53 protein-coding genes and 1 tRNA gene (2 of these 54 cut by a window edge) are annotated in these 57,671 nt (G+C 53.5%); 33 read left to right on the forward strand and 21 right to left on the reverse strand.

Annotated elements, in window-relative coordinates:
• The 4 genes from QBD29_RS04180 to QBD29_RS04195 all read left to right on the forward strand — a co-directional run.
• Positions 1-859, forward strand: partial view of an ABC transporter substrate-binding protein gene (locus QBD29_RS04180; RefSeq protein ID WP_280100061.1) — the 3' portion only. 440 nt of this gene lie to the left of the window's left edge; only the last 859 of its 1,299 coding nucleotides appear in the window; the start codon falls outside the window, past its left edge; the stop codon is at positions 857-859.
• 60 nt (positions 860-919) lie between these two features.
• Positions 920-1,744, forward strand: a complete 825-nt coding sequence (locus QBD29_RS04185; RefSeq protein WP_280100062.1) for an ABC transporter ATP-binding protein — start codon at positions 920-922, stop codon at positions 1,742-1,744.
• An 87-nt stretch (positions 1,745-1,831) separates the two neighbouring features.
• Positions 1,832-3,073, forward strand: coding sequence for an AMP-binding protein (locus QBD29_RS04190; RefSeq protein ID WP_280100063.1), 1,242 nt, complete (start codon positions 1,832-1,834; stop codon positions 3,071-3,073).
• A 53-nt stretch (positions 3,074-3,126) separates the two neighbouring features.
• The gene (locus QBD29_RS04195; protein ID WP_280100064.1) at positions 3,127-4,791 is read left to right on the forward strand and encodes a peptidoglycan-binding domain-containing protein; all 1,665 of its coding nucleotides are present in this window, start codon (positions 3,127-3,129) and stop codon (positions 4,789-4,791) included.
• A gap of 71 nt (positions 4,792-4,862) precedes the next feature.
• Here the strand turns inward: QBD29_RS04195 and QBD29_RS04200 are convergent, their stop codons facing one another.
• A complete protein-coding gene (locus tag QBD29_RS04200; RefSeq protein ID WP_280100065.1) occupies positions 4,863-5,999 on the reverse strand; it encodes a Hint domain-containing protein in 1,137 nt (378 codons plus the stop codon).
• Between the two features lie 254 nt (positions 6,000-6,253).
• Between QBD29_RS04200 and QBD29_RS04205 the strand changes: the two genes are divergently transcribed.
• Complete coding sequence (locus QBD29_RS04205) at positions 6,254-6,568, forward strand: hypothetical protein (RefSeq protein ID WP_280100066.1); 315 nt, start codon at positions 6,254-6,256, stop codon at positions 6,566-6,568.
• A 75-nt stretch (positions 6,569-6,643) separates the two neighbouring features.
• Here the strand turns inward: QBD29_RS04205 and ykgO are convergent, their stop codons facing one another.
• Entirely contained in the window at positions 6,644-6,769 is a 126-nt protein-coding gene (gene ykgO, locus QBD29_RS04210; RefSeq protein ID WP_072746485.1) for a type B 50S ribosomal protein L36, read from the reverse strand.
• Between the two features lie 69 nt (positions 6,770-6,838).
• Positions 6,839-6,913 (reverse strand) — tRNA-Val (locus tag QBD29_RS04215).
• Between the two features lie 128 nt (positions 6,914-7,041).
• Between QBD29_RS04215 and QBD29_RS04220 the strand changes: the two genes are divergently transcribed.
• On the forward strand, positions 7,042-7,902 hold the full coding sequence (locus tag QBD29_RS04220; protein ID WP_280100067.1) for an N-formylglutamate amidohydrolase: 861 nt from the start codon (positions 7,042-7,044) through the stop codon (positions 7,900-7,902).
• Between the two features lie 7 nt (positions 7,903-7,909).
• Here the strand turns inward: QBD29_RS04220 and QBD29_RS04225 are convergent, their stop codons facing one another.
• Together QBD29_RS04225 and clpA are read right to left on the reverse strand one after the other, a co-directional pair.
• On the reverse strand, positions 7,910-9,151 hold the full coding sequence (locus QBD29_RS04225; RefSeq protein ID WP_347936260.1) for an adenylate/guanylate cyclase domain-containing protein: 1,242 nt from the start codon (positions 9,149-9,151) through the stop codon (positions 7,910-7,912).
• 131 nt (positions 9,152-9,282) lie between these two features.
• Positions 9,283-11,604: an ATP-dependent Clp protease ATP-binding subunit ClpA gene (clpA, locus tag QBD29_RS04230; RefSeq protein WP_280100069.1), complete on the reverse strand. Its 2,322-nt coding sequence runs from the start codon at positions 11,602-11,604 to the stop codon at positions 9,283-9,285.
• Between the two features lie 237 nt (positions 11,605-11,841).
• Between clpA and QBD29_RS04235 the strand changes: the two genes are divergently transcribed.
• The 3 genes from QBD29_RS04235 to QBD29_RS04245 are packed head-to-tail and all read left to right on the forward strand — an operon-like array spanning position 11,842 to position 13,138.
• Positions 11,842-12,375: a DUF2975 domain-containing protein gene (locus QBD29_RS04235; RefSeq protein ID WP_280100070.1), complete on the forward strand. Its 534-nt coding sequence runs from the start codon at positions 11,842-11,844 to the stop codon at positions 12,373-12,375.
• A complete protein-coding gene (locus QBD29_RS04240; RefSeq protein ID WP_280100071.1) occupies positions 12,375-12,920 on the forward strand; it encodes a DUF2975 domain-containing protein in 546 nt (181 codons plus the stop codon). The genes QBD29_RS04235 and QBD29_RS04240 overlap by 1 nt, the downstream gene beginning before the upstream one ends.
• A complete protein-coding gene (locus tag QBD29_RS04245; RefSeq protein ID WP_347936263.1) occupies positions 12,920-13,138 on the forward strand; it encodes a helix-turn-helix transcriptional regulator in 219 nt (72 codons plus the stop codon). Before QBD29_RS04240 ends, QBD29_RS04245 begins: the two co-directional genes overlap by 1 nt.
• Here the strand turns inward: QBD29_RS04245 and QBD29_RS04250 are convergent.
• Genes QBD29_RS04250 through gloB form a run of 3 tightly spaced genes read right to left on the reverse strand, consistent with a single transcriptional unit; the run spans position 13,135 to position 15,255 of the window.
• Positions 13,135-13,911: a hypothetical protein gene (locus QBD29_RS04250; protein WP_280100072.1), complete on the reverse strand. Its 777-nt coding sequence runs from the start codon at positions 13,909-13,911 to the stop codon at positions 13,135-13,137. The genes QBD29_RS04245 and QBD29_RS04250 overlap by 4 nt on opposite strands.
• A gap of 2 nt (positions 13,912-13,913) precedes the next feature.
• A complete protein-coding gene (locus QBD29_RS04255) occupies positions 13,914-14,522 on the reverse strand; it encodes a pyridoxamine 5'-phosphate oxidase family protein (protein ID WP_280100073.1) in 609 nt (202 codons plus the stop codon).
• On the reverse strand, positions 14,488-15,255 hold the full coding sequence (gene gloB, locus QBD29_RS04260; protein WP_280100074.1) for a hydroxyacylglutathione hydrolase: 768 nt from the start codon (positions 15,253-15,255) through the stop codon (positions 14,488-14,490). Before gloB ends, QBD29_RS04255 begins: the two co-directional genes overlap by 35 nt.
• A gap of 63 nt (positions 15,256-15,318) precedes the next feature.
• On the opposite strand from gloB, the gene QBD29_RS04265 reads away from it, so the two are divergent.
• The 8 genes from QBD29_RS04265 (at position 15,319) to QBD29_RS04300 (ending at position 22,469) form a co-directional block, all read left to right on the forward strand.
• The gene (locus tag QBD29_RS04265; RefSeq protein ID WP_280100075.1) at positions 15,319-16,089 is read left to right on the forward strand and encodes a methyltransferase domain-containing protein; all 771 of its coding nucleotides are present in this window, start codon (positions 15,319-15,321) and stop codon (positions 16,087-16,089) included.
• Positions 16,090-16,401: 312 nt separating this feature from the next.
• A complete protein-coding gene (locus tag QBD29_RS04270) occupies positions 16,402-16,962 on the forward strand; it encodes a F0F1 ATP synthase subunit delta (protein ID WP_280100076.1) in 561 nt (186 codons plus the stop codon).
• Positions 16,962-18,497 carry a F0F1 ATP synthase subunit alpha gene (atpA, locus tag QBD29_RS04275; protein WP_280100077.1) on the forward strand — a complete coding sequence of 512 codons (1,536 nt, stop codon included), beginning with the start codon at positions 16,962-16,964 and terminating at the stop codon, positions 18,495-18,497. The genes QBD29_RS04270 and atpA overlap by 1 nt, the downstream gene beginning before the upstream one ends.
• A gap of 32 nt (positions 18,498-18,529) precedes the next feature.
• Entirely contained in the window at positions 18,530-19,402 is an 873-nt protein-coding gene (locus QBD29_RS04280) for a F0F1 ATP synthase subunit gamma (protein WP_280100078.1), read from the forward strand.
• 16 nt (positions 19,403-19,418) lie between these two features.
• Positions 19,419-20,843 carry a F0F1 ATP synthase subunit beta gene (gene atpD / locus QBD29_RS04285; RefSeq protein ID WP_280100079.1) on the forward strand — a complete coding sequence of 475 codons (1,425 nt, stop codon included), beginning with the start codon at positions 19,419-19,421 and terminating at the stop codon, positions 20,841-20,843.
• Positions 20,844-20,907: 64 nt separating this feature from the next.
• Entirely contained in the window at positions 20,908-21,294 is a 387-nt protein-coding gene (locus QBD29_RS04290) for a F0F1 ATP synthase subunit epsilon (RefSeq protein WP_280100080.1), read from the forward strand.
• 101 nt (positions 21,295-21,395) lie between these two features.
• Entirely contained in the window at positions 21,396-21,755 is a 360-nt protein-coding gene (locus tag QBD29_RS04295) for an H-type lectin domain-containing protein (RefSeq protein WP_280100081.1), read from the forward strand.
• A gap of 114 nt (positions 21,756-21,869) precedes the next feature.
• Entirely contained in the window at positions 21,870-22,469 is a 600-nt protein-coding gene (locus tag QBD29_RS04300; RefSeq protein WP_280100082.1) for a YceI family protein, read from the forward strand.
• 53 nt (positions 22,470-22,522) lie between these two features.
• Here the strand turns inward: QBD29_RS04300 and QBD29_RS04305 are convergent, their stop codons facing one another.
• On the reverse strand, positions 22,523-23,533 hold the full coding sequence (locus QBD29_RS04305) for a ribose-phosphate pyrophosphokinase (protein WP_280100083.1): 1,011 nt from the start codon (positions 23,531-23,533) through the stop codon (positions 22,523-22,525).
• A 144-nt stretch (positions 23,534-23,677) separates the two neighbouring features.
• On the opposite strand from QBD29_RS04305, the gene QBD29_RS04310 reads away from it, so the two are divergent.
• Positions 23,678-24,274 carry a 2-hydroxychromene-2-carboxylate isomerase gene (locus tag QBD29_RS04310; RefSeq protein ID WP_280100084.1) on the forward strand — a complete coding sequence of 199 codons (597 nt, stop codon included), beginning with the start codon at positions 23,678-23,680 and terminating at the stop codon, positions 24,272-24,274.
• Between the two features lie 5 nt (positions 24,275-24,279).
• Entirely contained in the window at positions 24,280-25,071 is a 792-nt protein-coding gene (locus tag QBD29_RS04315) for an alpha/beta hydrolase (RefSeq protein WP_280100085.1), read from the forward strand.
• Here the strand turns inward: QBD29_RS04315 and QBD29_RS04320 are convergent.
• Positions 25,068-26,108, reverse strand: coding sequence for a low specificity L-threonine aldolase (locus QBD29_RS04320; protein ID WP_280100086.1), 1,041 nt, complete (start codon positions 26,106-26,108; stop codon positions 25,068-25,070). The two genes, QBD29_RS04315 and QBD29_RS04320, sit on opposite strands and share 4 nt — an antisense overlap.
• On the reverse strand, positions 26,108-26,578 hold the full coding sequence (locus QBD29_RS04325) for a YcgN family cysteine cluster protein (RefSeq protein WP_280100087.1): 471 nt from the start codon (positions 26,576-26,578) through the stop codon (positions 26,108-26,110). Before QBD29_RS04325 ends, QBD29_RS04320 begins: the two co-directional genes overlap by 1 nt.
• Before the next feature lie 62 nt (positions 26,579-26,640).
• Here QBD29_RS04325 and QBD29_RS04330 point away from each other — a divergent pair, with 62 nt between their 5' ends.
• Positions 26,641-27,312: a DUF2161 family putative PD-(D/E)XK-type phosphodiesterase gene (locus QBD29_RS04330; protein ID WP_280100088.1), complete on the forward strand. Its 672-nt coding sequence runs from the start codon at positions 26,641-26,643 to the stop codon at positions 27,310-27,312.
• Here the strand turns inward: QBD29_RS04330 and QBD29_RS04335 are convergent.
• The 8 genes from QBD29_RS04335 to QBD29_RS04370 all read right to left on the reverse strand — a co-directional run bounded on the left by QBD29_RS04335 (position 27,309) and on the right by QBD29_RS04370 (position 41,272).
• Entirely contained in the window at positions 27,309-28,250 is a 942-nt protein-coding gene (locus QBD29_RS04335; RefSeq protein WP_280100089.1) for a bifunctional riboflavin kinase/FAD synthetase, read from the reverse strand. The genes QBD29_RS04330 and QBD29_RS04335 overlap by 4 nt on opposite strands.
• Positions 28,251-28,273: 23 nt before the next feature.
• A complete protein-coding gene (locus QBD29_RS04340; RefSeq protein ID WP_280100090.1) occupies positions 28,274-28,729 on the reverse strand; it encodes a MaoC family dehydratase in 456 nt (151 codons plus the stop codon).
• A gap of 151 nt (positions 28,730-28,880) precedes the next feature.
• Positions 28,881-29,756 carry a TIGR01459 family HAD-type hydrolase gene (locus QBD29_RS04345; protein WP_280100091.1) on the reverse strand — a complete coding sequence of 292 codons (876 nt, stop codon included), beginning with the start codon at positions 29,754-29,756 and terminating at the stop codon, positions 28,881-28,883.
• Between the two features lie 215 nt (positions 29,757-29,971).
• The gene (locus tag QBD29_RS04350) at positions 29,972-36,202 is read right to left on the reverse strand and encodes a Hint domain-containing protein (protein WP_280100092.1); all 6,231 of its coding nucleotides are present in this window, start codon (positions 36,200-36,202) and stop codon (positions 29,972-29,974) included.
• Between the two features lie 468 nt (positions 36,203-36,670).
• A complete protein-coding gene (locus QBD29_RS04355; protein WP_280100093.1) occupies positions 36,671-39,361 on the reverse strand; it encodes a sensor histidine kinase in 2,691 nt (896 codons plus the stop codon).
• Positions 39,358-39,603 carry a hypothetical protein gene (locus tag QBD29_RS04360; protein WP_280100094.1) on the reverse strand — a complete coding sequence of 82 codons (246 nt, stop codon included), beginning with the start codon at positions 39,601-39,603 and terminating at the stop codon, positions 39,358-39,360. The genes QBD29_RS04355 and QBD29_RS04360 overlap by 4 nt, the downstream gene beginning before the upstream one ends.
• Positions 39,600-39,965 (reverse strand): response regulator, encoded by a 366-nt coding sequence (locus tag QBD29_RS04365; RefSeq protein ID WP_280100095.1) that lies wholly within the window; start codon positions 39,963-39,965, stop codon positions 39,600-39,602. The genes QBD29_RS04360 and QBD29_RS04365 overlap by 4 nt, the downstream gene beginning before the upstream one ends.
• Before the next feature lie 50 nt (positions 39,966-40,015).
• Complete coding sequence (locus tag QBD29_RS04370; RefSeq protein WP_280100096.1) at positions 40,016-41,272, reverse strand: XRE family transcriptional regulator; 1,257 nt, start codon at positions 41,270-41,272, stop codon at positions 40,016-40,018.
• Positions 41,273-41,505: 233 nt separating this feature from the next.
• Here QBD29_RS04370 and QBD29_RS04375 point away from each other — a divergent pair, with 233 nt between their 5' ends.
• The 5 genes from QBD29_RS04375 to QBD29_RS04395 all read left to right on the forward strand — a co-directional run bounded on the left by QBD29_RS04375 (position 41,506) and on the right by QBD29_RS04395 (position 46,746).
• Positions 41,506-42,855 (forward strand): substrate-binding protein, encoded by a 1,350-nt coding sequence (locus QBD29_RS04375; RefSeq protein WP_280100097.1) that lies wholly within the window; start codon positions 41,506-41,508, stop codon positions 42,853-42,855.
• Between the two features lie 108 nt (positions 42,856-42,963).
• Positions 42,964-43,995 carry a branched-chain amino acid ABC transporter permease gene (locus QBD29_RS04380; RefSeq protein WP_280100098.1) on the forward strand — a complete coding sequence of 344 codons (1,032 nt, stop codon included), beginning with the start codon at positions 42,964-42,966 and terminating at the stop codon, positions 43,993-43,995.
• A 4-nt stretch (positions 43,996-43,999) separates the two neighbouring features.
• Positions 44,000-45,226, forward strand: coding sequence for a branched-chain amino acid ABC transporter permease (locus QBD29_RS04385; RefSeq protein WP_280100099.1), 1,227 nt, complete (start codon positions 44,000-44,002; stop codon positions 45,224-45,226).
• A gap of 6 nt (positions 45,227-45,232) precedes the next feature.
• Positions 45,233-45,994, forward strand: a complete 762-nt coding sequence (locus tag QBD29_RS04390; RefSeq protein WP_280100100.1) for an ABC transporter ATP-binding protein — start codon at positions 45,233-45,235, stop codon at positions 45,992-45,994.
• A gap of 11 nt (positions 45,995-46,005) precedes the next feature.
• On the forward strand, positions 46,006-46,746 hold the full coding sequence (locus QBD29_RS04395) for an ABC transporter ATP-binding protein (protein ID WP_280100101.1): 741 nt from the start codon (positions 46,006-46,008) through the stop codon (positions 46,744-46,746).
• A gap of 234 nt (positions 46,747-46,980) precedes the next feature.
• Here the strand turns inward: QBD29_RS04395 and QBD29_RS04400 are convergent, their stop codons facing one another.
• Positions 46,981-47,340 (reverse strand): hypothetical protein, encoded by a 360-nt coding sequence (locus QBD29_RS04400; RefSeq protein WP_280100102.1) that lies wholly within the window; start codon positions 47,338-47,340, stop codon positions 46,981-46,983.
• 130 nt (positions 47,341-47,470) lie between these two features.
• Here QBD29_RS04400 and QBD29_RS04405 point away from each other — a divergent pair, with 130 nt between their 5' ends.
• The gene (locus QBD29_RS04405) at positions 47,471-47,971 is read left to right on the forward strand and encodes a HutD family protein (RefSeq protein ID WP_280100103.1); all 501 of its coding nucleotides are present in this window, start codon (positions 47,471-47,473) and stop codon (positions 47,969-47,971) included.
• A 22-nt stretch (positions 47,972-47,993) separates the two neighbouring features.
• Positions 47,994-48,569 (forward strand): transposase, encoded by a 576-nt coding sequence (locus QBD29_RS04410; RefSeq protein WP_280100104.1) that lies wholly within the window; start codon positions 47,994-47,996, stop codon positions 48,567-48,569.
• Positions 48,570-48,669: 100 nt separating this feature from the next.
• Here QBD29_RS04410 and ettA read toward each other — a convergent pair whose 3' ends face one another.
• Positions 48,670-50,322 carry an energy-dependent translational throttle protein EttA gene (ettA, locus tag QBD29_RS04415; RefSeq protein ID WP_280100105.1) on the reverse strand — a complete coding sequence of 551 codons (1,653 nt, stop codon included), beginning with the start codon at positions 50,320-50,322 and terminating at the stop codon, positions 48,670-48,672.
• Between the two features lie 157 nt (positions 50,323-50,479).
• Between ettA and QBD29_RS04420 the strand changes: the two genes are divergently transcribed.
• From QBD29_RS04420 to QBD29_RS04445, 6 genes are all read left to right on the forward strand, one after another.
• Complete coding sequence (locus QBD29_RS04420) at positions 50,480-52,246, forward strand: carboxyl transferase domain-containing protein (protein ID WP_280100106.1); 1,767 nt, start codon at positions 50,480-50,482, stop codon at positions 52,244-52,246.
• A 176-nt stretch (positions 52,247-52,422) separates the two neighbouring features.
• On the forward strand, positions 52,423-53,028 hold the full coding sequence (locus tag QBD29_RS04425) for a nicotinate-nucleotide adenylyltransferase (protein ID WP_280100107.1): 606 nt from the start codon (positions 52,423-52,425) through the stop codon (positions 53,026-53,028).
• Positions 53,029-53,132: 104 nt separating this feature from the next.
• Positions 53,133-54,632, forward strand: coding sequence for a D-alanyl-D-alanine carboxypeptidase/D-alanyl-D-alanine-endopeptidase (dacB, locus tag QBD29_RS04430; RefSeq protein ID WP_280100108.1), 1,500 nt, complete (start codon positions 53,133-53,135; stop codon positions 54,630-54,632).
• A 2-nt stretch (positions 54,633-54,634) separates the two neighbouring features.
• Positions 54,635-55,189 (forward strand): hypothetical protein, encoded by a 555-nt coding sequence (locus QBD29_RS04435; RefSeq protein WP_280100109.1) that lies wholly within the window; start codon positions 54,635-54,637, stop codon positions 55,187-55,189.
• A gap of 228 nt (positions 55,190-55,417) precedes the next feature.
• Complete coding sequence (hisD, locus tag QBD29_RS04440) at positions 55,418-56,725, forward strand: histidinol dehydrogenase (RefSeq protein WP_280100110.1); 1,308 nt, start codon at positions 55,418-55,420, stop codon at positions 56,723-56,725.
• Positions 56,726-56,729: 4 nt separating this feature from the next.
• A protein-coding gene (locus tag QBD29_RS04445; protein ID WP_280100111.1) for an alcohol dehydrogenase catalytic domain-containing protein crosses the window boundary here: on the forward strand, positions 56,730-57,671 show its 5' portion. Its footprint extends 45 nt past the window's final position; the window shows 942 of its 987 coding nt (coding positions 1-942); the start codon lies at positions 56,730-56,732; its stop codon lies off the right edge, out of view.

Below are 57,671 nucleotides of genomic sequence, written 5' to 3' on the forward strand. Positions count from 1 at the left end.
TTACTGGTCACAGATGTCTTCTATCCTGAAGTACATCGACGCAAACGGCGGTGTTGAAGGCAAAAAGATTGGCTTTATCTACCTCGACGTTGGTTACGGTAAAGAGCCTATTCCACTGCTTGAAGAGCTGGCACCGAAGATGGGCTTTGAAGTGGCTTACTTCCCCGTTGGTGTGAAAGAAATGCAGGCACAATCCGCACAGTGGTTGAACGTTCGTAAAGAGCGCCCTGACTGGATGGTGATGTGGGGCTTTGGCGCCATGAACGCATCTGCGATCAAAGAAGCTGCGAAAATCCGTTACCCAATGGATCGTTTCATCGGCAACTGGTGGGCAGCGGCAGACGTTGACCTGCGTCCAGTTGGTGAAGCTGGTAAAGGCTACATCGGTGCAAACTTCTCTGGTATTGGCACAGACTTCCCAGCCGTTCAGGACATGATCAAACATGTTGTTGAAGCAGGGAATTCGAAAGCGGACCCAGCAGACGTTGGTGGCGTTTTGTACAACCGTGGCATGTTCAACGCTGTGATCGTGGCAGAAGCCATCGCAGCAGCACAGAAAGCGACTGGCAAGAAATCCATCACAGGTGCAGACATGCGCGTTGGTTTGGAAACATTTGACCTGTCCGAAGCACGTTTGAAAGAGCTGGGCCTGGCTGGTTTCACAGCACCTATCAAAGGTGATTGTGCGGACCACGAGGGCGCGGGTTCCGTGTTCATGCAGCAGTGGAACGGTTCCAGCTGGGACCAAATCTCAGAGCCGATTGCACCTATGACAGATGTGGTTGCTCCGCTTTTGACAGACGCTGCGGCACAATACGTAGCCGACAAGCCTGAGTGGAAAACACAGACTTGTAACTAAGACCTTTGTCTGGCGCGGCACACGCCGCGCCAGATATCTTAATTTGATGGATTTTGACCCATGCTAGACGATGGAAAAACCGAAGAAACCTTGTTGCAGGTGAACAATATTGAGGTGATTTACAATCACGTCATCTTGGTCCTGAAAGGTGTGTCTTTGAGCGTTCCCAAGGGCGGCATCACCGCGCTGCTCGGGGGGAATGGCGCAGGCAAATCGACCACGCTTAAGGCGATTTCGAACCTGTTGTTGTCTGAGCGGGGTGATGTGACCAAAGGGACGATTGAATACCGTGGTCAAAAAGTTGCGGGCTTGTCGCCTGCGGAACTGGTGCGCCGCGGCGTGATCCAAGTGATGGAAGGACGCCATTGTTTTGGCCACCTGACCGTCGAAGAAAACCTGCTCACGGGGGCATATACCCGTAAGATTTCACGGGCCGAGTTGAAAGAAAGCCTCGACCTTGTTTACACGTATTTCCCGCGTCTAAAGGAGCGCCGCAAATCGCTTGCGGGGTATACCTCTGGCGGGGAACAACAAATGGTGGCCATTGGCCGTGCGTTGATGTCCACACCCGAAACGGTGCTGCTTGATGAGCCGTCCATGGGTTTGGCGCCACAGTTGGTAGAAGAGATTTTCACGATTGTGAAAGACCTGAATGAAAAAGAAGGCGTGTCGTTTCTACTGGCGGAACAGAACACCAATGTGGCGCTGCGGTTTGCACACTACGGGTATATTCTGGAATCAGGCCGTGTTGTGATGGATGGCCCTGCGGCGGATCTGCGCGAAAACCCAGATGTGAAAGAGTTCTATCTCGGCATGTCGGATGAAGGGCGCAAATCATTCCGCGAAGTACGGTCGTACCGTCGTCGGAAACGTTGGTTGTCTTAATCGTTTTTCAGTTCGAATACATAGCACGGGGGCGTTGCCCCCAAACCCCCAGGATATTTAAGCTCAAAAGAAGAGCAGGGGGTGGGAATGGAGGCCGAAGTGGGCGCTTTTTACGATGAATTGGAAACGCGGAGTGCGGATCAGCGTGCGGCGGATTTGGCCACAGCTTTGCCAGCACAAATCGCCAATGCGGTGAAGCATGCGGGTGGCTATTGCGCGTCTTTGAATGATGTGAACCCTGCCGATGTGGTGGATATGGCGGCCTTGGCGAAATTGCCAATGCTGCGGAAATCCGAACTGGGCGCAGCGCAGAAAAAAGTTACACCTTTGGGGGGATATGCCGCGCGGCAAGTGGCAGAGTTTGATCATGTGTTTCAATCACCAGGTCCAATTTATGAACCAGGGATGCGGGGCCGTGATTGGTGGCGCATGGGGCGTGGCCTGTTTGCTGCGGGCATTGGCAAAGGGGATGTGGTACAGAACTGTTTCTCTTATCACTTAACACCAGCGGGTATGATGTTTGAAAATGGGTGTGCCGCAGTTGGGGCAACAGTTTTGCCCGCAGGAACAGGGCAGACAGAATTGCAGGTGCAAGCGGCGCTGGCCTGTGGGGTTACGGCCTATACGGGGACGCCTGATTACCTGAAAATCATTCTTGATAAAGCGGATGAGATGGGCGTGGACCTCTCTCGGTTGACCAAAGCCTGTGTCGGGGGCGGAGCATTGTTTCCGTCACTGCGCCAAGAATATGCGGATCGTGGGATTTCTTGTTTGCAAGGCTATGGCACTGCGGATTTGGGATCCATCGCATATGAAAGCCCCGCGATGGAGGGGATGATCGTTGATGAAGGTGTGATCGTGGAAATCGTTACACCCGGAACGGGAAATCCTGTGGCGGAAGGCGAAGTGGGCGAGGTTGTTGTGACCACGTTGAACCCTGATTACCCGCTGATCCGATTTGCCACGGGCGATATGTCTGCGGTGCTGACAGGGCAAAGCCCGTGTGGGCGCACCAACATGCGGATCAAGGGCTGGATGGGACGTGCGGATCAAACCGCAAAGATCAAAGGGATGTTTGTGCGTCCTGAACAAGTGGCCGAATTGGTTGTCCGCCATGATGAAATTTCCAAGGTTCGTGTTGTGGTCAGTCGTGACGGCGAGGCGGATCATATGGAGGTACTTTGCGAAGCTGAGAACGGTGCGGACATCGGCAAAATTGAGGCGACCGTTAAGGATGTTCTAAAGCTTCGCGGGGCCGTGTTATTGCATAACATCGGTTCATTGCCAAATGATGGTAAGGTGATTGACGATCAACGCACCTATGACTGACCCTTAGCGCCGATGCGTGTCAGGGTACACCATCGGATCTAAGGAGATTTAAAATGGGAATTCGCACTGTTATCGGAGCCGCTTTGGCTGCCCTTTTGTTTGGGGCAGGGGGCGTATCTGCCAAAGACCTTGTTTTGATGGTTGGCAACGAAACCTATCGCAATTTTAACAAAGTTCCCAATGCGCAGTCTGTTTTGCGCACCTCGCGTGCGTTCGAAGCCGCGGGGTATGAGGTTATTCAACTGACGGATGCGAGTGAGGCTCGTCTAAAGGACGCCTTTGATCAGTTTGAGCGGTTGCATGGCGATGCGGATCGGGTCGTGGTTGTGCTGGCAGGGCAGTTTATGAAGGCACGATCTGGAACGTGGTTTGCGCCAACGGATTTACAATCGCCGTCGTTGTCAAACATCGGGTTTGATGCGATGCCCTTGTCGGCCATTCTTTCGTTCTTGGGGGAAAAGCCAGGCGGGGCCGCATTATTTCTGGCGCGAGTTAAGCCCCACACCCCCGTTGATGCGCCCATTCAAAAGGGCATTGGTCGGTTGCGGATACCCCAAGGGGTGATGGTGGCGGAAGGAACGCCGACACATGTGCAAAAGGCGCTGCTTGATGCGTTTTTGCAGCCAGATGTGTCCTTGGCGGAAGCGGTTGAAGCATCGCCAAAGCTGAAAATTTCAGGGTTAGTATCTGATTGGGTGTCGTTGAACGAAACCCTTGATGCGGACATTGAGGAAGAAGTGGTCGTAGACCTCGGTGTTTCTGCGGCCTTGGCCGAGGAAGCATTTTGGCAGGCCGCGGATGCGATTGGCAGCAAGGCGTCCTACGAAACCTATTTGCGGCGGTATCCTTCGGGTGAGTTTGCAGAGCAAGCCCAGCAGATGCTGCAGGTGATAGCCGATGCAACGCCGAAATATACGCCCGAAGAAAAGGCTGAGCTGGATATGGCGCTGACGCGCAATGATCGGCGACGGGTGCAAGAACAACTGTCCCTGCTTGGTTTCAACCCAAAGGGTATTGATGGCCTGTTTGGGCCAGGATCACGCGCTGCGATCAAGCGGTTCCAGTCGTTGAATGGATTGGATGGGGATGGGTTTATGAACCCCAAAACCCTGCGCCGATTGCGCAACCAATCAGAAGAGCGTGCGGCAGAAATGGCCGAAGAAGCGGAGCGTGAAAAGCGCCGCCGTGATGCGGCCGATGCTAAACTGTGGGAACGCACGGGCGCACGGGGGACCGAGGCCGATTATCTGGCGTATCTCAGTAAGTATCCCAAAGGGTTGTATTCTGCGGCGGCGCGCAAAGAATTGCAGCGCATAGAAGAAGAAAAGAATGCGTCTGCTAAGGCGGTTGAAAAGGCTGCGTGGGACGCGGCCAAAGCCGAGGACACTGTGCCAGCTTATCGCCGCTTTGTTGGGGACTATCCTGATGGGTCTTTCACACGGCTGGCGATTGCGCGGATAGATCAATTGACGGCTACGGATGCGGAAAAAGAACAGCGGGCCGCAGCGAAACGCGAAGAAGAGGCGCTGAAAATGAGCCCCTCTATGATGTTGCTGATTGAACGAAAGTTGAAAGCGATTGGCCTGAAACCAGGAAAACAGGATGGCAACTTTACCAAAAACACCCGCGCGGCCATTCGGGATTATCAGAATGCCCGTGGCCTGCCCGTGACAGGATTTGTCACCCGGCGCACGGTTGTTCGGTTGATGTCTGAATAAAACACAAAAACGGCCCCCAAACTATGCGCTTGGGGGCCGTTTTTTGCCTTAACCATTGATGGGCGCACAGATTAGTGCATCAAAATGGAGCTTTCGCTTACAGACAAAGACATATGTGCAGCGGGACCGTAAGAGGTGTAATCGCTACGCAATTCTGGGAAGAGTTCGAACACTTCGTTACGCGCTTCGTCATCCAGCCCCGCCAGTGACAGATCGCCTGGATGGAAGCTCTTGGTCGGCAGGTTGTTTGAGAACACGATTTCATGTTTGTCGAACAGGATATGAATGTATTCAACGCTTTTGGTTGCGCTGTCGACCATCACAGATTGATCGGTGATCAGACCCTTTGCAGGAGCGAGAACTTCGGTTTCGGCAAAGTTCAGCATTGTACGGGCGTTAGACACCAGAATGCGATGTTGCGGAGAAACGTGCATATCGCGGTCTGGCATGTTGGGGCCAAAGGCGTCCTTCTTGATTAAAACAGGGCGCAGGTTTGGAGAGGCTTGCAAGCGCGCGCCAGATACCTTTTTGCGGCCTATCCAACGAATGGTTTGCAGGCCGCTGTCTTGGGTGACAACCACATCCCCGACGTTCAACGATTCTACGGCAATGTCGCCCAGAGGGGTTTTGATCAATGTGCCTGGGGTGAAACAAACGATGTCAAAGCTGATATCGTTGATACCGATCGTCCCTGCGTTGGATTGAGTTGGGCCGTTGGAAAAGCTGATATCGATGTTGGACACAGGACCAAGGAAACCGACAAGAACACTGTCTGCGGAGCCTGACCCGTCAAAGTTGTTGCTGGCCGCACCCGTGGCGGTCACCGTGTAAGTTCCATCGCCGTTGTCCGTGACGGTTTGAAAAGCAGGGTCGATACTGCTGAAATCTACGGCAACGGGATTACCATCGGAATCAACGGCTGCAATTGTGACCGCATCGCTCCACGTATCACCGCCGTCCACATCGAGCAGTTCGAAAGACGCGTTATGAACGTTTTCGCCAAAATCAATGGAAGTGGTGTTCGGATTGGCCGTTGTGCCGCCAGACCCATAAATGAATCCCGAAGTGCCATAGGTTCCATTGGTGTCGGCAAAGAATGTCATACTGGTTGTCGTCACAGTCACATCCGCGTCGTTGCCAGTGGCTCCGTCTGATACTGTGTTTGTGCCGCCAGTTTGAAATACTGACCAATCTAATAAAGCTGCCATGATATACCCATCTTTTCTGCTCTAGGCCCTCAAATGGAGAGTGAAAGTGACCAAAACAAGGCGAGGGCGTTTCCATTTCATGACAATTTTAGGGGTTTCAGGACAAAAACGGCTTGCTGGGTTTTAAATTGCAAAGCGTATTGATTGTTTTAGCGTATTGATTGTTTTGATGCGCGTGCCGATATAAAAGGTATCAACGAATTTTTTACCACGCGGGTCTAGTGATTAAGGCTCAAAGCGAAAGGTTTTTGCACATGGCTGTCTATCTGACCCCAGAAAGCGTTGCAGCGCGCTTGTCAGAGCAAGTTACCGAAGCGCAACGTTTATTGGGGCTGTCGGTGCGCAAGGCATCGGATTTTCAGTTTCAAGCATTGTTTACGGACGAAGAGTTACAAGCCTTTGGCGTGACACAAGGTCCTTCGGTTTTTTTGATTGTCGAAGATGGCCCTGCGTTTGAGGAACTGATCCCAGAACGGCAGAATGGCATGATGAATTACATGCAGCTCAAGCATGAAAAGGCGTTGGCGCGGATTGATCCGTTTTTCAAACCGTCAGAAACAGCGAAATAATCAAACTGAATTTAACGTTAAAACGAAAAAGGCCGCAGTCGAAACTGCGGCCTTTGAATTTAGAGTGAGGTCAACTTAACCTTGGCGTGCTTTAAAACGACGCTGAGTCTTGTTGATCACATAGACGCGGCCCTTACGGCGAACCACGCGGCAATCCCGGTGGCGCGCTTTGAGCGAGCGGAGCGAGTTTTTGACCTTCATGGCCTTCTCCTTTTTCGCGGCGCGCGGGGGTGCGCCTGTTTGTTTCAGTTTGATCCATCCCGTTTGGAATGGTGGGCGTAACTGGGATTGAACCAGTGACCCCTTCGATGTCAACGAAGTGCTCTCCCGCTGAGCTATACGCCCGAATCCAAGCAACTGCCATAACAGCAGAAAATCGTGTTTGGGTGCTATAGGCGGTTGCGCGGTAGGGTTCAAGAGGTTTTGCATCCGAACCGCAGGAATGATATCACAAGGTAACAAAAGAGAAGACAATGACCCCTGCTGAATTCAATTTGCACCTGCCCGATACCATCAGTTGTGGCGCTGTATTCTCTAGCCCCCACAGCGGGCGGGACTATCCCTCGGCCTTTTTGCAAAAGTCTGTTTTGGACGCTGTAACGATTCGCAGCTCAGAAGATGCCTTTGTGGATCAATTGTTTATGTCCGCCACTCACCATGGGGCGCCATTGCTCGCTGCATCTGCGCCGCGAGCATATGTGGATTTGAACCGCGCGGCAGATGAGTTGGACCCATCTGTTGTCGAAGGGGTCCGCCAGATCGGGAGCAATCCGCGCATTTCATCGGGTTTGGGTGTTATCCCGCGCGTGGTGTCCGAAGGGCGGGCGATCATGAATGGCAAAATCACCGCATCAGAAGCCAAAGATCGATTGGAGCGATTCTATCATCCGTATCATGCGCAGTTGCGTGACTTACTGCACACGTCCCGTGCAGCGTTTGGCAAAGTGCTGCTGGTGGATTGCCATTCTATGCCACGAGAGGCGCTGACAAACGTGTCCGGGCGGTTTGGGCGTATGCCAGAGATTGTTCTGGGGGATCGGTTTGGATCGTCCTGTGACAGCCTGTTTGTGGATGAAATCGAAGCCGCCTTGTCCGATGCTGGGTTTCGTGTGGCACGCAATACGCCGTTTGCTGGTGCGTATATTACGCAAGCATATGGGCGGCCGAGTTCTGGGCAAAGCTGTCTACAGATCGAAGTGGATCGTTCGCTGTATCTGGATGAAAAGAACGTGGTGAAGTTAGAAGAGTTTGACGATGTACGTCAGCGCTTGGGCCGTGTGGTTGCCAAAATCTGTGAAATGACCTGTTGGCCAACGCAATTGGCCGCAGAGTAGGGAAGGCCTAGGCGTTGCGATGTCCTTCTAGGTACCACAGGTTCAAATCACCCTTGCCCTTGATCTGCACCTTGCCGCGTTCCTCAAAATCAAAGTGGTCTTCCAAGATCCGTTTGGTTTCCGATGTGACCTGAATCTTACCCTTTGTGCCATAGGTTTCGAGCCGCGCCGCCGTGTTCACTGTATCGCCCCAGACGTCATAGAACGGTTTTTTCGTGCCGATGACCCCAGCCACAACGGGACCTGTATGAATGCCAATGCGCAGTTGCAGGTTTTCCCCCATCTCGGATGCAAAGCTTTGCGTGGCGGACACCATATCAAGGGCCATATTCGCCACGCGAACTGCGTGATCGGGCTGAGGATCGGGCATGCCGCCTGCAACCATAAACGCATCGCCGAGGGTTTTGATCTTTTCCAGTCCATGTTTGTTAGCCAGATCGTCGAACCGTGTGAACAGGTTGTTCAGCATTTTCACAACCGTGTCTGGGGAATGGTGTGACGCAAGCGGGGTGAAACCGACGATATCGGCAAATAGGATTGTTGCTTCCTCGTGGCTGTCCGCGATGGTTTGGCCAGGATTGCGTTTGAGTTGAGAGGCAATAGGGCCTGGCAACATATTGGCAAGCAAGGCTTCGGAGTATTCGTATTCCCGTTGCAAGGCTGCTTCGGCGATGCTGGCTTGCTTAAAGCCGTAAAACACCATGCAGAAGATCGCGAGAAGCGTTGTCGGGATAGACGTGAAATACAGAATGCTGAGGAAATTGTCAGACAGGTTAAGAAAATCTGCAGGTTCGGCAAAGGTTCTGTCCGCGTATATGAATCCGAACAAACCAAGGCCGATGGATATGATCGACAACATGTTCTGACGCACACCAAAGATGGCGATGGCCGTTGTGGCACCAGCTAGGAAGTAGAAGTGAATGGCCGATTGGGCCGAGAACATCCACGACACGGTCCCTGCAAACCCAAGCCAGAGCACCAGATTATAAAACCCGCCACCATAGGGCCAAAACGAGTTGAGTAGCGGGGTCAACTGAAACGCAATGGCCACCAGCGCCACAAAGATAATCGGAATGCGCAGTGCAGAAGCGTCATAGGCCAAGAAAAACAAAATATGGGGCACACATAGGGCTGTGACCAGCATCACAAGGATGTTGGTCATTAAGATACGCCGTTTGGCTGGCCCTTGGAATTTATCCGTTCCAAAAGAGACCCATGCCAGCAGACGTGATAGAACAGCATCCCACACGAAACCACCAATGCATTGAAAAAATCCCTTACGACACAACTTGCCGTAAGGGATTATTCAATACAAGCACTTGGCGCGTAAACAGCTGAAATTAGACAGTATTAACGCCCTTTTCACGAGGTTTTACCAAGTTACTCAGCCGTAAGTAGAGGAGGCTTTGACTTCGGGATTCGCCGTTTTTCTGGCGGCTCGATTGTAAGAACCAATTCACCGTCTTTGACAGCCACTTTTACAAGCCCGCCTTTGGTGAGTTTGCCAAACAGCAATTCTTCGGCCAGTGGCTTTTTCACGTGCTCTTGGATCACACGCGACAGCGGGCGCGCGCCCATTTTGCTGTCGTAGCCCTTGTCGCCGAGCCATGCCGCCGCCGCTGGTGTCAGTTCGAACACCACGTTGCGATCCATAAGCTGTGCTTCGAGCTGCAGGATGAATTTGTCCACAACCTTCGCGATGGTTTTCTTCCCAAGTGGGGCAAAGGAAACAACAGCATCCAAACGGTTGCGGAATTCTGGTGTGAACAGCTTTTCAATCGCAGCCGTGTCTTCGCCTTCGCGACGTCCCCGACCAAAGCCGATGGCTTCTTTTGCGGCCTCGGACGCGCCAGCGTTTGAGGTCATGATCAGCACCACATTGCGGAAGTCCGTTGTGCGGCCGTTGTGATCTGTCAGCTTGCCGTGATCCATCACCTGCAAAAGGATGTTGAAAACGTCTGGATGGGCTTTCTCGACCTCATCGAGCAGCAGCACGCAGTGTGGGTTTTGATCCACACCGTCCGTGAGCAAACCACCTTGATCAAACCCGACATAGCCTGGAGGCGCGCCGATCAGGCGGCTGATCGCGTGTTTTTCCATGTATTCGGACATATCAAAGCGCAGTAATTCCACGCCGAGCGTATCGGAGAGCTGCTTGGCCACTTCGGTTTTACCAACGCCAGTTGGCCCAGCGAACAGATAGTTGCCGATAGGCTTTTCTGGTTCGCGCAGGCCCGCACGCGACAGTTTGATCGCGGCTGTAAGGGCCTCAATCGCATCATCTTGGCCGAACACAACGCGTTTGAGGTTCGCTTCGAGATCGCGCAGCACCTCTGCATCGTCTTTGGACACAGTTTTTGGTGGGATGCGGGCAATTTTAGCCACGACTTCTTCGATTTGGGCCACGTCGATTTCTTTGACGCGAAGGTCTTCTGGAATGATGCGTTGATGCGCACCAGCCTCGTCGATCACGTCGATGGCTTTGTCGGGCAGCTTACGATCATGGATATAGCGCGCTGCCAATTCCACCGCCGTGCGAATGCCTTCGGGGGTGTAGGTAATTTGATGATGTTCTTCGAAGTTCGGTTTCAATCCTTGCAGGATTTTCACCGCATCTTCGACAGAGGGTTCATTGACATCGATCTTTTGGAAGCGACGAGACAAAGCACGATCTTTTTCAAAGTGCTGACGGTACTCTTTATATGTAGTTGAGCCCATGCAGCGCAGTTTGCCGCCCTGCAAGGCAGGTTTCAGCAGGTTGGACGCATCCATCGCGCCCCCTGATGTGGCCCCTGCGCCGATCACCGTGTGAATTTCGTCGATGAACAGGACCGCGTCTTCGTGGTCTTCCATCTCTGTCATAACGGCCTTGAGCCGTTCCTCAAAGTCACCGCGATAGCGGGTGCCTGCAAGGAGTGCGCCCATGTCGAGCGAATAGATCGTCGCGCCAAGCAACACGTCGGGTGTCTCACCTTGCACGATCTTATTGGCGAGCCCTTCGGCGATGGCGGTTTTGCCCACACCTGGATCACCGACAAGGATAGGGTTGTTTTTGCGGCGACGACACAGCACCTGGATACAGCGTTCCACCTCGTGGTCGCGGCCAATCAGCGGATCAATGTCGCCTTCTGCCGCTTTGGCATTCAAATCGACACAGTATTTCTGCAGCGCGGTTTCTTCTTTGCCACCGTCTTCGGCTTCAAAGTTCAGGTCTTCGATGTCGTCGGACCCTGTGATCGGGCGGTCTTCGCCAAAGTTCGGGTCTTTGGCCACACCGTGGGAAATGTAATTCACCGCGTCATAGCGGGTCATATCCTGTTCCTGCAGGAAATAGGCCGCGTGGGATTCCCGTTCTGCGAAAATTGCCACGAGCACGTTGGCGCCTGTTACATCCGTGCGCCCTGATGATTGCACGTGAATGGCGGCCCGTTGGATGACGCGTTGAAACGCCGTTGTTGGCGCAGGTTCGATCCCGTCAATTTCTGAAACGAGACTGTCGAGTTCGGTATCAAGGAATTGCGAAACGGTTTTGCGCAACCCGTCGAGATCAACTTCGCAGGCGCGCATAACTTGGGCGGCGTCTGGTTCATCGAGCAATGCCAGCAAGAGATGCTCTAGCGTGGCTAATTCGTGTTTGCGCTCTTTCGCGTGAGCAAGAGCTGCGTGGATGGCGTTTTCAAGGCTGCTTGAAAAAGATGGCATATAAAACCCGCACTTTCGTTATTTGGCGTTCCCTACAAACGCGGAATGACCCTTTAGAATAGACTTCGGCGAGAATGACAAACCTTCAAGGGGTTTTTGCAATTTTGTGAGTAAAAATTTCGTAACAGAGTCCTTTTTGTTGATTTCCAGGACCAAAGATGAGGCGAATTAAGTTGACCACAGGGTGTTTTTTGAAATAATTAATGTAAAACAGTAATTCAAGAAAGCGATGCGTCGATGGCATCTTCTGCGGTCAAAAAGGTTTCGAGCGTTGTTTTGGCCGCTTTGGCGGTGTTTTTGATTTATTACGCGTATATGTCGATCAGCTTTTTAGTGGTGTTTTCGTTTTTGGATCACAGCCTTTGGGAAAATCATCGGCTTGTTCGTGGTGATGTTCAGGTGCCAGTTGGTTTTCGATTTGCCTATTTTCTAGTTTGGATGATCCCAATTTGCGCAACAATTGTGATGCTGTTGATGGCAATCTATTTGGCAAACCTGATCCGCACGGGAACGTATTTCAGTGTCAAAATGGTGCGTGCATTGCGCAGTGTTGGTGTATCTGGCGTGATTGCAGGGCTGACGATTATGATGGCAACGTCTGTTTGGGGCTGGATGATCACCTTTTACAATGAAACGGACCATCGCAGTGTTTCGTTTATGTATGACCCGTCACAAGCGGGGATTATGTTGCTGGGGGCTGGAATTGTTATGCTGGCATGGGTGATCCAAAGCGCGATGTTGATGCGCCAAGAAAACGAGGAAATCGTGTGATGACACCTCAGGTTTTCAAATCCCGCGTTCAATGGTTTGCCAACGTATTGATGACCGTGACGACCCTATACCTCATTTATTATCTCTATAACGCGTTTCTTCGCGCATATCGGTTTTGTTTTGGCGAGCCTGAGCTTTGGGCCAATCATTGGCGCGTGGAAGAGGCCGCGGTGATAGAGCAAAGCACACGGATGACGTATTTTGGTGTATGGGTCACTGTGATTGTGATGTCAGCCGTTGCAACACTTGCAGCGCTTCGATTGTTAAATCTGTGCAGGCAGGGCCGCATTTTTGATGCTGCCGTCGCGCGCACCATTCAGATGTTCGGGATATTGTTGATCATTGCGATGATCGGGGATCAAGTGTTCGGGGCGGTGGACCTGTTCTTGCTGACAAAACACAACCCCGTGCAGCAAGAACCCATTCAGTGGGTTTACGACTCTGCCGATTTTAAAACTATGGCGCTTGCACTGGTGATGTTTCTGTTTGGATGGGTTATGCGGGACGCGATTGAGATCGACAAAACGAACAAGGAGTTTGTCTAGTGGCGATTATTGTTCGTTTGGATGTGATGCTGGCTTTGCGCAAAATGCGTTCAAAAGAGCTCGCAGAGCGCATTGGCATCACGGAACAGAACCTTAGCCTGCTAAAGTCGGGCAAGGTGCGTGGTGTACGATTTGAAACACTTGGCGCAATTTGCCGTGAATTGGACTGCCAGCCAGCGGATTTGCTGGAATACGCCCCGGATGAGCCAGAGCCCTAGCGTTTTACAGGCACAACCAGAGTTTCAGGGCGCACGCGTTCGGCGTCTTTGAACAGGTTGAAAGATTGGTTCACGTAATTCACCGCTGCGGATGTGTGGTTCATAAAACTTTCGACTTCGGGTGTCAGCTCTGCCTCGACCACGGAAACGGACCGATCCTGAGGTAAGGTTTCAAATGTGACATAGAACCAAGGTTGCCCGCGTTTCAGGATCAAATCCTGCGACGTATCATGCCATTCAAAGGCCCACATCAACGGACGTGGCCAATTGTTAATGGCAAAACGACCGCCAAAAATTGTGCCAGGCAGGTTCGTCTTGGAATAGTGCATAAAGGCCGACAATTGCGTCATATACACGGGTTCATCCGCGATGAACGTGTAGGGAAGGGATACCTGCACAGTTGGGCGATCAGGATATCGCCATTCGTGTTCCGCCGTCAGGTGTAATTTCTTGCTTAACACATTGCCGCGCACGGGGCTGGCGTCCCCTGCCATGTTGCGCAGGCCCGCCTTTCCCTTTTCATCGCGCACCAGTCGCAGGTGCAGATCGTAGGGCGCGCGGATCATGAAATAGCGGCTCTCCATATTGATAATGGCAGGGCAGCGAGAGGCGGACTTGGCATGGTTGCGGTTCACCTCGACGGATCGGATGCGTTCAGGCGGGTAGTAAACCACGCCTGAGCGTTGCTCGTTTAACAACCACCCCACCCGCACAGGGCCAGATTTCAACGCTGGGCTTGCGTCTTTGGGTTCGAACCAATCTTTAAGTGCCATGTTTATTGTCCGTCGATGTGTCCGGTTTCAAAACCGTCAATGCTTTTGGTGTTTTTAAGGGTGCGGTATTCGACCAATTCATCATCAGATTTCGCGTCTGCCCAACGGCTGAGATTTGGGCGATCCCCCTGATAGTCGAACAAAGGCACGCCGTACCCACAAGAAGTTTGCACCAAGTCGATGTCCAAGACAACAATTTGGCGGGTATTGCGTGGGGCCGTGTTGTCATAGTGGTCGCGCAGCAATGACTGAAACTCTGGCGTGCCTGTTTGATGTGTGGAAGCCGTTCCATACATGCGCAAAATACGGGGTGGTCCTTCGAAAGCGCAGGTCATGATTGTCATGCGGGGCAGTTTGCGCGTGTGCGCTGCTGTTTCATTGCCAGACCCGATGTAATCCAGATACGCCACGCGATTGCCATTGATAATGCGAAACACATCTGTTGGGCGCGGCGAAATATTCACCCGCCCAATAGGGGCCGCCGTGCCCGTAAAGAATATCTTCTGCCGAGACAGAAAGTCTTGGTGTTGGTCTGACAGGGTGTCGAATTGATCGGCTAAGGGTTGGGACCTGTGTCTAAAAGTTATCTTTGCGGGTTCGGATTTCAGCAAATACTTCAGCGTCTGTTGCGTCTTGCATGCCCAAGGCTTCTTTGACTTTGGGATGGTTGGCGCGCAGGAAAGGGTTCGTGGCCAGTTCCAGCCCCAAATTGGAAGGCACGGTTGGCTCCCCTTTGGCGCGAGCTGCTTCGGTTTCTTTCATACGGTTGTGATAACTTTCGTTATCAGGTTCGATGGTCAGCGCAAATTTCCCGTTGGACGTGGTGTATTCGTGACCAGAATAAATCGTCATGGCGCGGGGCAAATCATGGAACTTTTGCATGGTGGTCCATTGCATATCCATCGTGCCTTCAAAAACGCGCCCACAGCCCCAAGCCATCAGGCTGTCCGCAGTAAAGGCGGCCAAGGCCTCGTCAAAGATAAAGGCGATATGGCCGAGCGTATGGCCCGAAACATCAATCACGCGGCAGGTTTCTGCGCCCAATTGAAAAGTGTCACCATCAGAAAGTTGCGTATCAAGAGGCGGCAAGCGGTAAGCATCTGGTGCGCCGCCATGAACGGAGGCCCCTGTTGCCGTGCGGACCTCTTCGACACCCATGATGTGGTCGTCGTGGTGATGCGTAAGCAGGATGTGATCCAGCGACCAGCCCATATCGTTTAAAACGCCCAAGATCGGTTTGGCCTCTGGCACATCGACAACGGCAGTTTGGCCGCTGTCTGTTTCGTGCAGCACAAAAGCATAGTTATCGGACAGGCAAGGAACGGTAATGATTTCGAGGGGCATGGTGTTTTTATCCACTTCGTGATTATTTGTGGATCACCTTGGCTGAACAATTGGGTCGATGCAATGCACTTGGATGTGGTTGATCTTCATTCCTTTTATTATCGCACCAAATTGGGGCGTATCGCACAGCGTGCGTTGCGCGAGCGGATTGTGTCCATGTGGCCTGATACCAAGGGGCAAACCGTGGCGGGGTTCGGATTTGCGGGGCCAATGCTGCGCCCGTTCTTGACCGACAGTCGGCGGGTGATGAACCTGATGCCGGGCCAGCAGGGTGTGATGCCGTGGCCCGATGGGTTGCCCAATCATTCGGTAATGGTCGAAGAAACCTTGTGGCCCATCGCGACAGGGACGGTGGATCGGTTGATTGTGCTGCATGGTTTGGAAACCTGCGAACGGCAAGCGGATTTATTGAACGAGATTTGGCGCGTGCTTGGGCCCGGTGGGCGCGCGTTGTTTGTTGTGCCCAATCGGTCGGGCCTGTGGGCGCGGCGCGATAAGACCCCATTTGGGTTTGGCCGCCCCTACAGTTTGGGCCAATTGGAATCACAGTTGCGCAAACATCAATTCGTGCCATTGCGCCAAGTGTCCGCGCTGTTTTCCCCCCCAAGCCACCGCTCGTGGGTTGTGCGCTCTGCCAATTGGTTTGAACGTTTTGGGGGAAAGGCATCCTTTGTACTGCCTGCAGGTGCGGTAATGGTTGAAGTGACCAAGCAGGTTCATGCTCCCAAAAGACCGGGTTTGACCGAAGCAGTGCGCAAACCGCTAGAGGTATTGGGCGGGGTGGCGAAACCCGTGCAGGGGCGTGAAGCGATTTTGAAGAAAAAATCGATCTAATGCGATTATCGGTTTCAAATTCATTGCAGGGAACGACTAGATTCGAGAAAACGCACCGTTTGGGGGCGAATTTCTTGTGGATAAGTCCCGAAAAAATGCGCTTTTATCGGAACAGATTGTCGCGCATTTACTTAACGTTATGAAATCATTGGAAAACTGTTCTGAATTGTCTGGCTATGGGATGTTGCGCGACGGCATATGCTTTGCTAATACCGCGCTGAATTTGCACGGTAGGCACTCGCTTACCCGTTAGTTGTGCAAATCCGATGTTACCGATGAGCGGTAGCAGTTGAGAAATTCGGAAGGGTTTTCGTGTCAGATACTGGTTCGATATCATCAGGGATTGCTGCGCGTTATGCGACAGCGGTTTTTGAATTGGCAAAAGAGGCCAAGAAACTCCCCGCTTTGGAAAAAGATCTCGATGCGCTGACAGCTGCGTTGGATGAGAGTGCCGATTTCGGCGATCTGATCACAAACCCAGTTTACACACGCGACGAGATGGCCGCAGCGGTTGCCGCCATTGGCAAAAAAATGAAACTCACACCAATCGTGGCAAACACGCTGGGCTTGATGGCACAAAACCGTCGCCTGTTCGTGCTGCCAACTTTGGTTGACACCGTCAAAGGCATGATTGCCGATGACAAAGGTGAAGTGAGTGCGGAGGTCACATCTGCGAAGAAGTTGACCAAGGCACAAACAGACAAACTTGCCAAAACGCTCAAAGCGTCTGTTGGCAAGGATGTAAAAGTAAACGTATCCGTTGATGAAAGCCTCATCGGCGGTTTGATCGTTAAAGTGGGCTCGAAGATGATTGATAGCTCAATCAAATCCAAGCTCTCCAATCTTCAAAATGCAATGAAAGAGGTCGGATAATGGGTATCCAAGCTGCAGAAATCTCTGCGATCCTCAAGGACCAGATCAAAGGCTTTGGTAAAGAAGCCGAAGTGGCCGAAGTTGGCCGTGTTCTGTCCGTGGGTGATGGTATCGCGCGTGTACACGGGCTGGACAATGTTCAGGCTGGTGAGATGGTTGAATTCCCCGGTGGTATCCGCGGGATGGCGTTGAACCTGGAAATCGACAACGTTGGTGTTGTTATCTTTGGTTCCGACCGCGACATTAAAGAAGGCGACACAGTTAAGCGTACAAACGCAATTGTGGACGTTCCAGTTGGTCCAGAACTGCTGGGTCGTGTTGTTGACGGTTTGGGTAACCCAATCGACGGCAAAGGTCCGATCAAAACAAAGAAGCGTGCGCAGGCTGAAATCAAAGCTCCTGGCATTATTCCACGTAAATCTGTTCACGAGCCAATGTTCACTGGTTTGAAATCTGTGGACGCCTTGATCCCAGTTGGCCGTGGCCAGCGCGAATTGATCATTGGTGACCGTCAGACAGGTAAAACAGCGATTGCGCTGGATACCATGCTGAACCAGAAGTCATACAACGACGCTGCAAAAGACGATTCAGAAAAACTGTTCTGTATCTACGTTGCGGTTGGTCAAAAGCGTTCCACAGTTGCTCAGCTGGTTAAAAAGCTCGAAGAAACTGGCGCGATTGAATATTCCATCATCGTTGCTGCGACAGCTTCTGATCCTGCTCCTATGCAGTTCTTGGCGCCATACGCTGCGACTTCCATGGGCGAGTACTTCCGTGAAAACGGCATGCACGGCCTGATGATCTATGACGACCTTACAAAGCAAGCTGTTGCGTACCGTCAGATGTCCCTGTTGCTGCGTCGTCCACCAGGACGTGAAGCGTACCCAGGTGACGTTTTCTATCTGCACTCCCGTTTGCTGGAGCGTTCTGCGAAAATGAACGAAGAAAACGGTTCTGGTTCTTTGACTGCTTTGCCAGTGATTGAAACTCAGGGCGGCGACGTATCTGCGTTTATTCCGACAAACGTGATCTCCATCACTGACGGTCAGATCTTCCTCGAAACTGAATTGTTCTACCAAGGTATCCGCCCTGCGTTGAACACAGGTCTCTCCGTGTCCCGCGTTGGTTCATCCGCGCAAACAAACGCGATGAAATCTGTTGCAGGTTCGATCAAGCTGGAATTGGCTCAGTATCGCGAAATGGCTGCGTTTGCGCAGTTCGGTTCCGATCTGGATGCTTCCACTCAGCAGTTGCTGAACCGTGGTGCGCGCCTGACTGAGCTGTTGAAACAGCCTCAGTATTCCCCGCTGACAAACGCCGAGCAGGTTGTTGTTCTGTACGCAGGTACAAACGGCTACCTCGACAACATCGCAGTATCCGATGTTGGTCGTTTCGAAGCTGGTTTGCTTGCGCACATGCGCGGCAATGCCCAAGACGTTCTGGACTTCATCTCTAAAGAAGACCCGAAAATCAAAGGCGAAGCCGAAGATAAAGTGAAAGCCGCCGTCGAAGACTTTGCAAAAAGCTTCGCCTAAACATTGGCCCCTAGGAACAAGGAGTTTGGTTGATGCCAAGCCTTAAGGACCTAAAAATGCGGATCGAGAGTGTCAAAGGCACTCGTAAGATCACTAAGGCCATGCAGATGGTTGCGGCTGCTAAATTGCGCCGCGCCCAAGAAGCTGCTGAAAGTGCGCGTCCGTTCGCGGAACGCATGAACGCAGTGATGGGTAATCTGGCTGGTGCTGCGGCGGGCTCTGATAGCGCGCCAAAGCTGCTGGCTGGAACCGGAAAAGACGATGTTCATTTGCTGATCGTGGCGACCTCCGAAAGAGGTCTCTGCGGTGGCTTTAACTCGTCCATTGCTAAATTGGCCCGTGCCGACGCTGAAAAGTTGTTGGCTGCTGGGAAAACCGTGAAAATTCTGACCGTGGGCAAAAAAGGCCGCGAGCAGTTGAAGCGGGACCTCGGCGATCACATGGTCGATCACGTGGATCTGTCCGAAGTAAAGCGTTTGGGGTACAACAATGCCCAAGACGTGGCGAACGACGTTATCAACCGCTTTAACGCGGGTGAATTTGATGTCGCGACCCTGTACTTTGCAGAGTTCAAATCGGTGATTTCACAAGTGCCAACGGCACAACAGTTGATCCCTGCTAAATTTGAAGCAGACGAAGATGCTGATGCGCCTTTGTACGACTATGAGCCATCTGAAGAAGAAATTCTTGCAGATTTGCTGCCGCGCGCTCTGACAACGCTGGTGTTTACTGGCCTGTTGGAAAATGGCGCATCAGAGCAGGGCGCACGTATGTCCGCGATGGACAATGCGACGCGCAATGCGGGTGAAATGATCGACAAGTTGACCATTCAGTACAACCGTAGCCGCCAAGCCGCGATTACAAACGAACTGATCGAGATTATCTCGGGCGCTGAAGCGCTCTAAGTAGGAGAAACACATTATGGCTAAAGCTGTAGGTAAAATTACACAGGTGATTGGCGCGGTTGTCGACGTTCAGTTCGAAGACCACCTCCCAGAGATCCTTAACGCGCTGGAGTGCGACAACAACGGGAACAACCTGATCCTCGAAGTTGCACAGCACCTTGGCGAAAACACAGTGCGGACTGTTGCGATGGACGCGACCGAAGGTTTGGTGCGCGGCGAAGCCGTCACCGACACAGGCGGCCCGATCATGGTTCCAGTGGGCAAAGAAACACTGGGTCGTATCCTGAACGTTGTTGGTGAGCCAGTGGATGAAAAAGGCCCTGTCAAAACCAAAACAACACGTGCGATTCACCAGCCAGCACCAGAATTTGCGGATCAGTCCACTGAATCCGAAATCTTGGTAACAGGCATCAAAGTTGTGGATCTGCTGGCCCCATACACGAAGGGTGGTAAAATTGGCCTCTTCGGTGGTGCGGGTGTTGGTAAAACAGTTTTGATCATGGAATTGATCAACAACATCGCGAAAGTACACTCTGGTGTGTCTGTTTTCGCGGGTGTTGGTGAGCGTACTCGTGAAGGGAACGACCTGTATCACGAGATGATCGAATCTGGCGTTATCGTTCCGGACAACATGGAAGAGTCCAAAATTGCACTGGTTTACGGCCAGATGAACGAGCCTCCAGGTGCGCGTATGCGTGTTGCCCTGTCTGGTCTGACATTGGCCGAACAGTTCCGTGACGACACAGGTGCTGACGTTCTGTTCTTCGTGGACAACATCTTCCGCTTTACACAAGCGGGTTCCGAGGTATCTGCGCTTTTGGGTCGTATCCCATCTGCCGTGGGTTACCAGCCAACGCTCGCAACCGACATGGGTGCGATGCAGGAACGTATTACATCCACAAAGAACGGTTCGATTACATCCGTACAAGCGGTTTACGTACCAGCGGATGACCTTACTGACCCTGCGCCAGCGACATCGTTTGCGCACTTGGATGCGACAACCGTTCTGGATCGTGCGATTTCCGAAAAAGGTATCTACCCTGCGGTGGACCCACTCGGCTCCACATCCCGTCTGCTTGACCCGCTGATTTTGGGTGAAGAGCACTACAAAGTTGCGACAGACGTTCAGCAGGTTCTGCAGCGTTATAAGTCCCTTCAGGACATCATCGCCATCCTTGGTATGGACGAGCTGTCAGAAGACGACAAACTGGCTGTGGCCCGTGCGCGTAAGATCGAACGTTTCTTGTCTCAGCCGTTTGACGTTGCGAAAGTGTTCACAGGTTCTGACGGTGTTCAGGTTCCTCTGGAAGACACGATCTCTTCTTTCAAAGCGGTTGTTGCTGGCGAATACGATCACCTTCCAGAAGCAGCCTTCTACATGGTTGGCGGCATCGACGAAGTGAAAGCAAAAGCCGAGAAGCTGGCTGCGGAAGCTGCCTAAGCACGCGAAACTTGTCTGACCAACATGCCGTTGGTCAGACGTTTTAACAAAGGATTGGTTTCTAATGACCATGCAATTTGATTTGGTATCGCCCGAGCGCAAGCTGGCATCCCTTGAAGCAACAGAGGTCGAGATCCCTGGTGCGGAAGGTGATTTCACAGCTATGGCCGACCATTCGCCTGTTTTGACAACATTGCGTCCAGGTCTGTTGAAAGTGAAAGCAGGGTCCGATGTTACCGAATATGTGGTAACAGGTGGTTTTGTTGAGGTTTCTGCAGAAGCGACTTCTGTTTTGGCAGAACAAGCGGTTCCACGTGCGGAAGTGTCCGCAGATATGGTCAATGGTTTGATCGCAGACGCCGAAGCCGCCGCTGCAAACCTGACTGGCCCAGAACTGGACACAGCCAACAAGCGTATCGCCGAAACAAAGGCTCTTTTGGATTTGATCTAAATTCGGTCAAATTCTTGCCCTAAAGCACGATTAAACCCCGCCCTTGACGCGGGGTTTTCTTGTTTTTAGCCTCCGCTTTGGCAGTAACGAGCGCGAAAGTAATGAAAAAGCTATATTCCTCTGTAACAGGCGTTGATCAAGGATCGATCCAGTTGTTTTCGGATTTCGAAGACGAAGGAGAGATGTGGTCTGGCACGGGTGAGCGCGAACGTTGGATGCCCGTGGAGTTTTCAGAGCCGTTCAAAGGGATCCCTTCTGTTTTTATCACGCTAGAGCTGTTGGATTTGCATTCTGGTGCCAACCACAGAACGGTGACTGTGGCCGAAAACATCAGCGAAACAGGCTTTGATGCCATTTTGCGCACCTGGGGAGATACCCGTATTGCCCGCGCTCGGGCCGCTTGGATTGCCATCGGCGAGGTGAAGGGCGACGAAGATTGGGATATTGACTACGGCAGTTAAGGGTCGCTGTTGGTCCCCTTCCAAAATAAATTCTGAATAAATCCTATCCGTTGGGTGTTCTCTTGGTATGCGGCGACACGCCGATCCATTGAACCAAGGGAGAGGACCCAGATTATGAAGTTCACACAGATTGTTGCAGCGACAGTTATGGGTGCGAGTTTGCTAGTGGGGCAGGGCACATTTGCCGATGGGCACGCCAAAGGCTGGATGTTGGACGCGGAAAATTCACGGTTGGCATTCGGATCAATCAAGAAAGATACAGTTGGTGAGGTGCATTCGTTTGAAACCATTTCAGGCAGTGTGACGGCCGACGGAAATGCCGAAATTCAAATCGATCTCACGTCAGTCCAAACCAACATTGATATTCGCAACGAACGCATGATGGAGTTCGTATTTGGCGGCACAAAGCAGGCTGTTTTGACCGCAGAAATCGACATGGAAGAGGTTAACACGCTTTCTGTTGGGGATATGACAGTGATCGACGTGGAAGGCGAGCTAGGCTTTCTGGGCGCGGCCGTTGAAATCGAAACAGAGATGTTCGTAGCGCGCATGAGCGAAACACGCGTGTTGGCCATGACCAACGACATGATTTTTGTCGGCACCGAAGATCTGGGCGTGACCGCGGGCATCGACAAACTGATGGCATTGGCAAAGTTGCCAGGCATTACACGCACAACGCCTGTCACCTTGCGTCTGGTTCTGGACCAAAAATAAAAGGGTTTGTAGGGGGTGTAACGAGTACTAAGGGCGGCTTTGGCCGCCCTATTTTATTTGTAGTAACCGTCGTAAATGGGGCCCAACGTGTCTTCGTCAAACAAAGACGACACAGAAGTCCCATTCGAGATGTTCAGAATGGCCTGCGCCAGCATCGGAGCCAATGGCACGGTGCGGATTTTGTCACATGCGGCCACTGCAGGTGTGGATTCGATGCTGTCGGTGATTACCAACTGCTTCATAGAGGATTTGGTGATCCGCTCCACCGCTGGGCCAGAAAGAACACCGTGCGTGATGTAGGAGTGAACTTCTTGTGCGCCCATTTCCATCAAAGTGTCGGCGGCCTTGCACAATGTGCCAGCCGTGTCGCAGATGTCATCCACGATGATACATTTCTTCCCAGTCACATCCCCAATCACGGTCATTTCCGCAACTTCACCAGGGGAATTGCGGCGCTTGTCCACAATCGCCATTGGCGCGTCGATCCGTTTGGCCAATTCACGGGCACGTGCCGTACCGCCAACATCAGGGGAAATCACCATTACTTCTGACAGGTCGTCAAAGTTGTGTTTCACATCAAGCGCGAACACAGGGGCGGCATAAAGGTTATCCACTGGAATATCAAAGAACCCTTGGATTTGCGTTGCGTGCAGGTCCATGGTCAAAACCCGTTCGATGCCTGCTTCGGCAATCAAGTTGGCCACCAATTTTGCAGAAATCGGTGTTCGTGCCTTAGAACGGCGATCTTGGCGTGCGTAGCCAAAGTAAGGGATCACGGCGGTGATGCGGTTGGCCGAAGACCGGCGAAGCGCGTCAGAAATAATCAGCAATTCCATCAAGTTGTCGTTCGCTGGGTTCGACGTTGATTGGATGATAAACATGTCTTCGCCGCGTACGTTTTCGTAAACTTCGACGAAAATTTCTTGGTCGTTGAACCGCTCAATTCGGGCATCTACCGGCTTAACCGCTTTGCCACGGTGCATGGACATGCGGCGCGAAATGGCTTCGGATAAGGATTGATTGGAATTACCCGCAATAAGCTTTGGTTCAATGATGGAATTCATGGCAGTGCTCCCCAGCGTTAAAATTTCTGTTTCGCAGCAGATCGGAACAGATTTGATGCCTGAGGGATTAGCAAAGCATCAGGGGTTTGCATAGGTGCTTTGGCGCGGTAATCAGGTTTTAAATTGTTTTAAAGGACGCGACCAATGGCGCATATCGACTATTACATGATTACGTTGTCCCCGTTTTGTTATTTGGCGGGCGATGGCTTGGAAAAGATTGCCGCAAAACACGGGGCAACGATCACATATAAACCAGTGAATCTGTTTCAGGTGTTTGCCGCAACAGGCGGTGTGGCCCCTGCGGATCGCCATCCAGCGAGACAGGCCTATCGGTTGCAGGAATTGGCGCGTGTGGCCAAGCACAATGGCTTGCCGATCAATCTGAAGCCTGCGCATTTTCCAACCAATCCAGCCCCAAGCTGTTTTGCTTTGATCGCGGCGCAGAATGCAGGGGGTGGCGATATCGGTGGGCTGAGCCATGCGTTTATGCGCGCCTGCTGGGCAGAAGAGAAAGACGTTGCACAAGACGATGTGGTTCGCGCGTGTCTGGAAGAAAACGGATTTGATCCCGCCCTTGCGGACAGTGGCCTGCTAAGCGGTGCTGAAACCTTTGAGAGGAACACAGAAGAAGCCATTCAAAAGGGTGTGTTTGGGGCACCAATGTATGTGGTAGGCGATCAGATGTTCTGGGGGCAGGATCGGCTAAGCTATCTTGATGATTATCTGTCAGAGCAGTCGTAACCGATATGGCTGAAACCGTTATTCGGCGTTTGGGGCATGGTCAACGCCATGCCTTTTTCGCGCATTGTTCCTTGTCTTCTGGCAAAAGCATGATGCCTTTGATGAGCCATTTCGTAGAAGAAATGACCATGGCAGCGATTGATCTGCCGGGGCAGGGGAAATCGGCTTTGCCCGACATGAACCGCGATTATCATACGCAGTGTATCGAGGCCTGTCTGGACGAAATCGAAATGACAGGGGGGCCACAGGATTTGGTTGGGCATTCGTTCGGGGCCACAGTGGTTTTGGCGCTGGCAGCGCAACGACCTGATTTGGTACGCTCTTTGGTGTTGTTTGAACCTGTCTACTTCGGCCTGTTGAACGATGCGGGTCATGATGGTTTCAGCGCAAACCTGACGCAAGAAAAGCCGTTTAACGACGCGATTGAACGGGGTGACATGTTAAGCGCGGCGGAGGCCTTTCTAACCCGCTGGGGATTGCCTGGTGAATGGGATGCAATGCCCCAAGCCACCCGCGAGGCCATGGCCAGCCGCATGTGGGTGATCCCAGCCCAAGCAGATGGGATCATCAACGAAGGGCCGAAACGAATGAAGCTGGATGCGATCCGCGATTTGGACGTGCCCACGCTGATTATGCACGGTGCAAACAGCCCCAAGATCATGGAAGCCATCACAGATGTGATTTCTTCGGCTATGCCAAATGGGCAAGGGGATGTTTTGGATGGGGCAGGGCATATGTTGCCCATTACCCATCATGCCGATTGTGCCGCAAAACTGCGGGCGTTTTGGTCGCTTTAGCCCTTGGCGAGCGCCACAAACTGATCAATTTCTTCGTCTGTTGTGGACCAGCTGCATACCAAGCGACAGTCGATTAGCTCGTCATCGGGGCCATCAGAACGCTCCATGTAATACATCGCGCCACCGTCAACGGCCCGATTGTGCGCCGCACGCGGCATTTTGCAAAACAGCATGTTGGCATCGCGCGGATTTGTCATTTCAAAGCTGTTGATTTGGGTCAGCCCTGCTTCGAGCCGCGCACCTGCGGCGTTGGCTTGCGTGGCCAGACGAATCCACAGATCATCTGTAAGATATGCCTCCATCTGTGCTGACAAATAACGGTGCTTTGAAAACAGGTGGCCCCCCCGTTTGCGGCGCAGTTCAAACTCCCACGCTTTGGCAGGATCAAAAATGATGACGGCTTCAACACCCAACAGGCCATTTTTTGTGCCACCAAAACTGACCACATCAATGCCAGCTTTCCACGTCATTTCCGCAGGGGTGCAGCCAAGCGCGACCAGCGCATTTGTGAACCGTGCCCCATCAAGGTGTGTTCCAATTCCAAGGTCCTTAGCGGTTTTGCACAAAGTAGCGATTTCTTCGCAGGTATAGACCGAACCAAGCTCGGTCACGTTGGTGATCGACAACGCCCCACGTTGGATGTTGTGAACACCCAATCGACCCGTGTGTTCGGCAACCCGTGCAAACTGATCCGCGTCGATTTTGGCATTGTCGCCGTCCAAAAGGGTCAGCTTTGCGCCACCCGTGAAAAATTCCGGAGCGCCACATTCGTCTTCTTCGATGTGGGACTGGCGATGACAGAAAATGGTTTGCCACGGAGCGGCCAACATAGACAAAGCGAGGGCATTTGCCGTGGTTCCCGTAGACACCAAATAAACAGCGGCCTCAGGGGCTTCAAACTCATGGCGAATTTGGGCCGTGACGCGATCCATGATGTCGTCTGTCCCATAAGAAGCGGCGTAACCTTCATTGGCTTTGGCCATCGCGGCCATGACTTCGGGGGCCGCAGGGGCAGCATTGTCAGAGGCAAAATACATCAAGCAAACCTTTCAGTGGTGTAATCTTCGTAGTCTTCTTCTTCGATATCGTATTCAGGGACGGTCTGACCCATTACCGCGTTACCACTTTTTTGGGTGCTGTTTGCGTCACCTGTCACAAGGGGATGCCAATCTGGCAGATCACCGCCTTCATGCAATAACCGATAGGCACATGTGGATGGCATCCAATGAGCGTTGCGGTCGATGTTTTCTGGCGTCAGCACCACACAGCCCGCCACCATCTGTTTGCGCAGCGCATAGTTGCCGCAGGAACAGGTTTTGTCATCGAACAGACGGCAGGAGATTGTGGTGTAGCGAATTTCAAGCGTGTCTTCGTCTTCAAGCTTCAGCAGGCAACATTTCCCACACCCATCACACAGGGCTTCCCACTCTGCTTTGGTCATGTCTGTCATATCGGTCTTGCGCCAAAATGCGGTGCGCAGGCCGTTTCTGTCAATGTGCTGGCTCATGGAGTTGTTGTTGAGCGGATCAAGCCGATTGTCTAGGGTAAAGCCGAGAGCAGGAGTGAAAAATGCGGGAAACCGAGCTGTATGCCCCCGTCAAAGCGTTCCTAGAAGCGCAGGGGTACGAGGTGAAGGCCGAGGTGAAGGATTGCGATGTGGTTGCGGTGCGCGATGACGCGGAGCCCGTCATCGTAGAATTAAAGCTGCAATTGTCACTGACCTTGTTGTTGCAGGGCGTGGATCGGCAGGCGATTTCGGATCACGTGTATGTCTGTGTTCCATCGGGCAAAGGGGCACGGTGGCGCACACAAATCAAAGATGCCGTGCGATTGTGCCGCCGCTTGGGATTGGGATTGCTAAGCGTGCGCAATGGCGTAGTGCTGGCGCACATTGATCCGGGACCTTACGCACCGCGCAAGTTCAAACGTCGGCGGGATTTGTTGCTACGCGAGTTTCAGAACCGCGTAGGCGATCCAAACACGGGGGGGCAGGTGAAACGCAAAATCATCACTGCCTATCGTCAAGATGCGCTGCGAATTGCGATGTATTTGTCAGACATGGGAACCGTGAAACCCGCAATTGCGCGCGATACGTTGGGCATTCCCAAAGCCGCGTCAATCTTGCAAGCAGATCACTATGGATGGTTTGAACGGGTAGAGCGGGGCGTGTACGGATTGCGGCCCCACGGTGTGGAGGCGCTTGAAACCTATGCCGATGTTGTGGCGCTGCTCAAAGCTTAAACCGCGCTGAGGATTTCACGGGCCTTGACGCAATCGTCATTCATGGCTGTGATCAGGCTATCCATTCCGTCGAACTTCAATTCTGGGCGGATGTATTCAACCAAAGCCGTGGACAGGGTTGCGCCGTATAAATCGCCGCTGAAATCGAATAAGAAAACTTCGAGGTTGGGGATATCGTTGTCCGCAAATGTAGGGCGATCCCCAAGGGAAGCCGCGCCTTGATAGCGGCCCTTATGCGGGCCATCAAGTACATCGACCATCACGGCATAAACGCCAAATTTTGGCAGATGCAAATCCGTAAGCGGGATGTTGGCCGTGGGAAAATTCATTTCACGGCCCCGTTGGAACCCCTTTTCCACGATGCCTTCGATACGATGCCAATGGCCAAGCATACGGGTTGCATCGGCCGTGCGCCCTTCGGTCAGGGCATTGCGGATGGCGGTGGAGGAAAACTCACCAGCGGCGTCATTGACCAGCGGCGCGATGGTGGTGTCGAAGCCGTGTTTCGGGCCGAGGGTTTGCAGCATGTCCACGTCGCCTGTGCGGCCTTTGCCGAAACGGAAATCAGCGCCCACGACAAGGTGCTTGATCCCCAGTCCATCGGCCAACACATCCTGAATGAAGGTTTCTGCAGACAGGCCAGCAAGGGCCGCGTTGAATGGGATTTCATACAGATGGTTCAGCCCCAGCTTTTCAAAACGGCTGGCCTTGGTTTCGGCTGACATCAGACGAAATGCGGGTGCATCGGGTTGAAAAAGGCGACGAGGATGGGGTTCAAAAGTTATCACACCCAAAGGCGCATTGATGGAGGCAGCAGCCGTGCGTGCCAGCGCCAAAACGGATTGATGCCCCAAATGAACGCCGTCAAAATTACCCATAGCAACAGACGCCCCTTTGGCGCTGTTTGGCAGGTTTTCATAAGTCTGATGTCGTTGCATAGGGGCCTTTGGCCCAAGGGCCGTTAGTCGAATTTACGGCTTGGCGCCAAAACCAGCGCCGTGCCTTTCAAGACAACGGTATCGCCCACAGAGCAGGCACAATCAAGGGTCACGCGACGTTTGGAATAGTCGATCTCGGCAACTGTGACCACGGCTTCGACCCGGTCACCAGGGCGTACTGGCGCCATGAACTTTAGGTCCTGTTTCATATAGACTGTGCCGTGCCCTGGCAGTTGTTCACCAATCACCGCAGAAATCAAACCCGCGGTCAGCATGCCATGGGCAATGCGACCCTGAAAGATTGTGTCTTGCGCGTATTCTTCGTCCATGTGAACGGGATTGTGGTCTGTGGAAAGTTCCGCAAACATCTCAATCTCTTTGTCGCCGATGGTCTTTGAAACCGAACGGGACATGCCAATTTCCAAATCCTCGATAACTATAGTACCGGTTGGATAGTTGTGCTGGTGTTGATCGAACATCACGGGAGACCCCCAATTGCTGCAAGTGCACAATGTCTATGTGCTGGGGGGTGAGTCTGCAAGATGTAAGTGTAATATTGCGTTAAAATTCCACCTTTTGCGGTAATTAAATTACCTTTACGCCGAAGTTAAGGGCAAAAACGGCCGCTGTTTAACGCAAATGGCCGATTGTGGCGGTGGGTGTGGCATTGTGCAGTTGCAGAAAATCATCGAGCTTTTGCGCGTTGGGTTGCAGATTCGTTTCGGTTTCTGCGGCAGCCAGCCCACCTGAGATGAACAGACTGTCGAGGTCTTCGTTCTGCGCGCCCATGATATCGGTTAGAATGCCGTCACCGATGCACAGGATGTTTTTATCATCGATCACACGGCCCGCCGCTTGCGTCAGGCGGTTTCGGGCGAGGTCATAGATCGGGGCGTGAGGTTTGCCAAAGTAATGCGATGCGCCGCCCCGTTCGGTGTAGTCTTTGGCCAAAGCGCCTGCGCAGAATATGCGTTTGTCGCCAAGGTCCACTTGGATATCGGGATTAGCACACAACAGGTCTAAGCCGCGGTTCTTTGCTTCGAGAAAAATCGCAGCGTAATCGTCGGGGGTTTCTGTTTGGTCGTCAAACAGACCCGTGCAAACAATGCTGTCCGCCTGATCCAACGGCACGCGGTTGATCTTTGCCAAATCGGGAATATCGTCGCTAGCAAAAAACGGGGCGTCCCGTTCTGGACCGATGTGAAAGACGTTTGTGCCAAAACTGCCCGAGGCCAGCGCAGAGCGGGCGCTGTCGCCGCTGGTGGCAACCTCTTGATACAAGTCGCGCGCAACGCCGATGCCATCTAGTTGCGTTTCAACAGAAACTTTGGGGCGCGGCGAGTTGGTGAGCAATAGAACAATGCCGCCGCCATCGCGGAAGGCTTCGAGCGCTTTGACAGCCGCATCAAACGGACGTTTTCCGTTGTGAAGACAGCCCCAGAGATCGCAGAAAACTGCGTCGTAGTTGGCGGAGATTTCGGAAAAATGCTCGATGATGCGTGTCATATGATATGCCCGATTTGTTTGTGCCGATCATCGCGGGTTCCGCAGGGATGGCAAGCGTGTTTTTGACCAGACCTACCACACATGACGACGGCTCGAGCCGCAAAATGTTGCTCGAGCCTACGCATAAGTGAGTTCACACACGGACCCAATACGCAGGCACGGCGTGATCACGTTAAAAACCCGCCCCTTATTCCTAAGGAGCGGGTTAATCGGTTTTATTTGAGCATTTTTGCTTCGAACGCTTTCAGCGACAGGCGGGACGAGGCGAATGCTTCGCGGCCTTCAGCGTGCGCCAACTCTGGGAAGAGTTCGACGATTTCGCTGCGCTGTTCTTGGGACACACCCGCCATCGCCTGATCACCAGGCTGGAAGCTTTCGGTCCATGCGCCGTTCGACAGAACCACTTCGTGGTGGTCGAACATGAAGTGGATGTAGTTCGTTTGGGATGCGGCCACTGAAACGATGCCTTTGTCAGCATTGATCAGGTGCTTGGCTGCAACCAGAACTTCTGGCTCGTTGAACAACAGGCCCACTTCGGCGTTGTTGATCAACATGCGGTGGTTCGGAGACACGAGCATATCCCGTTCTGGCAGACCGCCGCCCAAGCTACCCTTGCGCACCAAAACTGGCTGCAAATGTGGGTTGGCTTGCAGTTGCGCACCAGACATTGGCTTGTTGCCCAACCAGCGGATTTCCTGTGCGCCGTTGTCCCGTGTTATCACACGATCGCCGACTTTCAGGTCCTCGACCAGTTTTTCACCTGTCATCGTTGCAATCAGTGTCCCCGGCGTAAAGCAAGGAACGATTGTTTCGATTTCAGAGAACTCCAGCTCGCCAACCACTGTGCCACCTGGTGCGTCCAAGAATTGGATCGTACCTGATGTAGAGTTGCCATCTGCATCAACAGTTTCGTTGATGATCTGGAACGGACCTACACCTGTCAGGTTCAACGTGTCGTTGTCGTCCCCGTCAGAGCCACCGTCAACTGAGTCGCCAATAGCGTCTTCGGTAGAAGTGATCGTAAAGGTATCAGCATCGGCTCCGCCATACTGTTCATCAGAGCCTTCGCCGCCAGTGAACTGATCTGACCCAGTGCCACCGAACAATGTATCATCGTCGATACCGCCGAACAGAACGTCGTTACCTTCGTCACCGTGCAGAACGTCATCGTCGTCCGCACCAAAGATGGTGTCGTTTCCTTCACCGCCAAAGACAGTGTCGAGCCCGTTTGTTGGCACCAAGTCGATGGCATCTGGAATGTCGAGCACGTCAATGCCTTCCAGTCCGCCGTAGATAACATCGTTGCCAAGGCCACCTTCGATTTCGTCGTTGCCTTCGCCGCCAACGATCAAGTCGTCGCCGTCGCCGCCGTCGATGGTATCGTCGTCAAAGCCAGCGTAGATTGTATCGTTGCCTGCGCCGCCGTCGATGCTGTCATCGTCGTCGCCTGTTGTGATGGTGTCACTGCCACCACCGCCAAACACGGTGTCCATGTCGTTGAACGGATCATCATCACCAGGGAAGATGCCAGGGTAACCCTGATCTGGGTTGCCTGTCGGATCGAGCAGATCGTCAGACCCCGGACCAGACGTGTCGATGGTGTCGTTGCCGTCACCGCCGTCAGCTGTGTCGCTGCCGTCGCCACCAAAGATCAAGTCGTCGCCGTTTTCGCCGCGCAACAGATCGTCGCCGTTGCCGCCATCCAGCGTGTCCGCTGCGATATCGCCGTTCAAGGTATCGTTGCCTTCGCCACCAAACAGTTGGTCGCCATCACGGTTGCCTGACAATGTGTCGTCACCCGCGCCACCAAACAAGGTGTCAAAGCCGTCGCCACCGAACAAGCGGTCGTTGCCGTCTTCACCATAAAGAGTGTCGTCGCCATCGTTGCCTGACAATGTGTCGTTGCCGTCGCCGCCAAAGACTGTGTCATCGCCGTTGCCAGCGTTCACCAGATCATTGCCGTCACCTGCTTCGATGATGTCATTGTCGCCGTCGTCACCATCAATGGTGTCGCCTTGGGTGTCGATGAAGCCGGGGTTCATAACGTCATCGCCAGCTGTACCGTGAACAGTGCCGTCTGGGCCACCTGTTCCGAGAATGCTCTCGATTTCAGAGAATTCCATTTCGCCAGTGACGTTACCGTCTGCGTCAAGGAACTGAACCGTACCTGATGTGGAGTCGCCGTCTGCATCAAGCGTTTGGTTGATGATCTGGAAGTCACCTACGTTGGACAGATCAAGGGTATCTTCGTCAACACCCTCTGAACCACCGTCAACAACATCGCCGATGCCATCCGCTGCGGACAGAACGTTGAATGTGTCGCGATCGTTGCCACCAAACTGTTGGTCTTCGCCTTCGCCACCTTCGAACGTGTCATTGCCTTGGCCACCGTACAGTGTGTCGTCGTCGATGCCGCCGAACAGAACGTCATTGCCAGTATCACCATAGATGAGGTCGTCATCGTCGCGACCATAGATCGTGTCGTTGCCGTTCCCACCGTAAAGTGTGTCTGTGTTGTTGTCTGGCAGCAGGTCAACATCATCTGGAATATCCAGAATGTCGGTTGTTTCCAGCCCGCCGTAGATCACATCGTTGCCTTGGCCACCGCGGATTTCATCGTTGCCTTCTGACCCTACGATCAAGTCGTCGTCGTTGCCACCGTCCACGGTGTCATCGTCAAAACCAGCGTAAATAGTGTCTTCACCAGCGCCACCGATGATGCTGTCATTGTCATCACCTGTGGTGATGATGTCGTCGCCGCCACCACCGTCAACTGTATCCAAATCGTTGTTCGGATCATCGTCGCTTGGATAAACGCCAGGATACCCTTCGTCTGGGTTGCCTTCTGGGTCCAGAAGGTTGTTTGAGCCTGGGCCAGATGTGTCGATCACATCATCCCCTGCGCCACCGAATACGTCATCGCTGCCGTCACCGCCTGTGATGCTGTCGTTGTCGCCGCCGCCAAACAAGCGGTCGTCGCCGTCGCCACCATCAAGAGTGTCTTCGCCATCACGACCACGGATTGTGTCGTCACCGTTTTCACCGTTCAAAACATCGTCGCCGTTACCGCCGTCAATGCTGTCAGCGCCTTCGCCACCAAATACGGTGTCGTCACCTTCGCCAGCGTTCACAACGTCGTCGCCATCGCCTGCTTCAATGATGTCGTCGTCGCCATCATCGCCGTCAACTGTGTCACCTTGTGGGTCAACAAAGCCAGGATTGATAACGTCGTTGCCATCTGTGCCGTGAACTGTCCCGTCTGGGTCAATACGGTCGCCGATGATTTCTTCGATTTCAGTAAATTCAAGCGTGCCTGTGACGTTGCCATCGGCATCCAAGAATTCGATTGTACCGTCTGTGCCATTTCCGTTGGAATCTGGCACTTCGTTTACAACACGGAACGGGCCTTCGCCTGTCAGGTCGAGGACGTCATAGTCATCGCCACCTGCGCCGCCGTCTACGATGTCGCCATCTGTTGCACCAAGGAAAGTGTCACGGTCATTGCCACCATACAGCGTGTTTGCCGCGTCTGGACCAGTGTCATCTTTGAAGTTGCCACCACCTTGAATGACGTCATTGCCAGTTCCACCAAATACGGTGTCGCTGTCAGACCCACCAGAGAGCGTGTCGTTGCCAGCATCGCCGTAAACCGTGTCTTGGCCGTGACCGCCATAGGACTGGTCGTCGCCTTCGCCACCGTAAACGAGGTCATCGTCTGCTGAAGCCCAAAGATCATCGTTGCCTTCGCCACCGAACAACGTGTCGTCGCCAAAGGAGGCTTCGACCATGTCGTTGCCATCACCACCATAGTAGGTGTCATCGCCAGAGTCAGCGCCACCGAGGTTGTCGTTGCCGTCGCCGCCGAAAATTTCGTCGTTGCCAGCATTGCCAAAGATGCGATCGTCGCCTTCGTCACCCATCAGTGTGTCGTTGCCGCTGCCACCGTCGATGCTGTCGTTGCCTTCGCCGCCAAAGACAGTGTCGTTGCCTTGGCCTGCAAAGACTGTGTCATTGCCATCACCTGCTTCGACAATGTCGTCGTTGGAGCCAGCATTGCCAACAACTGCATCGTTGTTGTCGATCATGTCGCCGTCTGGATCGCCCGTATAGTTCACGTCGATCACATCGTTTCCGTCTGTACCAGACACTGTGCCGTCCAGTGCAACAGGATCGCCGAGAATGTTTTCGATTTCAGCGAAATCCATTGTGCCGAGCACGTCACCCGTTGTCGGGTCAAGGAATTCAACAGTACCAGATGTTGAGTTGCCATCTGGATCGGTTGTTTCGTTGATGATCCGGAATGGGCCAACGTTTGTCAGATCCAACGTATCGTTGTCGTCACCTTCGAAACCACCATCAACAACATCACCGATGCCGTCAGCAGCAGAAACCACGTTGATGCGGTCTGCATCCGCGCCACCGCTGATTTGGTCTGCACCTTCGCCACCGTCGATGATGTCGCCACCTGCTTCACCAAAGATGATATCGTCGCCGTCGCCACCAAAGATGGTGTCGCCTTCGTCTGCTGGGTCAGCAACTGTCGCGTCAAAGTATACATCTGTGACGTTGATACCAGTATTGTCGCCACCGTTTTGATCATGCTCGATCACGATGCGCGCTACTGGGCCTGGAATTCTCACCAGAACGGAGTAATCAGCAGAAGTATCCGCCGCATATCCACCGTTGGAGTCAGCGGTGTCGACACCCGCCACACCGTCGGTGTCGAGCAGTGTCAGGTCGGACCCGCCAACCATGCTGATTTCGATTTGGTTTCCGTCTTCGTCGTACGCTTTGACGTTTACAACACCGTCACCGTCAATGTCGTTGATGCGGAAGGAAACGTTTTCAACTTCGTCAGAGAAATCAAGGGCATAGTCAGCATCATTGCCGTTGCCGTTCAACACGGAATAGAGCGAGCTGTTGTCATCAATTGCGTTGCCATCACCGTCGATGTCGGACACGTTTTGATTGTCTGTTTCCCACTCGGTGCTGGCTGAACCCGTTTCATTCAGAATGGAGAACGTGACGTCCACATTGCCTGTGTTTTGCGTAAAGCCACTGGCTGCACCATTGTTTGTAAAGCCTGGTGCTTCGTTCCACTCTAAGCTTTCGCGCACAGTTGTTGTGCCGCCTGCGCCGTTGTCACCGCCGTAGATAACGTCGTCATCCGCGCCACCTTCGATGTAGTCCGCGCCAGTGCCACCTGTGATTTCGTCTGCGCCGTCACCACCGTAGATTTCATCGTCGTCCGCGCCACCATCAAGCAAGTCATCGCCGCCTTGGCCTTCGATGTAGTCTTCGCCTGCACCACCAAACAGTTGGTTAGAGAAGGTATCGGCAGGTGTTGTGCCCTGTTGGTCGAACCCAACCAAAGTATCGTCGAAATCAGAACCGATCACGCCGTCGATACCGCCAATAATGCTGTCGTTGTCTGCATCCCCACCTGACAATGCGCCAGTGTCGAGATTTACGTTCACTGCTGCATCGCTGTTGGAGTAATCAAGGTTGTCTTGACCCGCGTTGCCTTGGAAGTTGTCAGCGCCGTCGCCGCCGATGAACACGTCATCGCCTGAGCCGCCAAACAATGTGTTTGTGCCTTCGCCACCAGCGATAACGTCGTCGCCATCGTAACCGAACACTGTATCGTCGTCGCCATCTGCGCCGTCGATTGTATCGTTCTGCGCGTCAACAAAGCCTGGCAGCATAATGTCGTCACCGTTTGTGCCATCAACAGGGCCATTTACGGCTTCTTCTTCGTAGATTGCCATGTAATCAATGGAACCATCAAAAAAGTGGTTGTATGTGCCGTCATCGCTTTCGCGCACACCGATCTGCCAGGATTCATCGTCGTTGTCGCCGATTTCCATTGTCAGGCCAGTTGTGTCAGAGCTTACAGTTTCCGTTGCACCAGTCGTCAGGTTTTCGACTTCGAGCTGAACGCCTGTTGCTTCGTCCCATGTGTATTTCACATTAACCGTGTCACCTGGATTGGCAATGTTGGGTGCTGTGGACATTTTCCAAATGTCGGCGCCGTCTGCGCAGTGGATCACGTAGATGGAACCATCCGCTTGAATGGCCAGTTCAAAGTAACCTTCGGAACCGCGATCTGCGTATTCACCACGAGACACCAATGTGTCTGGGCTGGAACCAACGTGTGCATCTTGGTTGAACTGAATTTCGAGCGTACCGGCGCTCATATCGAATGGGTCGTCGTCACCAACATTTGGAGAGTCACCATGTGAGCCGCCGATGATTTCACCATCAACTTCGAAGTAATCGCCGTGGCCATCAAGGTGCAAGCGGTCGCCAGAGATATTGGCGTTGCCGTGCAACCAACCGTTTTGAGCTACCCCATCATCGAGACCTGTATCGCTCAATTCCGCGCCGTTGCGGAAATCCCAAAGGCCAACAAGACCGTTCACTGTACTCGCGTCAAAATTCGACATTACTTATTCCTCGTTACCTTGTCATCCACGTGCTGCACACAACACACAAAACTCCACCCTTGCGGGCCTAAACGGCAAAGCTTTGAAGGAAACGAGAGAGAACCCCAGCGGACCGCTACTCACACAACCTATTACTCACTCCGCCAGTCTGGATCATTGCCAACGCAATTCTCCAAACGCGATTATCTTTTGAAGCGATATGGGCGGTGATTAAGAACAGACTTAACCCAAAACGCTTACCCCCATCGTGGTTTACGCATAGGCACTTTATCAAAACAAGCAAAAATCCGCATTTTTAGATCATTTTTATTAGTTTTTGCCCAAAAATGGCCATTTTGGATAATTTTGTGGAAACACTCCGTTGCAAACAACCTGTTTGTATCACAATCGGGAACAATGCCACATTTTGGCCGCGAACCCATAGGTTTACGATTCTAAAAATAAGTACAACTTTGACGGGAAAATTTACTATTCCGCTGCTTTGGTTTGGGTGTTTGTATAGGGGAGAGAAATGCGAAAAATCGCGCCTTTTTCGGTCCCTTCATAAGACAAGGTTCCTCCAAGGTTTTTGACGATTTCACGACTGATTGGCAGGCCCAAACCCGCGCTGCCTGCCGTGACTTTGCTGGATAGTTTTGAGAATTTTTCAAAGATAATGCCGATGTCATCTTTGCTGATACCCGTGCCATTATCCGCCACATCAATAACCAGTCGATCCTTGTAAATGCCGCTCAGAACCGCAATTTCAGGCGCCTTCGCCCCGCAGTGTTTCAGGGCATTTGTAATAAGATTGATAAGCACTTGCGACAGGCGGTCGGGGTCGGTGTAGAGCATGACCTCCTCTGCCATTTCATCCCGCAAAATTTTCGCATTGGTGTCACTTGTCTGGGCCTGTGTTGTGGTCATGGCCCGCTCGATTATCGAGCTGAGTGGGACAGTTTCCATGTTTAACTGAACACGGCCGTTTTCCATGAAGCTCAAATCCAGAATATCATCAAGCAGACGCGTAAGGCGGATACTCTCATCATGAATGATGGAGGCAAATTTATTCAATTGGTCGGGGTCCAAAGGATCACTGTCGCGCAAAATCTCTGAAAAGGTGCGGATCGAGGTCATTGGCGTGCGCAATTCGTGGCTGACCTGCGATAAGAAAGTGTCCTTCTGCTGGCTAAGCTGGGTCAGTTTATCATTGGCGGTGCGCAATTGTTCGGCGGTATGGGCCAATTCAGCGGATTGGGTTTCCAATCGGGCGGAATATTCCATGATTTGCGCGGTTTCATCCGCAACCGCAATCATATCTTCAAACGAAATTTCGGCCCCACCCGCGACCTGTTCCATCATCACATGGGCCGCCGCCGCACCAACGTTGCCAGAAAACTCCCGTTCCAGTGCCGAGACAAATTCGCTGGTTGGTTCGGGCAAAGGTGTGCCGCTACCTTGAAGTTTTGCCTGTTCGCGAAACAGGGCCATGGCTTCTTCGCGGCCTAGAATGCGTTGCGCAAGGATCAAGAAATCTTCAATTGGCGTGCTGCGGGTGATCCCACGGCGCGCGGGCATTTGGCCAAAAACGTTGATGAACTGCACAGATTGTAAACGTTCGATGGCCGTGGGTGTGGTCAATACCGAGCCGAGGACAAACACAAGGATGTTCATACTAAGCGACCAAAACACCGCGTGGACCAATGGGTCGTTAATTTGCACATTCAACAGATTTTGCGGGGTGAGCCAGCCGATGCCAAACGGGCCATTTTGTAAGGTCGCCTCCGTAAGAATGAAGGTCCCCCCAAAGCTTGGTAAGAACAAAGTATAGGCCCAAAGCGCAAAGCCTGTGCAGATACCAGCGATGGCGGCAGAGCGCGTGGCGTTTGACCAGAACAAACCGCCGATCATTGCGGGCAACACCTGTGCCACACCCAAAAACGCGATAAGTCCGATGGAGGCCAACGCGCCTGTACCGCCTGTAAACTGAAAATACAGATAGCCGAGGGCCAATACGACCGCGATGCTGGCACGACGGGATCGCAACAGCATCAGACGGACATCGTCGCTGGCTGGATTGCGGCTGGCGTTTGCTCGCAGCCATAAGGGCAATACGATGTGGTTTGACATCATCGTGGATAGGGCGATGGAGGCCACAATGACCATCGATGTGGCAGAGGAAAATCCCCCCAAAAACGCAAACGTGGCGAGGTTGTTTTGGCCTTGGGCCAGCGGAACCGTCAAAACAAACAGATCAGGGTTGGCGTTTTCGGGCAAAGTGGACAGGCCCGCAATGGCGATGGGCAGAACAAACAGGCTCATCAAAAAAAGGTACAACGGAAAGGCCCAACTGGCTGTGGCCAAGTGTTTCTCATCATCATTTTCAACAACGATCACCTGAAACATGCGCGGCAGGCACAGAATTGCCGTTGCAGACAACAGCGTGAGCGTGAGCCAGCGATTGTTGAAAATCTCGCCTGAATTCAGCAACGTAGGGTCCATTTTTGAAAAGATATCGGATGGGCCGTTTGCTACGCCCCAAACAACAAAGACCCCAACAGACACAAGGGCGGCAAGCTTTACAATGGCCTCGACCGCGATGGCGGTGACAACGCCATGATGGCGTTCGTTTGCATCCAAATTGCGTGTGCCAAAAACGATTGTGAACACGGCCAATCCCACTGCTACATAAAATGCAGTTGCAGTTGGCGACGGTGCAGACCCGCCGCCAGACGAGGTGAAGACCGCAAAGCTAAGCGCAAGAGATTGCAGTTGCAGCGCGATATAAGGCGTTGTGCCGATCACAGCCAAAAGCGTGACCAAAACCGCCAAAAAGCCGCTTTTGCCGTATCGGGACGACAGCAAATCGGCGATGGATGTTATGCGCTGTTCCCGTCCAATGCGCACAAGTTTGCGCAAGACCCACCACCAGCCGATGAACACCAGCGTTGGGCCGAGGTAAATCGTAATGAACTCCAGCCCATTTCGGGCGGCTGATCCAACAGCACCATAATACGTCCACGCCGTGCAGTAGACGGAAATGGACAGCGTGTAGATCAGCGGAGAGCGCAAAAAATTGAACCGCCCCCGATCCGCCGCACGTTCTGCAATATAGGCCACCACGAACAGCGCGATCACGTAGATCAGACAGATCGAAACAAGCAGATTGAACGAATTCATGACCGATTGGCCTTATTCGCGCGGCGTGCCAACCCCAGTGCAAGGATGATCAAGCCCGCCCAAACACCAAACACGTAAAAGATGGCGGAAGGCAGGCCAAAGACATGGCCAGAATGCGTGAAGATCGACACAAACGGCGTAACCAACAGCAATATCCCCAAACACGGAAGCAACACCGCCAGATCCCGAAAGCGGCGTCCTGGTCCTTTGGTGGGGATTGAACGTGTTGGCTGGTCGTTCATCGCAACAACGCTTTGACGTTGGCAACGATCTCTTTGTTGGAAAAAGGTTTGGTCATGAACATGGACGCACCAGCGGCCTGTGCCGCTGCGCGGTCGCGGGATTGGCCTTTTGCGGTTAACATCAAAACGGGCGTGTCAGCCACGGTGTCTGAACTGCGAATTTCTTCAAGGATATCAAAGCCGCTTTTGCCAGGAAGCATCACATCAAGAATAACCAAATCGGGCGCAAGCCGCGCTGTTGTTTCAGCCGCGTCACTGCCATTGGCATGAGTGCTGACGGAAATGCCTTCTCGTGTCAGTAAAAAACTGATCGCTTCTACAATATGAGGTTCATCCTCGATCAAAAGCACTCGTTCGTGCATTTCAGCCTCCCAACTGATCGCGCCGCTGAACGTAAAGTAAAGGTCACGGCTTAGGCAAGGATATAGTCAACACGCCGTGCTTCGCAGGACTTGCGTGGGCACACGGAACAATGAAGCCCTGCCAGCACAGGGGCCGGTTGATGTTTGCCCAGCACCTTTGGGTCGGCGCTAAAGATCATGGTAGATCGTAAGATGGGGGGCAAAGTGTAGTCCTTTTCACCAACCGCCTCGGCCAAGGCATAGGTCAGAACGCGATCCCCAGACGGCATTTCCATTGGGGCACGCAAAATCTGGCCTGGATGGGCGAATGCGCGATAAACGGGCCACAATGGACAAGCAGACGAGTAAAGCGGCAATGTAAGTTCGGCTGTGGGTTTGCGCATAAGAACAGCGCCAGACATATCCACTTCGATCAGGCCAAAAATTGGGAAATCCGCGTCAGGCGGCATGTGTGCCAAACGGAACAGAACGTCCATCACGTTCACATCAAAGGCTTTAGAAATAGCCAAAGGGTCGAACCGCGCTTTTTCAGCCTCGTCGACAAAGGTGGCGCTGGGCATTGCGGTGTCGAGTTTGGAAAACCGTTCGATACTGTTGTGCAAAATTGGTGCTGATTGTGTGTTGCTGCTGGGTGTTGGGGCGACGCCTTGATCCAATACGTAATTGTTGGACGCCCAAAAATCATGGGCCACTGCGGTGGTGGGAGTAGGGGTTTCTGATCGTTCTTCGCGGTCGAAAAAATCGACCATCTTTTCTGCCGTGTCAGATAATCTTTGGCTGTCGTTGTGCAGGTTGCTTAAAAAACGTTCCTGCATGTCAGGCGGGATTTCGCTTTCTGTGGCCAAGATGCTCGCGGTGGATCGGATTGCGGTGATATTGGACAGAATTTGGTGCATGGTTTCAGACACAAACGGATCATGGGCCATTTGATCGGACATGGCCGTCAGCGTTTCTTGCTGTTCTTGCGTGGTGCGCGATACGCTCGACAACAGTTTGGCCCAGCCTGGGTAACGGCCAACGAACTCTTCGATGCGGTCCACTTCTGGCACCGCGTTGGGATCGGTTTTTGCGGCTTCGGTTAGAGCGTTGATCAGGGCTGCATCTGCCCCTTCGCTCAGGTCTGCGGGCTGCATACCCAATTCGCGTGCAAGTGCGATCAGCGTGCGACCTGCGATTCCCCGCCTGTTATGCTCAATCAGGTTCAAATAGCTGGCGGAAATTCCCACGGCCTTTGCCAAAGCGGTTTGGGTCAGCTTTTTGGCGCGTCTGCGTTCGCGAATACGGGTCCCAATCAAAGTTCGTGCCATTGAATTTATCCTTTGATTGCCAGCGTTTGCCCACGTTGTGTTAACTAATTTACACATTAATCAAGATATAGGAGAATTTATTTACAAAAAAACTCATTGAAAGCAAGCGTTTATTGCGTTTTTCACAGTTAGGCTCAAAAATGGCGATGTCAATAATTTGACTGGATGTCCGGGCGCGTGTCCTAGGGAGGATGTTCGGCCGGTCAAAAATTGAGTTCATTGGGAGGAAATCTATGAACATGAAAAACACAACACGTCGTGGTGTGCTCAAAGGTGGGGCCCTTGCGGGTGCTGGCTTGGCAATGCCAACTCTTTTGACAGCTGCAAGCCACGCTGGTTACATGAACGCTCCTCAGGGGTCTTCCGTAACGCTTGGTTTTAACGTTCCACAAACAGGTCCTTACGCGGATGAGGGTGCGGACGAACTGCGCGCGTACCAGCTTGCTGTTGAGCACCTGAACGGTGGCGGCGACGGCGGCATGATGGGTACATTCAAAGTTGGCGGCGGTGCAAACGCACTGAAAGGCAACGGTATCCTTGGCAAAAAAGTTGAGTACGTCACAGGCGATACACAAACAAAGCCAGACGCTGCACGCGCATCTGCTCGGTCCATGATCGAAAAAGACGGCGCAATCATGATCACAGGTGGGTCTTCTTCTGGTGTTGCGGTTGCTGTGCAAGCGCTGTGTCAGGAAGCTGGTATCATCTTCATGGCGGGTCTGACACACTCCAACGACACGACAGGTAAAGACAAGAAGGCCAACGGTTTCCGTCACTTCTTTAACTCTTACATGTCTGGCGCTGCTTTGGCTCCGATCTTGGCAAAGAACTACGGTACAAACCGTAAAGCTTACCACCTGACAGCGGACTACAACTGGGGTTACACCACAGAAGAAGCCGTTCGCACATCTACAGAAGCTGTGGGTTGGGAAACTGTTGCTGCGGTGAAAACACCACTGGCACAAACAGACTTCTCTTCTTATGTGGCGCCTGTTCTGAACTCCGGTGCTGACGTTCTGGTTCTGAACCACTACGGCGGTAACATGGTGAACTCACTGACATCTGCGGTTCAGTTTGGTCTGCGTGAAGCGCAAGCAAACGGTCAGAACTTCGAAATTGTTGTTCCACTGTACTCTCGTCTGATGGCGAAAGGTGCGGGTGCAAACGTTAAGGGTATCTACGGTTCCACAAACTGGCACTGGTCCTTGCAAGACGAAGGCTCCAAAGCATTCGTTAAGTCCTTTGGTACGAAGTACGGCTTCCCTCCATCACAGGCTGCGCACACAGTGTACTGTCAGATCATGCTCTACGCGCAAGCGGCTGAAATGGCTGGCACGTTCAACCCATGTGGCATTGCAGAAGCACTTGAAGGTCTGGAATTCGACGGTCTGGGCAACGGCCCAACATTGTACCGTGCTGAAGACCACCAGTGCTTTAAGGACGTTCTGGTTGTGAAGGGTAAAGAGAACCCAACATCCGAGTTCGACCTTCTGGAAATCGTAGAAGTGACACCTGCTGCGCAGGTCACTTACGATGCGTCTATCTTTGGCGGTGAGCTGGGTTCCTGTAACCCAGGCGCTTAAGCCAAATTCAAAGGGCTCCAGTTTTCTGGGGCCCTTTTTCCACAAATTATCACCCACTAACGGTGCGCGAAACTGATCCTGCGCACCTAGTTTATATCGGGGACACCCATGGACCAGTTTATCCTTCAAATTTTGAATGGGCTTGATAAGGGCAGCGCCTATGCGTTGATTGCTCTTGGTCTAACGCTCATTTTCGGCACGCTTGGCGTGGTGAACTTCGCACATGGTGCGCTTTTCATGCTTGGTGCTTTTTGTGCCGTAACGCTTCAACGTCTTTTGTCGCTGAGCCGTGTGGTCCTTGACGAAACCCAAAAAGATTTCCTTGGCAACCCGCTTAAAGTGAATGTGCCCTATGTGAACGATTGGTTCGGCCCAGAAATGGGGGGCGCCATCATTGATTGGTCGGTCCCGCTGGCCATCCTGTTCGCTATTCCTGTGATGGTTTTGATCGGCGTGATCATGGAACGTGGCCTCATCAAACATTTTTACAACCGCCCGCACGCGGATCAGATCCTTGTGACTTTCGGCTTGGCTATTGTTGTGCAAGAGGTCATCAAATACTACTTCGGCGCGAACCAAATCCCGACGCCAGCGCCTCAAGCGCTGTTCGGATTCTTCGATTTTGGCGCACTGATTGGGCGTGATCCAGGCGCGATTATTTATCCGTATTGGCGGATTATTTACTTCCTATTCTCGGTTCTGCTGATCGGCATGGTCTTTGCCTTCTTGCGCTACACCACCTTTGGGATGGTTGTTCGTGCGGGTATGGCAGATCGTGAAACGGTTGGTCTGTTGGGCATCAACATCGACCGTCGCTTTACCATCATGTTTGGTGTGGCGGCTGCGGTGGCTGGCCTCGCGGGCGTTATGTACACACCGATTAACTCTCCGAACTACCACATGGGGATGGATTTCCTCGTGATCTCGTTCGTTGTGGTTGTTGTGGGCGGCATGGGCAGTTTGCCCGGTGCTGTTCTGGCTGGGTTTGTTCTGGGCATTCTTGAAAGCTTTGCGTCCATGCGCGAAGTGATCGAGCTGCTGCCTGGTATCAACCAGATCGTTATTTACCTTGCTGCAATCATCATTCTGTTGACCCGCCCGCGTGGCTTGATGGGTCGTGCAGGCGTGATGGAGGATTAAGAACATGCTTGGACTGAACAAAAAAGATTTGCGATTGTTCGTAATCGTTATGGCGATGGTTGCGCTCGCGCCCATCCTGTTGAACCCATTCCCAGAAGCATCAGGGCTGGCAAAGTTTAACGCTGGTTATCCCGATTTGATGCAGCGGTTTGTTATCTTTGGCATCTTTGCCATTGGTTTTAACATTCTGTTTGGCCTGACAGGATATTTGTCCTTTGGTCACGCGGCGTTCCTTGGGGCGGGCAGTTATGCTGGCATGTGGATGCTGAAGCTGCTGTCGATCAACGTGATCCCTGCGATCATCTTTTCGACCATTGTGGCAGGGATTATCGCACTGGCGATTGGCTATATCTCGCTGCGTCGATCTGGTATCTACTTTTCGATCCTAACGTTGGCGTTTGCGCAAATGGCCTTTGCTTTGGCCGCGTCTGTTTTGACCCCGATCACGGGCGGTGAAACAGGTCTGCAAACCAACCTGAATGACCCACGGATTTTCCCAGCATTTTTGGGCGGAGGTACACCAGAGGGTGGCAACATTCCAAAGCCGTCTTTGTTTGGGCTTGAAATGACTGACAGCTTTAAAGTGCCCGTCGCTGGCTGGGAATGGACCTTTAACTGGGGTTATTACATTTCTGGTCTGATGATGTTGGTGGCGTTTTACGTTGCCATTCGTATCTTCCGCTCTCCTTTTGGGCTGATGCTGAAGGCGGTTAAGTCCAACCAACAGCGTCTGAACTATACGGGTTTGAACACACGTCCTTATATGCTGGCCTGTTTCGTCATCTCTGGCATGTATGCTGGTTTGGCAGGTGGTTTGATGGCTGCGATGGACCCACAGGTTGGGGCTGAACGTATGCAATGGACAGCCTCTGGCGAAGTGGTTTTGATGAGCATCCTTGGGGGTGCGGGGACATTGATTGGCCCGGTTCTGGGCGCTGGTTTGATCAAATACTTTGAGAACATTTTCTCAACGATCAACAAAGCCACGCTGGAAGTTTGGTTCGGCATTTTCCCAGATGGTCTGACAGATGTCATCGTGACAATCGTCTACCCATTTGTTGGCAAAGGCTGGCACCTGACACTTGGCCTGATCTTTATGCTGATCGTGATCTTCCTTCCTGGTGGATTGGTCGAAGGGGGCCAGAAATTGGCGAACTTTGCCCGTCGTGACCGCAAAGGCGGCGGTGTCGAAGGACCCGCAGCCGACCAACGCAATACACCATCGGAGTAACTGAGCATGGGTATTCTTGAAGTCCAAAACGTTAACAAGTCGTTTGGCGGCTTGAAAGCGTTGCAAAATGTGAACCTGTCTGTGGAAGAAGGCACAATTCACGCGATCATCGGACCAAACGGTGCGGGGAAATCAACATTGCTGAACTGTTTTGTTGGCAAGCTTGTGCCAGACACGGGGTCTGTGATGTTTGATGGTCAGTCTTTGCTGGGGATCAAACCCCACCAGATTAACCAGATTGGTGTCAGCCGCGTGTTCCAAACACCCGAGATTTTTGCTGATCTGACCGTGTTCGAAAACGTGATGATCCCGTGTTTTGCGAAACGGGATGGATCGTTTGAATTGAACGCGTGGCGTCAAGTGGCAAAAGATGGTGAAATTCGCGATCGCGCCGAGCAAATGCTGACCGATGTGAACATGATCGAAAAACGCGAGATGATGGCATCAAGCCTGTCGCGCGGGGACAAACGGCGTTTGGAAATGGCGATGTGTCTGTCGCAAAGCCCTAAGCTGTTGTTGCTTGATGAACCAACGGCGGGCATGGCCCGTGCGGATACAGAAAGCACCATTGAGTTGCTGAAGGAAATCCAAGATCGGTTGAAGATCACTATGGCCATTATCGAACACGATATGGGCGTGGTGTTTAGCCTTGCGCAAAAGATTTCGGTTCTGGCGCAAGGAACTGTGATTGCTGAAGACTTGCCTGATGCAATCCGCAGCAATCCGAAGGTCAAAGAAGCCTATCTCGGCACAGCGGCAGAAGAATAAGGAAGAGCGCGATGAAAGAGAAAAACGCAAATCACGCGGCCACCGCACCTGCCTATTTTTCGGCGTATGATATCCATGCGTATTATGGTGAAAGCTATATTGTGCAAGGGGTGTCGATGAATGTGCATGAGGGTGAAATCCTGGCCTTGTTGGGGCGCAACGGTGCGGGGAAAACATCCACTCTGCGGGCCCTGGCGCGGCTTGATGATCCTGCTCTTGTTAAGGGTGAGGTTTGGTTGGATCACCAGCCGTTGCACACGATGAAAGCATGGCAAGCGGCCCAGTCCGGTATCGGCCTTGTCCCAGAGGATCGGCGCATCATTCAGGGCCTGACGGTTGAAGAAAACATCCAATTGGCGCAGATTGAAAAGCCCATCGGGTGGTCCATTGAGCGCATCTATGATCTGTTCCCGCGTCTGGGCGAGCGGCGCAACCAAGAAGGCACAACGCTGTCTGGGGGCGAGCAGCAAATGTTGGCGATTGGGCGGGCTTTGGCACGTGATATCAAGCTGTTATTGCTGGATGAACCCTACGAGGGCTTGGCCCCTGTTATTGTTCAGGAAATTGAAAAAACACTGCATCACATCCGTGAACAGGGCATGACCACAATCATCGTGGAACAAAACGCTGTTGCGGCACTGAACCTTGCGGATCGGGCGGTGATTTTGGACACGGGCACGGTTGTGTTTGATGGCACGGCCAAAGAGGTTTTGGACAACGAAGACCTGCGACATGAGTATTTGGCGATCTGACTTCCCGGAAGATTTCCAGATAGAAGGGCGGCCCAAGTGGCCGCCTTTTTCTTTAGGTATTTACAGGAACCTAAAGCCGCGTGCGGCGCGTTAAGGTCACAGGGTCGTGCAGGATTGCAACAGGATGCAAACCACCCAGAAACAGGGGTCCCTTGGGTATGGGTGGCGTGTTCGGGTCAAAGGTTAACGACACATCGGCCACAGTGTTGCGTTAAGCGCGAAGCAGAACCCGCGTTAGGCGCGCAGGGCCGAGTAGATCGCGCCCGCCGCGCCCGCCCCAGTGGCGATCCAGCCGAAGTACCACAGTTTGCCCGCCAGTTGATCGTCGCCGTAGCTGTTGGCGAAGGTGGTTTGCCCGTATTTTGCAAGCGCGAAGGCCCCGATCAGGAAGAGTATCCAAAGGAGCGTGGTTTTCACTTTGTTGGGCCAGACCAGCGTGAGCAAAAAAGCGGCGAGCAGACCGATTGGCGCGCCGATCAGGATGGACGTCTTGTCCCACCAGATGTGCGCGCCAAGGGCGTTCGATAGGCCGAGCATCGCCAGCAAAACGGGCAGGGCAAAGGCGATGATGGGCGCAAGAATGAAGCGGGTCATGGAGTATCCTTCGTCTTTGCGGGTGCAGGAACCATTGATGGCCGTGCGATGAAGCCTGTGGCGACAGTAACGGGCATTCGGGTGGTTTGGAAAGACGTTTTGCGCCAGAGTGGGGCAAAGGAGATTTCAGATGAAAACGATGCCGCGCGATATGTTCAAAACCATGCCTTGGCCGAACGGGCAGGGCGTGGCCCATGAGGTGTTTCATCAGGTTGAGGATGGGCGCACGGTTTTGCGGATCAGTCTGGCCGAGGTGGTGGGCGACTGCCTGTTTTCGGCGTTTGACGGATTACAGCGCAGCACGACCGTGGTGTCAGGGGCGGGGATGGATTTGACGCATTCGGACGGGGTGATTGAATTGCGGCCGTTCGAGCCTGTGACGTGGGACGGTGGGCTGGCGTTGACAGGGGCGTTGGTGGATGGGGCGGTGGAGAACTTCAACGTTATTTGGGATGCAGCGCGGACGGCTGTGGAGGTGCGGGTGTGTGAGGTGAGTGAGGCGCGGGCGGGGGATGTGGTGTTTGTGCTGAGCGGTGAGGTTGCGGGTGTTGGGCGACATGGGGTGGTTTGGGTTGATGGGGAGGTGAACTCCGCCGCATGTGTGATCTGTGTGAGGTCAACGAAGCGTTAACCAAGGTACGGTTTGGTGGGGTGTGCCAAATTACATTCGACCGAAGATGGAAGGGGCGGCGGTGTTTTTCACCGTGGCGTTGGCGGATCGACAGAGCGATCTGTTGGTGCGGTATGTGAATGTGTTGCGCGATGCGGTGCGGGTGACGCAGGCGGAAAGACCGTTCGGGATAGATGCGTGGGTGGTTTTGCCCGACCATTTCCATTGTGTGATTACGTTACCCGATGGGGATCGGGATTTTTGGACACGGATGGGGGCGATCAAGGCGCGGTTTACCATGGGCGTGCGTAGGGCGGGGTTCACCCCGCCGACGGAATTGCCGTGTATGCGGTCGGGGCGGTATGTCGGGGTGAACCCCGACATACGGGTTGACAAGGGAGAGGTTGGCATTTGGCAGCGGCGGTTGTGGGAGCATCATATTCGCGATGAATGCGATTACGAAAACCATGTGCGGTATTGTTGGGGGAACCCTGTGAAGCATGGGTGTGTGGAGCGGGCGGTGGATTGGAAGTGGTCGAGCATCCATCGGGATATCCGCGCGGGGCGGGTTGAAGCGGAGTGGTGTGGGGAAGTGCCAAACGGCGAGTATGGGGAGTAGGGTGGGGTTTTACCCCACCGTTTTGGTGCGTGATGCAAGGTAAGGATGGTGGGGTAAAACCCCACCCTACGGTATTGAGTTAAGACATCGTCTCAGCGTTTCACCGCGTAAACTTCTTATACTTCACCCGTGTTGGCTCCAGCGCATTCGGTCCCAGACGCCGCACTTTATCCTCTTCATAGTCCGCGAAGTTGCCTTCGAACCATTCTACGTGGGCTTCGCCTTCGAATGCGAGGATGTGGGTGCAAATCCGATCCAAGAAAAAGCGGTCGTGGGAGATGACGACGGCGCAGCCTGCGAAGTCTACGAGGGCGTCTTCGAGCGCGCGGAGGGTTTCTACGTCGAGGTCGTTGGTTGGTTCGTCGAGGAGGAGGACGTTGCCGCCTTCGCGCAGGAGTTTGGCCAGATGCACGCGGTTGCGTTCACCCCCTGACAAGAGGTTCATGGTTTTCTGCTGGTCGCCACCACGGAAGTTGAAGGCGGAGCAATAGGCCCGCGCGTTCATTTCGGCGTCACCCAGTTTGATGATGTCCTGAGAGTCGGAAATTTCGGCCCAGACGGTTTTGGTGTCGTCCAAGTTATCGCGGGATTGATCCACGTAAGACAGCTTAACCGTGTCGCCGTATGTGACCGTGCCGCTGTCGGGTTGTTCTTGGCCTGTGAGCATTTTGAACAGGGTGGATTTACCCGCGCCGTTGGGGCCGATCACGCCGACGATGCCACCGGGGGGCAGGGCGAAGGACAGGTCTTCGACGAGGAGTTTGTCGCCGTAGGCTTTGGTCAGGTTTTCAACTTCGATCACCTTGCCGCCCAAACGAGGGCCGTTCGGGATGACGATTTGGGCGTTAGTGATTTTTTCACGCTCGGACTGGTTCGCGAGATCATTATAGGCGTTGATCCGTGCCTTTTGTTTGGCCTGACGGGCCTTGGCGCCCTGACGGATCCATTCGAGTTCCCGTTCCAGTGTTTTCTGGCGGGATTTGTCCTCTTTGGCTTCGTGGGCGAGGCGCTTGGCTTTTTGTTCGAGCCAGCTGGAATAGTTGCCCTCGTATGGGATGCCGCGGCCACGGTCGAGTTCCAGAATCCAAGAGGTGATGTCATCGAGGAAGTAGCGGTCGTGGGTGACGATCAGGATGGTGCCTTTGTAATCCATCAGGTGCTTTTGCAGCCAGGCGATGGTTTCCGCATCAAGGTGGTTGGTCGGCTCGTCAAGGAGCAGCATGTCTGGCGCTTCGATCAGCAGTTTGCACAGCGCGACGCGGCGGGCTTCGCCACCAGAGAGGGATTTCACGTCTGCGTCATCGGGTGGGCAACGCAGGGCTTCCATGGCGATGTCGATGCTGGCGTCCAGATTCCAAAGGTCTTGGGCGTCGATCAAATCTTGCAGTTCGCCCATGCGTTCTGCGGTTTCATCGGAGTAGTTCATGGCGAGTTCGTTGTACTCTTCCAAGATCGCCTTTTTGTCGGCCACGGCGAGCATAACGTTTTCGCGCACGTTCAAGTCTGGATCGAGTTTTGGTTCCTGTGGCAAATAGCCGACTTTGGCCCCTTCAGCGGCCCATGCTTCGCCTGTGAATTCCTTGTCGATCCCCGCCATGATTTTCATCAGCGTGGATTTACCCGCGCCGTTCACGCCCACAACGCCGATTTTCACGCCCGGCAAAAACGACAAACGGATGTTTTCAAAGCATTTCTTGCCGCCGGGGTAAGTTTTGGACACGCCGTCCATGTGGTAAACGTATTGCTGAGCCATTTTGATCATCCGCGTTGAGATTTCGTTAGCAGGGGTCTTAGCGCGTGTGGCAGGGCGGTGCAATCGGGCCTGTTGGAGTTTTTGACGGTACGTTTGGGATTGCTTTGGGGGCGTGGGGTTCTTCAATGTGGGGGAGACGGATTTCTGGGAGGATATCATGACGGTTTTACGCGCTGAAAATGCCGCGCTGGTGGCAGAGGTTCACGTGGCTGTGGGGGATTTGGTGGCCGCTGGCACGGTGGTTGTAACGACCGAACTGATGAAAATGCGGCATGATCTGCGCGCGCCTGCGGATGGACGTGTGACGGCGGTTCATGTGGCTGCTGGAATGGAGCTGCATGGGGGGGAAGCGTTGGTGACGTTTGAGGCGGCTGAGGTGACTGCGGTTGCGGCGGAGCAGCATGTGGCGCGTGCGGATATGGCGGAGTTTGAGGCGCGGATGGCATTGCTGGAGGATGCGGCGCGTTCAGACGCGGTGGCCAAGCGGCACGGGAAAGGGTTTCGCACAGCGCGCGAGAATATTGATGATCTGTTCGACGCTGGCAGTTTCGTGGAATACGGCGCATTGGCGGTGGCGGCGCAACGATCAAAACGCACGGCACAAGACTTGCAGGAGCGCACGCAAGGGGACGGGATTATCTGCGGTATTGGCACTGTGGCGGGGCGGGCCGTTGCGGCGATGGCGGTGGATTACATGGTGATGGCGGGGACGCAGGGGTTTTACCATCACAAGAAAATGGATCGCCTGATCGAAGTGGCGGGTCGTGACGGGCTGCCGATTGTTCTGTTCGCAGAAGGCGGCGGCGGGCGGCCCAATGATTATGATGTAGCGCAGTTCATTGTGGCGGGATTGAACATCACGTCGTTTCGGCATTTCGCGGCGCATAAGGGGCCGAAGATTGGGATCGCGGCAGGCTATTGTTTTGCGGGGAATGCAGCGTTGTTTGGGGTTTGTGATGTGCGGATCGCGACAGAGAATAGCTTTGTCGGGATGGGTGGCCCTGCGATGATTGAAGGGGGTGGCTTGGGTGTTGTGAAGCCGACGGAGATTGGTCCGTCAGATGTGCAGGCCAAGAACGGGGTGCATGACTTGGTGACGGTGGATGAGGCGGCGGCGGTTGCGGCAGCGAAGGTTTTGTTGGGGTTGAATGCCAGTGCCGAAGGGCAGGGCGGCCCCGTAGGGGCGCTGCGCGATGTGGTGCCTGCGGATCGCACCAAAGCCTATGACATGCGGGGGGCAATTCCGCAGATTGTGGACGCGGGGTCTTGGTTGGAGATGCGGCGCGGGTTTGGCGCTGGCATGATCACGGGGTTTGCGCGGATCAATGGGCGGGCCGTTGGTGTGTTGGCGAACAATCCGCTGCATCTGGGCGGGGCGATTGATGCGGAGGCGGGCGACAAGGGCGCGCGTTTCTTGCAGCTGTGCGATGCGTGGGCGCTGCCCGTGGTGACGCTGTGCGATACGCCTGGATTTATGGTTGGGCCAGAGGTGGAAGTCACGGGGCAGGTGGCCCATATCTCGCGGCTGTTTCTGGCGGGGGCGCATTTTGAGCAGCCGCTGGTAACGGTGATCCTGCGCAAGGGATATGGGCTGGGCGCGATGGCCATGGCGGGGGGCGGGTTTGACCGCCCGCATCTGTGTTGCGCGTGGCCTACGGGTGAAGTGGGCGCGATGGGGTTAGAAGGGGCAGTGAAGCTCGGCTATCGCGATCATTTGGCAGCGATTGAGGATGAGGCAGAGCGGGCGGCAGAGTATCAGCGGCTGGTTGATATCCTGTATGAAAAGGGCAAGGCGCTGAATGCGGCGAGCCAGTTGGAGTTTGACGCAGTGATTGACCCTGCGGAGACGCGCGATGTGATTGATCGGGCGTTGACGAGTGCGGGTATCGGTGTGCCGAGTGGGCGGTATGTGGATGGGTGGTGATCTCTTTATTCTTAACAGTACCTTAACGCCGACACGTCTATTTGGACGTGTCGGCGTTAAGGATGTGGTAACCTTTCCAAATGGGTTTTTATGCTGTTCATGATGAACAAACCTTGCTCTTTTCGCGGTTCCGCTTTCCCTTTGCGCCTAACCAATGTGGCTGTTAAATATCCTTCATGACCGCCCCATTCCCCTTTGCCACCCAAGGCCAACGTATTGGCTTGCTTGGTGGGTCGTTTGATCCGCCTCATGCGGGGCATTTGCATATTACAAAACAGGCGTTGAAGCGGTTTCAGTTGGATCGGGTGTGGTGGATGGTGACGCCTGGCAATCCGCTGAAAAAACGTGGGCCAGCCGAAATTGGGCGGCGGGTTCAGGCCTGTCTCGATCTGGTGGATGACCCGCGCATTTTGGTGACGGATATCGAAACGCGGCTTGGCACGCGATACACGGCGGCCACGTTGCAGGCGTTGTTGCCGCGGTATCGCGGGGTGCGGTTTGTGTGGTTGATGGGGTCGGACAGTTTGGCGGATTTTCACCGCTGGAAGGACTGGAACTGGATCATGGAAACGGTTCCCATTGGGGTGATGGCGCGGCCTGGTGAGCAGCTGGCGGCGGGCGGTTCGCGTGCCGCGCGGCGCTATGCACAGCACCGTGTTCAGGCGCGTCGTGCCGAGGCGCTGCCGTTTCGCGAGGCCCCTGCGTGGTGTTTGTTGAATGGGCCGATGGTGGATCTGTCGAGCACAGAAATCCGCGCGCGCGGTGATTGGGGCAAAGACTAATCAACTGCATAAAAATGTGATCGCGCCTTGCAAATGCGGCTTTGTAACTTTCCCTGCTGGGTGCTAATTTCTTCCCGAAAGTTACTGATTTGAGTGTTTGCGCAATGATTACCCGAAGATTTCTGATCTCTGCTTTATTGGCCAGCACGGCGGTTCCTGCCTTGGCCGATGCGCCGAAAACATCTTTGCGGCCCAAAGCACGGCCCTTGCGCGGGGCGGCCAAAGTTAAGGCAGAGCATAAGCAAAAGAGCCTGAAAGATATCGTCGCAGAGGCGGGGTTGTCAGGGGCAGTTAGTATCGTTGTGGCTGATGCGTCTGGGCGTGTATTAGAAGCGCATACCCCAAATAAATCGCTGCCTCCTGCAAGTGTAACCAAAGCGGTGACGGCGCTTTATGCGCTGCAACATTTGGGTGGTGATTTTCGCTATGCCACGCGGGTGATTGCAACGGGCCCTGTTGTTGGGGGCATTGTGCAGGGGGATTTGATCGTGGCTGGGGGCGGTGATCCGTATTTGGACACGGATGGGTTGGCCAATTTGGCCCGTGGTGTTGCCAAGCAGGGGATCAAAGGCATCAAAGGCAAGTTAAAGGTCTATGGTGGGGCGTTGCCCTATCAGCGGGTGATTGATGCGGGGCAGCCTGATCATGTGGGGTATAATCCGTCTCTGTCCGGTTTGAATTTGAATTTCAATCGCGTGTATTTTGAATGGAAACGGTCGGGCAACGGTTATGCCACGACGATGGATGCGCGATCAAAGCGCCTGCGACCCGCAGTGCGGGGGATCAAAATGTCTGTGGTGAATCGCCAAGCCCCTTTGTTCACCTACAAAGGTGGTGGCAAAGCGGAGCAGTGGACCGTGATGCGCGGGGCGCTTGGCAAAGGGGGCGGGCGTTGGCTGCCTGTGCGCCGCATTGATGAATATGTGGGCGAGGTGTTTCGGTCCGTTGCGGCGCAGCAGGGGATTAAACTGCCGTCGGCGCAAACTGCCAAATCGCTGCCGTCTGGGACGGTTGTGGCGCAAGAAGTGAGCGGCACATTGTTTAAACAGGTGCAGGCCATGTTGAAATATTCCACCAACCTTACGGCCGAGGTGACGGGGCTGACGGCCACGCGCAAACGCGGAGCATCGGTGCGTAACCTTGCAGGATCTGGGCGCGAGATGACGTCTTGGGTGCAAGGGGCGTATGGTGCGAAAGGGGTGAAATTTGTGGATCACTCTGGCCTTGGCGATGCCAGCCGCGTGAGCGCCGATCAGATGATGAAAATTCTGGCGAAATCAGGGTGGAATGGGCCGCTGCGGCCCGCGTTGAAAGAAATCAAGCTGGTCAATTCCAAGGGGCGTGCGGCCCCGATTGAAGGGGTTACGGTTCTTGCGAAGACAGGGACGCTGAATTTTGCCAGTGCTTTGGCGGGGTATATTGATACGCCGAATGGGCAAAAGCTGACGTTTGCGATTTTCACGGCGGACATGGGCAAGCGGGCCAAGATCAAAAAGGCAGACCGCGAGCGCCCTGCGGGCAGTGCAACCTGGCGCAAGCGTTCCAAACGCATGCAACAGCGCCTGTTGCGGCGCTGGGCGTTGGAATATGGGGTTGGAAGTTAGGGGTGCGATTTGCACTGCTTTTCCTGATCTTTTTGTTCCCCACTGAGGGACGTGCAGGCGATTTGGCAGACCGTCTGGTGGCGGGATTGAACACCATTTGGCCAAATGAAATCTTCGAAATTACATTCGATGGATGCCAAATGACGTTTGTTCAGGTCAGTGCATTGAAACCTGTGATCACGAGCAAAGAGATTTGGCATCTGGGGGATTTGGACACTGACCCCAGAAATGTTGAGCTGATTTCGCAAAACATGACGGATGGTGTGAAGCAGTGGAAAAATGTTCAAGTCATCTATCGTATTAAGCCTGAAGTGTTGGCGCGAAACGTGAATGATGTGGCGCGGTTTGCCAAAGCCAATGATGAAATTTTGTATCGTCCAGCAGAGAGTAGTGCTTGGGCTTGGTGGTGGGATCCGCATGCGGAACAAGAAAAGGAAGACCGCATTCACAGTGCCCTTTCGAAGGATTTGCATGGCAAAAGGCTTGCCGGTGATTTTGGTTCTTTGATCCAACGAAACCACGGAGTTACGATTGTCGGACCCGATGATCAGAGCTGATTTGAACTTACGGGTTATCCGTTCGAACCGATGGGTTTTTTGTTTCGAGATGATGTGTTGGATGGGTTGTTGAATGACTTTCATGAGTTTGCCGTTTCTGCCTGTGGTTCGTGACGACTTCCAAAACACAGTTTCGGATTCTCCGTAACTTAGAGGCTTGGCTTGTACGAGCCCCCTGCAATGCCCCATGACGCCATAGATCAATCATTTCTGACAAGAGGCCGAACCATGGCGCGTAATTACCTGAAAAAAGCCCCGAAAACGTCTGCAACAGACAGTGCATCTGTGCATGACACTGTGCGTGGCATTCTAAACGAGATCGAAGAAGGTGGTGAAGCCGCGGCAATGAAATACGCGGCCAAGTTCGACAATTACGAAGGTGCGCTGATCCTGAGTAAGGAAGAAATCGAAGCGGCGGCGGCGAAGGTTCCCCAAAAGCTGAAGGATGATATCGCGTTTGCGCATGAGAACATCAAACATTTTGCCGAGGCGCAAAAGGCGTCGATGCAGGATTTTCAGATGGAAGTGCGCCCAGGTTTGATTGAAGGGCAGAAAACCATCCCAGTCCGCGCAGCCGGGTGTTACGTGCCAGGCGGGCGATATTCCCACATCGCATCAGCGATGATGACCGTAACAACGGCCAAGGTTGCAGGTGTGAAACACATTACAGCCTGTTCCCCGCCCCAAGGGGAAAACGGCGTGGCCCCAGCGATTATCTATGCGGCGAACCTGTGTGGCGCGGATAAAATCTTGTCCATGGGCGGTGTCCAAGGCGTTGCGGCCATGACATTTGGTTTGTTTGATTTGCCAGAGGCGGACATTATCGTTGGCCCTGGCAACCAGTTTGTGGCCGAAGCCAAGCGGATTTTGTTTGGTCGCGTTGGCATTGATATGATCGCGGGTCCAACGGACAGTTTGATTTTGGCGGATAAAGATGCGGATGCGGAAATCGTGGCGGTGGATTTGGTGTCACAGGCCGAGCATGGCTATAACTCCCCTGTGTGGTTGGTGACGGATGACCAGCCCCTGGCGGAAAAAGTTATGGCACGGGTTCCAGATTTGATCGAAGAGCTGCCTGAGTTGAACCGCGACAATGCGCGGGCCGCGTGGCGCGATTATGCCGAAGTGATTGTCTGTGATGATCGAGTGGAAATGGCGGCCTGTTCGGATGACTACGCACCAGAGCACTTGACGGTACAAGCGGCGGATTTGGATTGGTGGTTGGATAACCTTCAGTGCTATGGCTCTTTGTTCTTGGGTGAAGAAACAACCGTGTCTTACGGGGACAAAGCATCGGGAACGAACCACGTTCTGCCAACATCAGGCTCTGCGCGGTATACGGGTGGTTTGTCCGTTCACAAGTACATGAAAGTTGTGACATGGCAGCGATCTACGCGGGATGGATCGAAGCGTGTGGCCGAAGCCACGGCGCGGATTTCGCGGCTGGAAGGTATGGAGGGCCATGCGCGAGCAGCGGATGTGCGTCTACACAAGTATTACCCGACTGAGAACTTTGACCTGACGCCAGAGGAATAGGATCGTGAAAGCGCTTGTCTACACAGGGCCCAAAACGCTCGAGATTCATGAGCGCGATGATCTGAGCGCAGGTGGGGATGACAATCTGATCCGCGTGGATGCCGTTGGCATTTGTGGATCAGACATGCACGCCTATCTGGGGCATGATGAGCGGCGGCCAGCACCGCTGATCCTTGGGCATGAGGCCGCAGGTTTGGTGCTGTCTGGGCCGATGGCGGGTAAAAACGTGACGGTCAATCCGCTCGTGACTTGTGGCGCCTGTCGGTATTGTTTGGAGGGCCGTGAAAACCTGTGCCAAACACGTCAGATCATTTCGATGCAGCCCCGCGAGGGGGCGTTTGCGCAGCAGTTGGTGATGCCCACATCCAACTTGGTAGACGTGCCAAACGGTGTAGCCATTGAACATGCCGCGCTGGCAGAACCGATTGCCGTGTGTTGGCATGCGGTTCGGCTGGGGCGCGATGCGCTGTTTGGGGATTTGGCGAAGGCCAAATGTCTGGTGCAGGGCGGTGGCGCGATTGGGGTTGGATCAGCGTTGAGCTTACGGGCGATGGGCGCGACAGACGTGACCATCGCAGAGCCGAACACGGTGCGGCACGATGTGTTGAACGGGCTGGGTGATTTTCGTGTTTGCGACCCTGCCGATGCTGGCGAAGGGTTCGACATCATCATCGATTGCGTTGGCATTTCACACACGCGCAAGGCCGCCACTGCGATGGTTGCTCCGGGCGGTGTGGTTGTGCATGTGGGGCTTGGTGACAGTATTGAAGGATTGGATGTGCGACGCATGACGTTGCAAGAGGTGACGTTTATCGGGACCTACACCTATACTGCGCAGGACTTCCGTGACACGGCGCAAGGTATTTTCGATGGGATTTTTGGCAATCTGAATTGGATCGAAGAACGCCCATTGGATGATGGCGCACAGGCGTTTGCGGACATTCTG

The sequence above is a fragment of the Amylibacter sp. IMCC11727 genome (assembly GCF_029854195.1).
Classification (GTDB): Bacteria; Pseudomonadota; Alphaproteobacteria; order Rhodobacterales; family Rhodobacteraceae; genus Amylibacter.

Bases quoted from the DNA above. Each gene is read 5' to 3' on its own strand.
- ettA (WP_280100105.1), bottom strand. From the start codon at position 50,322: ATGGCTCAGCAATACGTTTACCACATGGACGGCGTGTCCAAAACTTAC.
- QBD29_RS04400 (WP_280100102.1), bottom strand. From the start codon at position 47,340: ATGACCCGCTTCATTCTTGCGCCCATCATCGCCTTTGCCCTGCCCGTT.
- QBD29_RS04200 (WP_280100065.1), bottom strand. From the start codon at position 5,999: ATGGCAGCTTTATTAGATTGGTCAGTATTTCAAACTGGCGGCACAAAC.
- QBD29_RS04220 (WP_280100067.1), top strand. From the start codon at position 7,042: ATGACCCCTGCTGAATTCAATTTGCACCTGCCCGATACCATCAGTTGT.
- QBD29_RS04280 (WP_280100078.1), top strand. From the start codon at position 18,530: ATGCCAAGCCTTAAGGACCTAAAAATGCGGATCGAGAGTGTCAAAGGC.
- QBD29_RS04240 (WP_280100071.1), top strand. From the start codon at position 12,375: ATGACACCTCAGGTTTTCAAATCCCGCGTTCAATGGTTTGCCAACGTA.
- QBD29_RS04420 (WP_280100106.1), top strand. From the start codon at position 50,480: ATGACGGTTTTACGCGCTGAAAATGCCGCGCTGGTGGCAGAGGTTCAC.
- QBD29_RS04335 (WP_280100089.1), bottom strand. From the start codon at position 28,250: ATGCAACGACATCAGACTTATGAAAACCTGCCAAACAGCGCCAAAGGG.
- atpD (WP_280100079.1), top strand. From the start codon at position 19,419: ATGGCTAAAGCTGTAGGTAAAATTACACAGGTGATTGGCGCGGTTGTC.
- QBD29_RS04185 (WP_280100062.1), top strand. From the start codon at position 920: ATGCTAGACGATGGAAAAACCGAAGAAACCTTGTTGCAGGTGAACAAT.
- QBD29_RS04330 (WP_280100088.1), top strand. From the start codon at position 26,641: ATGCGGGAAACCGAGCTGTATGCCCCCGTCAAAGCGTTCCTAGAAGCG.
- QBD29_RS04295 (WP_280100081.1), top strand. From the start codon at position 21,396: ATGAAAAAGCTATATTCCTCTGTAACAGGCGTTGATCAAGGATCGATC.
- QBD29_RS04190 (WP_280100063.1), top strand. From the start codon at position 1,832: ATGGAGGCCGAAGTGGGCGCTTTTTACGATGAATTGGAAACGCGGAGT.
- QBD29_RS04345 (WP_280100091.1), bottom strand. From the start codon at position 29,756: ATGACACGCATCATCGAGCATTTTTCCGAAATCTCCGCCAACTACGAC.
- dacB (WP_280100108.1), top strand. From the start codon at position 53,133: ATGATTACCCGAAGATTTCTGATCTCTGCTTTATTGGCCAGCACGGCG.
- clpA (WP_280100069.1), bottom strand. From the start codon at position 11,604: ATGCCATCTTTTTCAAGCAGCCTTGAAAACGCCATCCACGCAGCTCTT.
- hisD (WP_280100110.1), top strand. From the start codon at position 55,418: ATGGCGCGTAATTACCTGAAAAAAGCCCCGAAAACGTCTGCAACAGAC.
- QBD29_RS04265 (WP_280100075.1), top strand. From the start codon at position 15,319: ATGCACTTGGATGTGGTTGATCTTCATTCCTTTTATTATCGCACCAAA.
- QBD29_RS04355 (WP_280100093.1), bottom strand. From the start codon at position 39,361: ATGAATTCGTTCAATCTGCTTGTTTCGATCTGTCTGATCTACGTGATC.
- QBD29_RS04370 (WP_280100096.1), bottom strand. From the start codon at position 41,272: ATGGCACGAACTTTGATTGGGACCCGTATTCGCGAACGCAGACGCGCC.
- QBD29_RS04310 (WP_280100084.1), top strand. From the start codon at position 23,678: ATGGCGCATATCGACTATTACATGATTACGTTGTCCCCGTTTTGTTAT.
- QBD29_RS04205 (WP_280100066.1), top strand. From the start codon at position 6,254: ATGGCTGTCTATCTGACCCCAGAAAGCGTTGCAGCGCGCTTGTCAGAG.
- QBD29_RS04250 (WP_280100072.1), bottom strand. From the start codon at position 13,911: ATGGCACTTAAAGATTGGTTCGAACCCAAAGACGCAAGCCCAGCGTTG.
- QBD29_RS04315 (WP_280100085.1), top strand. From the start codon at position 24,280: ATGGCTGAAACCGTTATTCGGCGTTTGGGGCATGGTCAACGCCATGCC.
- ykgO (WP_072746485.1), bottom strand. From the start codon at position 6,769: ATGAAGGTCAAAAACTCGCTCCGCTCGCTCAAAGCGCGCCACCGGGAT.
- QBD29_RS04380 (WP_280100098.1), top strand. From the start codon at position 42,964: ATGGACCAGTTTATCCTTCAAATTTTGAATGGGCTTGATAAGGGCAGC.
- QBD29_RS04300 (WP_280100082.1), top strand. From the start codon at position 21,870: ATGAAGTTCACACAGATTGTTGCAGCGACAGTTATGGGTGCGAGTTTG.
- QBD29_RS04425 (WP_280100107.1), top strand. From the start codon at position 52,423: ATGACCGCCCCATTCCCCTTTGCCACCCAAGGCCAACGTATTGGCTTG.
- QBD29_RS04385 (WP_280100099.1), top strand. From the start codon at position 44,000: ATGCTTGGACTGAACAAAAAAGATTTGCGATTGTTCGTAATCGTTATG.
- QBD29_RS04290 (WP_280100080.1), top strand. From the start codon at position 20,908: ATGACCATGCAATTTGATTTGGTATCGCCCGAGCGCAAGCTGGCATCC.
- gloB (WP_280100074.1), bottom strand. From the start codon at position 15,255: ATGCCCCTCGAAATCATTACCGTTCCTTGCCTGTCCGATAACTATGCT.
- QBD29_RS04395 (WP_280100101.1), top strand. From the start codon at position 46,006: ATGAAAGAGAAAAACGCAAATCACGCGGCCACCGCACCTGCCTATTTT.
- QBD29_RS04305 (WP_280100083.1), bottom strand. From the start codon at position 23,533: ATGAATTCCATCATTGAACCAAAGCTTATTGCGGGTAATTCCAATCAA.
- QBD29_RS04350 (WP_280100092.1), bottom strand. From the start codon at position 36,202: ATGTCGAATTTTGACGCGAGTACAGTGAACGGTCTTGTTGGCCTTTGG.
- QBD29_RS04235 (WP_280100070.1), top strand. From the start codon at position 11,842: ATGGCATCTTCTGCGGTCAAAAAGGTTTCGAGCGTTGTTTTGGCCGCT.
- QBD29_RS04360 (WP_280100094.1), bottom strand. From the start codon at position 39,603: ATGAACGACCAGCCAACACGTTCAATCCCCACCAAAGGACCAGGACGC.
- QBD29_RS04340 (WP_280100090.1), bottom strand. From the start codon at position 28,729: ATGTTCGATCAACACCAGCACAACTATCCAACCGGTACTATAGTTATC.
- QBD29_RS04195 (WP_280100064.1), top strand. From the start codon at position 3,127: ATGGGAATTCGCACTGTTATCGGAGCCGCTTTGGCTGCCCTTTTGTTT.
- QBD29_RS04390 (WP_280100100.1), top strand. From the start codon at position 45,233: ATGGGTATTCTTGAAGTCCAAAACGTTAACAAGTCGTTTGGCGGCTTG.
- atpA (WP_280100077.1), top strand. From the start codon at position 16,962: ATGGGTATCCAAGCTGCAGAAATCTCTGCGATCCTCAAGGACCAGATC.
- QBD29_RS04375 (WP_280100097.1), top strand. From the start codon at position 41,506: ATGAACATGAAAAACACAACACGTCGTGGTGTGCTCAAAGGTGGGGCC.
- QBD29_RS04325 (WP_280100087.1), bottom strand. From the start codon at position 26,578: ATGAGCCAGCACATTGACAGAAACGGCCTGCGCACCGCATTTTGGCGC.
- QBD29_RS04405 (WP_280100103.1), top strand. From the start codon at position 47,471: ATGAAAACGATGCCGCGCGATATGTTCAAAACCATGCCTTGGCCGAAC.
- QBD29_RS04365 (WP_280100095.1), bottom strand. From the start codon at position 39,965: ATGCACGAACGAGTGCTTTTGATCGAGGATGAACCTCATATTGTAGAA.
- QBD29_RS04320 (WP_280100086.1), bottom strand. From the start codon at position 26,108: ATGTATTTTGCCTCTGACAATGCTGCCCCTGCGGCCCCCGAAGTCATG.